Genomic DNA, 57,671 nt, shown 5'->3' on the forward strand with positions numbered 1-57,671 from the left:
CGAAACGTCAGTCAGCGCCAAGGCCCCGGCGCCGACGGAGCACTAAGCTGCAGAAAGAATAAGCACGTCATGCTCAGCTTGTCGAAGCATCTCTACGGATAGAAATTACTATACGTAGAGATGCTTCGACAGGATCAGCATGACGGCCTCCGATAATCGTTCAACCACTCGCATGAGCCAGACTACCGCCGCCAGCCTCAAAGAAACCGCCGGCTACTCCATCGAAGAAGGCAACGCTGCCTCGCGCAACGCCTACAACTGGGCCAAGAAAACCTTCGCCACCCGCGCCGGCAAGCCCGGTGAGCCGGCCCAGGACCTGGAAGGCGGCTTTTCCAACGAAGTGCGCTTCGGCAATGAGCGCCTCGGCATCGGCTCCGACGGCATCGGCACCAAAATCGAAGTGGCCGAGCGCGTGGACCGCTACGACACGCTGGGCTACGACCTGATTGCCATGGTGGCCGATGACTTGGTGGTGGCCGGCTTCGTACCCACCAACCTGTCGAACATCATCGACGTGAACACCTTGAACTACGAGGTGGTGGACGAGCTGATGCGCGGCCTGCACGACGCGGCACAGTTCAGCAGCATTGCCGTCACGGGCGGGGAAATTGCCGAGCTGGGCAACCGCATCGGCGGCTACCCCGGCGCGCGCATGAACTTCAACTGGTGCTCCACCGCCGTGGGCGTGCTGCACCCCAGCCTGGAGCGGCCGCTCAGCGGCGCCAACGTGCGCGCCGGGCAGGCCGTGGTGGCGCTCCGCTCGCCCTCGTTCCGCTCCAACGGCTACTCCCTGGCCCGCCGCGTGCTCACCAAAGCCTTCGGCGAGGCGTGGCACACAGCGCCCTACACCGGCTCCGATGCCGACGTGATGGGCCCAACCTGGGGCGATGTCATGCTGGCGCCCTCGCTCATCTTCGCGCCCGGCGTTACGGCCGTGCTTGATGCCGGCCTGCCCCTGCACGCGGCCGCGCACATCACCGGCGGCGGCGTGGCCGATAACTTCAAGCGCGTGCTGAAAAACGGCGTGGGCGCCGAGCTGAACCACCTGTTCGAGCCGCTGCCCGCCATGAGCCAGCTGGCCGAGCTGGGCGGCATCAGCCCCGCCGACGCTTACCTGTACTGGAACATGGGCAACGGTATGCTGCTCGTGACCGATGCCGACCAGGCCGAGGCCGTAGCCGCCGAGCTGACCGCCAAAGGTTACGCCGCCCAGGTGGCCGGCCGCATCACGCCGGAGCCGGTGGTTACGCTGAAAGTAGGCGCGGGCGAGTTGCGCTACGAGATTTAGGCCGCAGAATGTGCTGGAAAAAAGCGCCGCTGACCACCTGGGTCAGCGGCGCTTTCTATTTTTAGCCTTCCCCAAAATTCATCTATCGTGAAGCGCTACTTTATCAACCAAGGAGGCGAATCCAACAAGTTCTGGAACATCGAAACCGATGGCGCAGCCTACACAGTGACGTTCGGCAAAGTAGGCACGAATGGGCGCGTGAGCCGAAAAGAGCTGGCCAACGTGGTCAGTTGCGAAGCTGAAGCTGCCAAGCTGATACTTGAGAAGCTGAAAAAAGGCTACCATGAAGTAGGGGCCGATGAGCCTGTTCCAGCCAAGCAGATAGCTGCCTATCGGCCGATGGATGAGGACCTGTTCTGGGAGTTGATAGCGGCCTTCAACTGGAAGCGCACCGGCGACGACGAAGCCGTAATGCGGCCTGCCGAAAAGCGGCTGGCGGCTATGCCAGTCGAAGATATTTTCGCTTTTGAAGAGGTATTGGCCGAGAAGCTTTACCAGCTGGACGGGGAAAAATACGCGGCGGCCTGCTATGATGGCGAAACGCACAGCATATCCGGCGACCAGTTTCTGTATGATCGGTGTGCAGTCGTCGCCAACGGCCGCGAATTGTACGAGCGGGTTGTGCAGAATCCGGAACTGTGGCCGGTAGGGGTCGAGTTTGAGAGCTTACTGTTTCTGCCCCAGCAAGCGTACGAGCGGAAAACGCGCGGCGGCGAATACCCCCACGCGACGAAGATTTCCTATGAAACCAGAAGTAATGCTGCGGCTTGGCCCAACGGCTAGTGCTTACGCCGGGCGCTGCGGCCGCTTCTCCAGAATCAGCTGGGTGCGGAACTCATGCAGACCCTTTTCCAGGCCCACCGGATAGGTGTGCGGGTTCAGGAAGCGACGGATACTCGGGTCGAGCGAGGTGACTTCCTCGCGGGCCTTCTGCCGGCTCGCTTCCAGCGTGGGCAGCTGCAGCACGCGCCGGCCCTGGCGAAACACCGGCTCCAGCAGCTCGCGGTACTCGGTGGACTTCACCGGGCGGCGGCGCGTGGGGTCCAGCGGGTCGACGATGGTGAGTTGCTCGGGCAGCGGCTCGGCGGTGTTGTAGAGCATGTCGGCCACGGGCTTGCCGTCGTGGTAAAAGCGCCGGATCTGCAGGATGCCGGGGATGCTGGTTTTGGCCAGTTGCTCGGAGAGCTTGATGGTGTAGTCCCAGCCCTCGGAGCCGTCGGCTTTCTGCATGGCGGCCAGCTTGTACACGCCGCCCAGCGCCGGCTGGTCGTAGGCCGTCACCAGCTTGGTGCCGATGCCCCAGGTGTCGATGCGGGCGCCTTCGAGCTTGAGGGCGGTGACGAGCTGCTCGTCCAGGTCGTTGCTGGCCACGATGCGCACTTTCGGGAAGCCGGCCTCGTCGAGCAGCTTGCGGGCCTCGCGGCTGAGGTACGTCAGGTCGCCGGAATCCAGGCGGATGCCGCCCAGCTCGTGGCCCCGCGCGCGCAGCCGCTCGGCCACCCGAATGGCGTTGCGCACGCCTTCCAGCGTGTCGTAGGTGTCCACCAGAAACACCGAGTCGTCGGGGAAAGCGTCGGCGTACTTCTCAAAGGCTTCTTCTTCGCCCTCGAAGGCCATGACCCAGCTGTGGGCGTGGGTGCCGCGCACCGGAATGCCGAACTGCTGCCCGGCCAGCACGTTGCTGGTGCCGTCGGCGCCGCCGAGGTAGGCGGCGCGGGTGGCCGAGAGGCCCCCGTCGAAGCCCTGGGCGCGGCGCAGGCCGAACTCCAGAATCTGGTCGTGGGGGCCCACGGCCTCGCGGATGCGGGCGGCTTTGGTGGCGATGAGCGTCTGGAAGTTGACGAGCGTGAGCAGGGCCGTTTCCACCAGCTGGGCCTGCAGCAGCGGCCCCTGAATGCGCACCAGCGGCTCGTTGCCGAACACCACCGTGCCCTCGGCCACCGCGTCTACGTCGCAGCTGAAGCGCAGCTCGCGCAGGTAATCGAGGAAGCCCTGCTCGAACATCACGCCGCCCTTGCTGCCGCGCAGGCTGGCCAGGTACGCCAGGTCTTCTTCGGAGAAGCGCAGGTTTTCCAGCCAGTCGACGGCGTAAGCCAGGCCGGCGGCCACGGCGTAGCCGCCGCTGAACGGGGCCTTGCGAAAGTAGAGGTGAAACACGGCTTCGCGGTCCTGCATGCCCTGGCGCCAGTAGCCGTAGGCCATGGTCAGCTGGTAGAGGTCGGTGAGCAGCGTGAGCGAGGGGCGGTAAAGGGCGGAGAGGGGGGCGTTGGGCATAGCAGCGAGGGGGTGCAACTGCGGAAAGGTACGGGGGCGGGCAGAAATCGGCTGGCGCGGGGCCCGGACGTGCAGCCCGTAGCCGCGAGCTTGCTACTTTGCGGCATGAAACGACTTCTCCTGGGCTTGGTCTTCGTGGGTGCCGTGCAGGCGGCCGCCGGCCAGCAAAAGGCGGCTGCGCCCGTCAAGACGAAAATTTCCGCCAAGACGATTGAGCGCGTCGAGAAGACGCTGGCCGACGACCAGCTGCGCGGCCGGGCGCTGAACACCGGCGCGCCGGCGGCCGCGCAGTTTCTGGCCGGCGAGTTCAAGCGCATCGGCCTGCAGCCCTTGCCGGGCCTGACGTCGTTTGAGCAGGCGTTTCCGGCCTACGAAATCCAGAATACCAGCACCCGCATGACGCTGAACGGGGCGCCCGTGCCGGCCGAAAACGTGGTGCTGCTCTCCGGCCAGGAGCAGCTGCGCTGGGCGAGCGGGCAGGCCGGCGCGCCGCGCGTGGTGGTGGTGGGCCCCCAGGCCGATTTCCGCCGCGAAGTGGGCCCCCTGTTCGCCGCCAAGGACAACGTGCTGGTGCTGCTCGACCCGGCCCACGCCCAGCGGTTCAAGTCGCTGGCGCAGCGCTTCGGGCACGGCAGCCAGTTTCAGGCCGAAAAACCCACCGCCAGCGCCGTGGCCATCGTGCTGGCCCCGGCCGCGCCCACCGAAGCCGCCACGTACGAGCTGACGGCGGCCACCGCCATCAAGCAGCTGGAAATCCGCAACGTGGTGGGCGTGCTGCCCGGCCGTGACAAGGGCCGCGCCGCCGAGCAGGTGGTCTTCTCGGCGCACTACGACCACATCGGCATCCTGCCCGCCGTGGCCGGCGACTCCATTGCCAACGGCGCCGACGACGATGCCTCGGGCACCACGGCGGTGGTGGCGTTGGCCGAGCACTTCAAAAAAACGAAGAGCAACGCCCGCACGCTGCTGTTCGTGGCCTTCACGGCCGAGGAAATCGGCGGCTTCGGCTCGCAGTACTTTTCCCGGCAGCTCGACCCGGCCAAGGTGGTGGCCATGTTCAACATCGAGATGATCGGCAAGGTGGCCAAGTTCGGGCCCGGCTCGGCCTTCATCACGGGCTTCGACAAGTCGGACTTCGGCCCCATCCTGCAGCGCAACCTGCAGGGCAGCACGTTCAAATTCGAGCCCGACCCGTACCCCGAGCAGCAGCTGTTTTACCGCTCCGACAACGCCACCCTGGCCCGCCTGGGCGTGCCCGCGCACAGCATCAGCACGGCGCCCATTCCCACCGATAAGCTTTACCACTCCGTGGACGACGAGGTGGAAAGCCTGGACCTGAAAAACATGCAGACCGTCATCGAGGCCATTGCCATCAGCGCCCGCGGCATCGTGAGCGGCACGGATACGCCCACGCGCATCGTCGACGCTGGCAGCCGCAAGTAACGTTTCGAGCCGCCGCACACGCGGTGATGCCAAGCCCCACGGCCCCGGCCGCGTACCGAGCTTTTCGGGTGCGTGGCCGGGGCCGTGGGGCTTGAGACCTGTTAGCGGGGATAACCAACAAATGACAAAAAATACGGCAGATGTACCGTTAAGAGCGGTATTGTTTGTGGCAATTCGTTGTAATATTGTGATGGGTTATGAAAATAATAAGCCGGCTTCGGTTTGCTGCGCCCATCCACGTGTGTCCTTTTCCTCTTTTCACTGCCTATGAAAAACCATTTACCTACTCTGGCGCTGCTCGCTACCCTGGTCGCCACGGCCAACGGCCCGGCCTGGGCCCAACAAGCCCGGGTGCCTGCCGATGCAAACGGCTTGCCGCTGGGCGATGGCGGCCCCGCCTCGGCCGCACGAGCGGCTTTCCTAGTCACCCCCCAACTCCCGCAGGCCCGCAGCATCAGCGCCTGGGCCACCGTGGCCAGCATGGCTACGGCCCGCGGGCAGCACGCGGCCGTGGCCCTGAACAACAAGATTTACGTGTGGGGCGGCTACCTCGACAACGGTAACGCGACGCCGATAGCCAGCATGGAAATCTACGATGCGGCTACCAACACCTGGAGCGCCGGCGCCAGCCTGCCCACGGCCACGCGCGGCCACGCCTACACCGTGGGGCGCAACGGGATGCTGTACAGCTTCGGCACGATTCCCGGCACCACGAGCACCAACGCCTGCTACCGCTATAATCCCGCCACGAACGCCTGGACCAGCATTGCCTCGATACCGAGCTACAGCTTTCAGGCCAAGGCCTCGACCGGGCCCGACGGCCGCATCTACGTCATCGGCGGGAGCCTGAACAGCAACGACGTGCGGATCTACGACCCGGCCACCGACTCCTGGAGCGTGGGCGCCCCGCTGCCCACCGGACGCAACGGGCAGGCCCAGGTGGTGGACGCGGCCAACCGCATTCACGTCATCGGCGGCATCGACGACTACAACGCCGGCGCGGCCATAACCGCCCACTCCATTTACGACCCGGCCACCAACAGCTGGAGCAGCGGCGCCCCGCTGCCCACCGCTCTGCAGCAGCCGGGCGCCGTACTGGCCCCCGATGGCACTATCTACGTCATCGGCGGCAAATTCCAATTCGGCAATAACAGCGGCCCCTTCTACAACACGGTGTACGCCTACAACCCGGCTACCAACGCGTGGAGCACGGCCGCGACCCTGCCCGTGACGCGCGGCGAAACGGCGTCGGTGCTCGTGGGCTCCGATGTGTATTCCATCGGCGGCACCGACGGGGCGTTCCAGAACGCCGTGTACCGCGCCGACGTCGCCAACGCGTACACCTGGACCGGCGCCGCCTCCACCGACTGGCACACGGGTGCCAACTGGTCGGAAGGCCTCGTGCCGACGGCCGTGGACGACGTGACCATTCCGGCCGGCCTCGCGCGCTACCCGGCGCTGAGCACGGCCACGCCCACCGTGCGCAACCTCACCGTAAACAGCGGCGGCCAGCTGACCATAGCCAACGGCGGCACGCTTACCGTGACGGGCAACTTCGTCAACAACGGGGCCTTCGCGGCGGCGGGCAACGCGACGGTGGCCCTGGCGGGCAGCACCGCGCAGAGCATCGGCGGCAGCAGCATGACCCAGGTGCGTAACCTGACGGTGGGCGCGGCCGGCGCCACCCTCACGGGCCAGGTGGAGATTCAGCGGCTGCTCACCCTGACGGGCAACCTGAACACCAACGGGCGGCGCTTCCTGATCCTCTCCAACCACGTCGGCTCGGCCCTGGTGCACCACAACGGCGGGCAGGTAAACGGCAGCACGGTGGTGCAGCGCTACATCGACCCGGCCGGCAACGCCAGCTTCGGCTACCGGCACTGGACGCCGGCCGTCAGCGGCGCGCAGCTGTCGAACCTCGCGGTATTTCCGATTCTGCCCGGCGCCGAAAACCCCGGCCCGCTGCAAATCAACGCCGCCTACAACTCGGCCGCCAACCCCAACGCGGTGACGCCGTTTCCCACCATCTTCGACTACAACGAAGGCCGCGTGGGTCCGGCCAGCACCAGCCTGGCCAGCTTCGACCAGGGCTGGCAGTCCCCCACGGCCACCAGCCAAACCCTGGTGCCCACGGTCGGCTATACCATCAACCAGCCGGGCGGCAGCTTCTTTGAGGTCACCGGCGCGACCCTGAACACGGGCAACATCGCCCGGACCGGCCTGACGCGCGGCTCGGCCGCCGAAGCGGGCTGGCACCTGATCGGCAACCCGTACCCGTCGCCCGTCGACTGGAACTTGGTGGGCCGCTCAAACGTGGACGCGGCCGCCTACGTGTACCGCTCCACCGGCCGCTACACCGGGGGCTACACGCCCTACGTGAACGGCGTGGGCGCCGCCAACGTGCTGCCGATGGGCCAAGCCTTCTTCGTGCGCGTCAGCGCGGCCGGCGCCTCCGGGAGCGTGAGCTTCACCAACAGCGCACGCATCACGACCTACACCGACCCAACCTACGCCCGGCCCACGGCCGAAACCCGGCCCCTGCTCCGGCTGATGCTGCAGCGCCAGGGCATGAGCGGCCCCGCCAGCGAGGATGCGCTGTACGTGTACCAGCAGGCCGGCGCTACCCCCGCCTTCGACGCGGCCTACGACGCGCTGAAGGTGCAGCTCAACGGCGGGCAGCAGCCGAGCCTGTACCAGCTGGCCGGCCCCGACGCGCTTTCCATTCAGGGCCTGCCGACCGGCAGCCAGCCCCTCTCGCTGCCGCTGGGCCTGTACGCCCCGGTAGCCGGCACCTACAGCTTCGTGCCGGCGCAGCTCATCAACTTTGCCGCCACCGACCAGCTCCTGCTCGAAGACCGCCTCAGCGGCACCTGGCACGACCTGCGCCAGGGCGCCTACTCGGTGGCGTTGCCGCAGGGCGGCAGCACCACGCGCTTTGTGCTGCACCTGAACGCCGCCCGCCCGTTGGGCACCGCCAAAAACACCTGGGCGGGCGAAGTAGCCGTGTATCCGAACCCCACCGCCGGCACGCCGCTGACCGTGGACGCCACCGGCCTGCGCGGGGCATCGGCGCAGGTGCGCCTGATCAGCGCCCTGGGCCAGACCGTCCGATCCGTAGACGCGCGCCTGAGCGGCCAAGAGCTGCATCTGACGCTGCCTGCCACCGGCCTCGCCGCCGGAGTGTACACCCTGCAGGTGAGCAGCGAAGCCGGTACCATCACCCGTAAAGTCATTTTCCAATAGCCATGAAGTTTTCTTCCCTCCTGCGTTTCAGCCTGAGCTTCGGCCTGGCCCTTCTGATGCACGCCACCGCCCATGCGCAGACGCCGGGCTCGGGCGGCCCCGCGCCCAGCAACGACCCCACGGCCGTGCCCCTCGACGGCGGCGCCTCGCTGCTGCTGGCCGGCGGCGCGGCCTACGCCCTCAACCGCCTGCGCAAGCGCCGCTAGCCGCCTCCACCGGCTGATGACTTCGCCACCCGCTCTGCCTCGGCAGGGCGGGTGGTTTGTTTTTCAGACACCCGAAGGCGGCATAAGTCCCGGCCATCGGCAGGGGCGGAAACGCACCAAGCGACCCTGCAGAACCGAACACAGTGTCCGAATCTGGACAGCATTTGCCCGCTTGGTTTTGCTTGATCAGCAATCAAAACTTTAACAATCAGCAATTTAAAGTTTTGGCATTGGGCTTGGCTATACCCAAGGGAAACCGACCCCAATCCGAACGAAAATGGACAGAGCCATACCCTCCGCTACCCAGGCCAAGCGTCGGCGCAAACGCTGGCTGCTGGCCGCGGCCGCGCTGCTGCTGCTGGCCGCCGGCCTGTGGGCCTTCCGCGGCGCCCTCAAGCCCCGCGTGCAGCAGGCCGATTTGCTCACGGCCGTGGTGGAAACCGGCGACGTGGAAGCTTCGCTGGCGGCCACCGGCCTGATCATTCCGGCCCACGAAGCGGTGGTGACCAGCCCCATTCAGTCGAGCATCCGGCGCGTGCTGCTCACGGCCGGGGCCCGGGTGCAGCCGGGGCAGACCATCCTGGAGCTCGACAAGGAAATTACCAGTACGGCCCTGGCCAAGCTGCAGGATGAGCAGCTGCAAAACCAGAACAAAAGCTCGGTGCTGCAGCTCTCGCTGGAGCGCAGCCTGAATGACCTGGAGTCGCAGGAGCAGGTGCAGCAGGAGAAGGTGCGCAGCCTGCAATCGGGCCTGCGCGACGAGCAGCACCTGCTGCGCATCGGCTCGGGCACGCCCGAAAGCGTGCGGCAGGCCGAGCTGAACCTGAAGATTGCCGAGCTGGAGCTGGAGCGCGTGCGCCGGCAGATCCGCAACCAGCGGCAGTCCAACCAAGCCGATGAGCGCGGCCTGGGCTACACCATGCAGATTCAGCAGCGCAGCATTCAGGAGCTGGCCGGCAAGCTGCGCCAGGCCAACATCAGCGCCGGGCAGGCGGGCGTGCTCACCTGGGTCAACGAGGACATCGGCTCGACGGTGAGCCAGGGCGAGGTGGTGGCCCGCGTGGCCGACCTCTCCGCGTTTCGGGTGCGCGCCACCATTGCCGATGCCTACGCCGACTCCTTGCACGTGGGCGACGAAGTGGTGGTGCGCCTGAGCGGCACCGACCTGCGCGGCGCGGTGACGTCCATCAGCCCGGCCGTGGAAAAGGGCGTGGTGACCTTCTACGCCCAGCTGAATCAGAACAACCACCCGGCCCTGCGCGCCAACCTGCGCGCCGACGTGTACGTGGTGACCCGCTCGCACCGCCACGTGCTGCGCCTGAAAAACGGCCCCTTCTTCCGGGGCGGCCGCGAGCAGGTGGCCTTCGTGGTGCGCGACGGCGTGGCCGTGCGCCGCACCGTGCGCCTGGGCGACTCCAACTTCGACTACGTGCAGGTGCTCGCCGGCCTGCGCGCCGGCGACGAGGTCGTCATCAGCGACCTGAAAGCGTACGAGCAGGCGCCCGAACTCACCATCAAGCAGTAGGGCCCGGCCGGTTCCGTTGCCCCGCACCCGCTCCCTCCACCGCCCCCATGCTTCCGATTACCCCACGCCCCGTCCTGCCTTTCTGTGCTATGAAAACCCTGTCGTTTTACCTGGATGTGCTGCGCCTCTGGCTGCTGATGGTGAGCATCCTGGGCTTGCTGCTGTTGATTTTTGCCCCGAAGGTGCTGGTGGCCCAGGCCCTGCCGCCAGCGGCCCCCACGGCGGCGCTGAGCCTGCCGCAGGCCATTGAGCTGACGCTGGTGCAGTCGTCGGTGGCCAAGCAGGCGGTGACCAACCGCGAAACCAGCCACTGGCAGTACCGCTCGTTCCGGGCCGACTACCGGCCCCAGCTGGCCGTGAGCGGGGTGCTGCCCGACTACTCGCGCACCATCCTGGCCGTGCAGCAGCCCGACGGCACCACCAACTTCCGGTACGTGCGCATCAATACCAGCAACGTGGGCGCCACCGTCACCCAGGGCATCGGGCTGACGGGCGGCCGCATCACCGTGGGCTCCACGTTGCAGCGCTTCGACAATTTCGACGGGCCCGGCCAACGCCTCTACAACAGCAACCCCGTGGCCGTGGGCCTGGTGCAGCCCCTCGGCCGCTTCAACGCCCTGAGCTGGAACAAGCGCATCGAGCCGCTGCGCTACGAGGAGTCGCAGCGCCAGTACGTGGAGGAGCGCGAAACCATTGCCCGCCGCGTGACGGAGCTGTACTTCGACGTGCTGCTGCAGCAGGTGAATGCCCAGGTGGCCCGCCAGAACCTGCGCGCCAGCGAGGAGCTGCTGCGCACCGGCGGCGAGCGGCACCAGCTAGGCCGCCTCTCCGAAAACGACCTGCTGCTGCTGGAGCTGAACCTGCTCAATGCCCGGCAGGCCGAGGTGCAGGCCACCGTGGACGCGCAAAACGCGGCCGTGGAGCTCCAGGGCTACACCGGCCTCACCCTCGACCCTGCGACCCGGCTGGACGTGCCCGGCGCGGCCCCGCAGCTGCGCGTGGCCCCGGAGGCCGCGCTGGCCCAGGCCCGGCAGTACCGGCGCGAGGCGCTGATGTTTCAGCGCCGCCTGCTGGAAGCCGACCGCGGCGTGGCCCAGGCCAAAGGCACCACCGGCTTCCAGGCCGACCTGGTGGCCTCCTTCGGGCTGACCAGCAGCGCCGAACGGCTGGGCAACTCCTACGTCAACCCCAACGACCAGCAGCAGGTGCGGCTGGGCTTCTCCGTGCCCATCGTGGACTGGGGCAAGACGCGCGCCACCGTCAAAACCGCGGAGCTGGCGCGCCAGCAGGCACGGCACACCGTGGAGCAGGAGCAGATGACCTTCGAGCAGTCGGTGCTGAGCCAGGCCGCCCAGCTCGGGGCCCTGGAGCAGCAGCTGCAGCTCACCCGCCGCGCCGACTCGCTGGCGCAGCGCCGCTACGACATCGCGCAGGCTACTTACAAGGTGGGCCGCATCACGCTCAACGACCTGAACATCGCCCAAAGCGAGAAGGACCGCGCCAAGCGCGCCTACATCGCCGCCCTGCGCGCCTCCTGGGTGGCCTACTACCGGCTGCGCACCCTCACGCTCTACGACTTCGAGCGGGAGCAGCCGCTGCTGGCGCAGCAGTAGGGGGCAGTAGTAAGGCGTTTCTTCAGGGCGCAAGCAAACGCAAAGCAAGCTGCGCTAACGACCGCAAAGACAACCTAGCCGGCTGCAGCGAAGCATGCAGCAAGGCCCTCGCCTTTCTGGCAACTGTGGACCGCGGCCCAGGTGACGGTGCTCGCCGACGCCCGCGCCCAGGTAACCACCCACCGCGCCACGCTGCCGGCCTAAGCCGGGCGGCGGCCTGCGGCAACCTAAAAGCCGGACGCTCCCGCGTCCGGCTTTTTTTTGTGCCCGCCGGCTGTTTCCGAACACCGTGTCCGCTTTCGGACACTATTTCAGTTGCCTGCTTTTGTGTTTTGCAGGTTATTTTGCTGATAATCAGATATTTGTATAAATGGCACGCGCCTTGGCTACTATAGCTCAGGCCAGCCTGGGTTCCGCACGAAATCGGACAGGTCCGGCTTGTTTCAGCTCCACGCATCAGCTCAATCCCCTTCACCCTATGGAAACGACCCTGACCCCGGCCCCGGCCGCCCCCGCCCAGACCTCGCTTAAAAACACGCCCATGCTCAAGCTCGTGGACATCGAGAAGGTATACCAGACCGACACCATCGAGACGGTGGCGCTGAACCGGGTGAACCTGACCATCAACAAGGGCGAGTTCGTGTCCATCATGGGGCCGTCGGGCTGCGGCAAATCCACCTTGCTGAGCCTGATGGGCCTGCTCGACGAGCCCACCCGCGGCACCATTGAAATCGACGGCCGGGCCGTGACCAGCTATTCCGACAAAGAGCTGGCGCGGGTGCGCAACCACAAAATCGGGTTCATCTTCCAGAGCTTCCACCTCATCAACGACCTTTCCGTGCTCGACAACGTGGAGCTGCCGCTGCTGTACCGCAGCGGCCTGAGCGGGACGGAGCGGCGCCGCCGGGCCCAGCAGGCGCTGGAGCGCGTGGGCCTGAGCGCCCGCACCCGGCACTTTCCGGGGCAGCTCTCGGGCGGGCAGCGCCAGCGCGTGGCCATTGCCCGGGCCCTGGCCGGCGCCCCCGAAATCATCTTGGCCGACGAGCCCACCGGCAACCTCGACTCGGTGATGGGCGAAGAAATCATGGACCTGCTGCTGGGCCTGCACCGCCACGAGGGCACCACCATCGTGATGGTGACCCACGACGAGCACATGGCCCACAAGACGGAGCGCCTGATCCGCTTCTTCGACGGCAGCCAGGTCAGCTAACCAGCCCCAGGTGGTGCAAGGGGGCGTGGTGCCATCGTCCTCGCGGCCCGCAACCACCCCTTCACCCTTCGCCACCTGACCATGAAGCGTGCCCTGCACATCGGCGGCCTGCTGCTGGCGGCCGCGCTGCTGGTCGTAGCCGGCGCCTGCCTCTACGACCTGACGGCGGCCCCGGCCGCCCGCCCGCCCGGCCCCGCTGCCGCCCCGCCGCCCGCGCCCCGGCCGGTGGTGCGTCCCGCACTGCTGGTTCATCCCCATCCCACTTCTTCCGCTCCTGTCATCCATGCTGCTTAGTTATCTGAAAATCGCCTGGAAGGTGCTGCTGCGCCGCAAGTTCTTCACCTTCATCAGTCTCTTCGGCATTTCCTTCACGCTGATGGTGCTGCTGGTGTTGGTGGCGGCCGTCGACCACTTCAACGGCGCCCACGCCCCCGAAAAGCGGCTGGACCGCATGCTGTTCGTGAACATGCTCGTGCAGCGCTTCAAGGACGGCGGCTCGCAGAACTCGCCCGTCAGCGCCCACTTCATCGACACCTACGTGCGGCCCATGCGCACGCCCGAGCTGGTGGGCTTTTCCTCGCTGGGCAACAGCGCCACCACCTTTGCCGGCAACCAGACGCAGACCCTGAGCGTGCGCTACACCGACGCCAACTTCTGGCGCGTGATGGACTTCGACTACCTCGACGGGCGCCCGTATTCGGCGGTGGAAGTCAAGCAGCGGGCCCGCGTGTGCGTCATCAGCCGCCACACCGCCCGCATCTTCTTCGGCACGGAGCACGGCGTGACGGGCCGCACGCTCGACATCGGGCCCTACCGTTACCGCGTGGCCGGCGTGGTGCCCGACGTGCCCGCCATCCGCCTCTACAGCAGCGCCGACGTGTGGCTGCCCTACACCCTGAACGCGGCCGAAATCGGTGACCGGCGCCTCGATGGGCAGTACGTGGCCATGCTGCTGGCCCCTTCGCGCGAGGCCACCGACGCCGTGCGCGAGGAGTTCGAACAGGTGATGCACCGCGTGCCGCTGCCCGACCCCAAGCGCTACGACCGCCTCGCGGCCCACGCCGACCCCGCCCTGGCCGGCATCGTGCGCCAAATCACCTCCCAGCAGGAAAGCAGCGACGACGGCATGAGCCTGTTTCTGACCGGCTGCGCGGTGCTGGCCCTGCTCTTTATGCTGCTGCCGGCCCTGAACCTGGTCAACCTGAACGTGACGCGCATCATGGAGCGGGCCAGCGAAATCGGGGTGCGCAAGGCCTTCGGCGCCTCCCGGCAGGTGCTGGTGGGGCAGTTTCTGGTCGAGAACCTGGTGCTGGCCCTGGTGGGCGGCGCGCTGGGCCTGGGGCTGGCCGCGCTGGTGCTGGAGCTGCTGAACGAGTCGCAGTTTATTGCCTACTCCCACTTCGGCCTCAGCTGGCGGGCCTTCGCCGTGGGCCTGGGCCTGACGGTGGTGTTCGGGCTGATGAGCGGGGTGTACCCGGCCTGGAAGATGTCGCGGCTGAACCCCAACGAAGCGCTGCGCGGCAGCGGCGGCAAGTAAGCCGGCAGCCCCAAGCCCCTGAAATCCTTCACTCACGCCTTCACGCCGGCCTCGCCGGGCGGTCCTGCGCAGGGCCTGCCGGGCCGGGCGGCCCCCCTTCCCCATGTTTCGTCATCTGTTTCGCCTGATCTGGAACCGCAAGCGCACCAACGTGCTGCTGCTTAGCGAGATTTTGCTCTCCTTCATCGTGCTCTTCGGGGTGGGCGTGGTGCTCATCACCGTGGGTCGCAACTACCTGCTCGAGCCGGGCTTCCGCCACGAGCAGGTGTGGCGCCTGAACATTGCCGCCGGCCAGGGCGAGAAGATGCCCCGGCCCGTGCTCGACGACGTGCTGCGCCAGGTGCGTGCCCTGCCCGGCGTGCAGGAGCTCACGCTGGGCAGCAGCAACACGCCCTTCCGCTTTATCACCATGAACGGCGACTTTCAGGTCGGCGACAAGGTGGCGGAAAACGTGGACCAGTACGACAGCGACGACCGGTACGCGGCTACCCTGGGCCTGCGCCTGCGCGAAGGGCGCTGGTTTCAGAGCCGCGACGATGCGGCCACCCGCCGCCCGGCCGTCATCAGCCAGGACATGCGCGAAAAGCTGTTCGGCAACGGCCCGGCCCTGGGCCAGATCGTGCGCTCCAAGACGCGCTTCGCCTCGCAAGACAAGCCCGATGAGTACCAGGTGGTGGGGGTGGTGGAGAACGTGCGCGTGCACAGCGACTTCAGCGACTACGTGCCCAGCATGTGGAAGCGCCTGGAGCCCCACGATACCACCCAGTGGGAGGGCGCCGCGGTGCTGGTGCGCGTGGCCCCGGGCCAGGGCGCCGCGCTGCAGCAGCAAATCGTGCGGACCGTGGCCGGCGTCACGCGCAAGTGGAGCACCGAGGTGTACAGCCTCGAAGCCGACCGCATCGACAAGCTGAAGGTGACCGTGGCCCCGCTGGCGGCCCTGGCCGTGGTGGGCCTGTTTCTGATTGTGAACGTGGCCCTGGGCCTGTTCGGGGTGCTGTGGTACAACATCAACCAGCGCCGCGCCGAGATAGGCCTGCGCCGGGCCATGGGCGCCACGGGGGCCAACATCGGCTGGCAGTTTCTGGCCGAAATGCTGGTGCTCACTTCGCTGGGCCTGGTGCTGGGCCTGGTGCTGGCGGCGCAGCTGCCGCTGCTGGGCGCCTTCGACATCCCCGTGCAGGTGTACCTGGTGGCCATGTTCGCCGCGGCGGCCCTCATCTTCGTGCTCACGGCGCTGTGCGCGTGGCGGCCCAGCCGCATTGCGGCCGGCATTCAGCCCGCCGTGGCCCTGCGCGAGGAGTAGCGCGTGTCGCCACACGGTAGCGCGGCGGCAGCACGGCGGTAGCGCGGACTGAAGTTCGCGCTACCGCCGTGCTGCCCCGGCGGCTTCCCTTTCTGCCCCGAAATTCCGTCCTTCGCCTCTCTCTCCGCAGCCCTTCCCATGATTCTCATTGTCGACGACGACGTAGCCGTGCGCACCTCGCTGGGGCTGTTGCTCAAGCAGGCCGGTTACGCCACCAAGGCCGTGGCCACCCCCGACGAGGCCCTGCGCGTGGTGCGCGAGGCCGCGCCGCAGCTGGTGCTCATGGACATGAACTACTCCCTGGCCACCACCGGCGAAGACGGCCTGCGCCTGCTCGGGCAGGTAAAGGCGCTGGCCCCGCAGCTGCCCGTCATCCTCATCACCGGCTGGGGCTCCATCAGCCTGGCCGTGGAAGGTATGAAGGCCGGCGCGGCCGAGTTCGTGACCAAGCCCTGGAACAACGACGCGCTGCTGCAAACCATCCGGACCAGCATCAGCCTGGCCGAAAACGCGGCCGCCGCGCCGCCGGATGAGGTCAGCCCGACCCGCCGGCAGCTGGACCGGCAGTACAACTTCACGAACATCGTGGGGCAGGACGCGCAGCTGCTGCACGTGCTGCGCAGCGTGGGCCAGGTAGCCGCCACCGACGCTTCGGTGCTCATCGAAGGCGAGTCGGGCACGGGCAAGGAGCTCATTGCCGAAGCCATTCACCTGAACTCGAACCGGCGGAATAAGCCCTTCGTGAAGGTAAACCTGGGCGGGATTTCGGCGTCCCTGTTCGAGAGCGAAATGTTCGGGCACCGCCGCGGGGCCTTCACCGACGCCAAGGCCGACCGGCAGGGCCGCTTCGAGCTGGCCAACGGCGGCACCATCTTCCTCGACGAAATCGGGGAGCTGGACCTGGGCAGCCAAGTGAAGCTGCTGCGCGTGCTGCAGGACCGCACCTACGAGGTGCTCGGCGACTCGCGCAGCCGCTCCCTCGACATCCGCGTGATCTGCGCCACCAACCGCGACCTGGCCCAGGAAGTGCGCGAGGGCCGCTTCCGCGAAGACCTGTTCTACCGCATCAACCTCATCACGGTGCGTCTGCCCGCCCTGCGCGAGCGGCCCGACGACATTCCGCTGCTGGCCCAGCACTTCGTGCAGAACCTGCGCAGCAGCTACCACCGCCCGGCCCTGAAGGTGAACACCCGCGCCCTGCACTGGCTGCGCGAACAGCCGCTGCCCGGCAACATCCGCGAGCTGAAAAACCTGGTGGAGCGCGCCGTGCTCGTGAGCGGCAAAGACGAGCTCGGGCCCGAGGAGTTTCAGGCCCAGGCCCAGCGCGCCCCGGTGAAAGCCGTGGAGCCCGGCGCCCTGCCCGAGGTAGGCGTGATGACGCTGGACGAGCTGGAGGCCCAGATGATCCGCAAAACCGTGGATTTTTACGCCGGCAACCTCTCGCGCGTGGCCAAGGCCCTGGGGCTGAGCCGCGGCGCGTTGTACCGCCGGCTGGAGAAGTTTAACATCCCGTACGACGCCGCGCAGCCCTAGCGTCGGCCAGAGAGCTTTCAGAACAGTCATGCTGACGAGCTTTTTTGTAGACCAACTCCCCGCATGACCCTTCGCACCAAGTACATCCTGTTCGTCGTCTTCATTCACGCGGCCATTGCCGGGCTGGCCCTGCAGTTTCGCGCGTCGAACATGTGGCTGTTTGGGGCGACGGAGCTCCTGCTCATCGTCACGGCCGTCATCAGCGTGCAGCTGTACCGGGGCTTCGTGCGGCCCATCAACCTGATTGCGGCCGGCACCGAGGCCATCCGCGACCGGGACTTCACCATGAAGTTTCTGCCGGTGGGCCAGACGGAGATGGACCAGCTCATCGACACCTACAACACGATGATCGACGAGCTGCGGCAGGAGCGGGTAACCCAGCACGAGAAAAGCTTCTTGCTGGAGCGCCTGATCGACGCCTCGCCGGCCGGCATTCTGCTGCTCGATTTCGAGGGCCGCATTCAGGGCGTGAACCCGGCGGCGGCCCGCTGCCTGCAGCAGCCCGCCCAGCAGCTGGCCGGGCTGCGGCCGGCCGCGCTGCCCGGCGAGTGGGGGCGCGTGCTGGGGCAGCTGGAAGCGGGCCAGCCGCAGGTGGTGCAGCTCTCGGGCCTGCAGACCTACCGCGCCAGCACCTCCAGCTTTCTGGACCGCGGCTTTCCGCGCCATTTTATTCTGCTGGAGGAGCTCACCCAGGAGCTGATCCGGCAGGAAAAGCAGGCCTACGAAAAGCTGATCCGGATGATGTCGCACGAAATCAACAATTCCATCGGCGCCGTCAACTCCATTCTGCAGTCGTTTCGCTACTACGCCGGGCAGCTGGCCGAGGACGACCGCGCCGATTTTACCGAGGCCCTCGACGTGTCGGTGCAGCGCAACACGCACCTGGCCAACTTCATTGCTGGCTTTGCCAACCTGGTGCGCCTGCCCCCCCCGCAGCCGCGCCCCACCGACGTGCACGAGCAGCTCAAGGCCATCTGCCGGCTGCTGCAGGTGCAAAGCGAGAAGCGCCGCATCCGCTGGCACTGGCAGCTGGCCGAGGGGCCGCTGTTCGTCCGCCTCGACGCGCAGCAGATGGAGCAGGCCCTGCTCAACATCTGCAAAAATGCCCTCGAAGCCATTGACCACGACGGCAACGTGTGGGTGCGTACCACCGCCGAGCCGCCCACGGTGACCATCGAAAACGACGGCCCCGGCATTGCGCCCGAGGTGCAGCCGCAGCTGTTCACGCCCTTCTTCAGCACCAAGCGCGACGGGCAGGGCATCGGCCTGACGATGATCCGCGACATCCTGCTGCAGCACGGCTTCGCCTTCCGCCTGGCCACCAACCCCGACACGGGCCGCACGGCCTTCCACATCGAGCTGAAAGGGGCATAACCCTGTTTCGTGCCACGCACGAGGCCGCCCGCGCAACGTGCAAGCCCCGTGCCCACAGAAACGCCCCGGTCGGAGCCACTACGGTTCCGGCCGGGGCGTTTGGCGGTACAGCCGCGACGGGTGCTCAGGGCTGCGACAGCACGGCGTCCAGCACGTGGACCGTGCCGTTGCTGGCCTCGTGGTTGGTGGAAGACAGGTAGGCGCGCTTGCCGCGGTCGTCTTCCAGCTGCACGCGGCCGCCCACGCGGCGCACTTTCAGGGTGGTGCCGGCCAGCGTGGTCAGCACCCGGCCATCGGTCAGCTCGTGCTCCTTGAGGTCGGCCGACACGATGTGGGCGTGCAGCAGGGCCTGCAGGCGCGCGCGGTTGCGGGAATTCCAGAGGTCGGCGAGCAGGTCGGGCGGCAGTTTGGCAAAGGCGTCGTCAGTGGGTGCAAACACGGTATAAGGCCCCGGGTTCTGCAGCCGGATGACCAGCACGGCCCGCTCGGCCGACTGCACAAACGTCTCGAAAGTGCCCAGGTCGTGCAGGTTGCGGATCAAGCTCACCGACGCGGAGAACTGAATGGGAGCCAGCACCAGCGGGGCCGGGGCGGGGGTGGGCCGGGTTGCTTTCTGACCCCGGGAAGCAGGGCCCGTTGCCTGAATGCTGGCGGTGGGTTTGCCCAGGGGGGCTTGTTGGGCCAGAGCGGCCCCTGCCGAAGCGGCAACAAGGCAGGTCAGCAGGATGTGCTTGAACATGATGGGGTAGGGGAAGAGCTAAGTAGTGAGACAATAGCGGCCGCCGTTGGCCGGTCGGGCTACCAGCGGCACGTGGCCCCGTCGGGCCCGGCTGGTAGCAGAGGGAGTAGCTACAGCACAAAGGTATTGTGGTATTATTCTGATTGCCAGTGTGCTTTATCGCATATAGATGTGCCGGCCGCCTCGCATGAGGATGTGATATCTGCATGCAACCAATGGCGCGGCAGCCACCACCACGGCGTGGCTCAGCGGGGCTTGGCCAACCAGGAAGATGCGGCCGGCAACCGGGGCCGGCCGCGCCACAAACGCCCTGGGATGCGCAAGGAGCGGGTTTCGGGCCCCCGAAGCCCGGTAAAGTGCAGTGACACATGGATTATATGCCTAACTGGTGTACATTCGCGCGGCCTAATCATTTGCTATGAAACACTCTTACACGCTAGTAACCCTCGGTTTGCTGGGCTTCGCGGCTTCGGCTTCGGGCCAGGCCCTAACCAACAACGGGGCGCAGCTGACCGTGACCAATGGCGCCGTGCTGTACATCAACGGTGGCTTTGAGAACAAATCAGGCAGCACCCTGCTGAACAACGGTACCGTGGAGGTAACCGGCGACGTGACCAACGCCGGCACGGTGGATGCCAGCGGGACGGGCACGCTGAGCCTGACCGGCTCCGCCAACCAGGTGCTGTCGGCTGGCGGCGCTTCCTTTGCCAACGTGCTGGTGAACAAGCCGGTGGCCGGTAGCGAAGTGACCGTGCCCACCAACGTGACCGTAACCGGCCAGCTCACGCTGACGGCCGGCAGCGTCCGCACCGCGGCCACAACGGCTCGGGTCATTCTGCCGGTGGGCGCGACGCTGAGCGGCGAAACCGCGGGCCGGTACGTGAAGGGCAACCTGCAGATGCAGCGCACGGGCGTCAACGGCAACACCGCCGTGACTTTCCCCGACGGGACGCAGCTCGCGCCCGGCACCAACAACCTGGGTACCGTCACCATCACGCGCACGGCGGGCCTGAACACGGCTGGCGTGAGCTACGGCACCAACGATTACGGCAACAAGGGCATCGACCGGATCTGGCAGGTGGTGGCTTCCGGCGCGCAGCCCACAGCCAGCAAGCCCGTCACCCTGACCCTGAGCTGGCCGGCCGACGACGACAATGGCAACACCAACCTGACGCAGTCGCGCGTGTGGCGCAGCGCGGCCATCACCGGCCCCTGGGTGACGCAGCAAGCCCCCGTCGACGCCAGCAGCCGCAGCATCAGCAGCCCCGCCGACGCGCTGGGCTTCTTCTCCGTCTCGAACATTTCCAACCCGCTGCCCGTGACGCTGCTGAGCTTCACAGCCGAGCGCCGCGGCGCCGACGCGTGGCTGCGCTGGGCCACGGCCCAGGAAAAAGACAACGCCCGCTTCGAGGTGGAGGTCAGCCTCGACGGCCAGCAATTCCGCCGCCTGGGCGCCGTAAACGGCCAGGGCACCACCACCCAGCGCCACGACTACGAGTACCTCGACGCGCGGATTGCCCGCTACGCCACCGGCCTGGTTTATTACCGCCTGCGCCAGGTGGATACCGATGGCAAAGCCACCCTGTCGGAGGTGCGAACGGTGAGCATCGAAGCCGCCGGGTTTGCGGCGCAGGCCGCGCCGAACCCCTTCGGCGCCGGGGGCCTGAAGGTGCAGGTCAATACCAAAACGGCGGGCGCGGTTAGCTTCGACCTGCACGACGCGGTGGGCCGGGCGCTGCTCACGCACCAGGCCGACGTGCCCGCGGGCGGGGCGGCCGTGGCGCTGGCAGGCGCCGGCCGCCTGCCGGTGGGCGTGTACTTCCTGACGGTACGCCAGGGCCAGCAACTCACCACCCTGAAAGTAGTGCGCGAGTAAGCAGTGCCAGCCACACCGAAGTTTCCCAAACCGCCCGGCCCACCGCCGGGCGGTTTTTGTTTGGGGCCAGGGCTACCGTTCGAATCGTATCTTAGGCCGTTGCTGACTTACACTTATCCACACTGCTGATGCTATCCGCCGAGTCTCCGTCTGCCGCTGCCCTGCCCAAAGCCCGCAAGCGCGACCGGGTGAAAGAAGCCTTTTTCATGACCCAAAACGTGGTGCGGGGCAACCTGATCCACAATACCGGCGGCGCGCTGCACGTGATGCGGCTGCTCTCCATTCACCGCATGCCCGCCGGGCTGCTGACGCCCGAGCACCCGTGGGTAACCGGGCTGCTGCCCGGCACGGCGGAGCCGGTGTGGAGCCGCAACGTAGCGTTTCGCACCCCGGTGGGCCAGGAGTGGGCCCGGGAAGGCTACCAGCCCGAGCCCGACGAGGCCATTCTGGGCAAGGTTGGCCGCTTTCTGGCCGCGATGGTGCGCAAGTCGGTGCCGACGCCGGAGCTGGTGCACGGCCCGCAGCGGCGCATGCCCCACGCCATCAACTACCTGCACGGGGCGGTGCACTACAACGGGCTGGTGCTGCTCTTCAACACCTTCGCCGAAGCCATGCACTACCTGGCCGATCCGCGCTTTCGGCAGGAGCTGCGCCGCATGATCCGGGCCGAGCGCCGCGAGGTGACGCTGGTGTTTCGGGAACGAAACTATGACCCGGCCGAATTCGCGTATTTCTCGGCCTTTGTGATGTCGCACCTGCCGTGGTTTGCCAACGTGAACGGGGCCGGTCGCAAAGTCATGTGGGGCAACCCCGCGCCGTATCCGGCCTCCAACATCATCAACGGCGCCTGGGTGGCCGACATCAGCCGCCTGCGCCACGGCGACACCGCGGGCATCGTGCGCCCGCCGCTGGAGCCGGGCCGCTACTTCCAGGGCGAGTACGGGGTGCCCACGCGCGGCTTTCACTCGCTGGAGCGCCTGCACGCTTACCTGATCAACAACTGGGTGCGCCGCCGCGGCTTCCGGGGCGGCCTGTTCTTCGTCGACCGCCGCCGCATCGAGCCCGAACGCTACCAGCAGTACCAGGCCAGCGGCGGGGCCGAGTGGGCCGGCAACCTGCCGCTGCCCAATCCGCTGCGCCGGCGCTGGCCCCGCCGCAGCCGCCGCAGCGAGGCGTAACCCGCGCGGCTCTAGCAACGGCGAGCGGGCAGGTGCAGACTATCAGGCAGGCACATGCTCACCGCGCCGACACGGCTTGGAGCGCAGCGGCCGGGCGGGTTAGATCTTGTCCTGCCGGATCAGGGCCCGGTACACGGCGCGCAGGTGCGGCTGCGGCACGCCGAGGCGGTACAGCAGGCAGATGAGGGCGAAAGTGCCTTGCAGGCGGAAGATGCCGTTTTCGAGGTACTTGCGGGCCGAGGTAACCACTGTTTCGGGCAGCACCGCAAACGGCCCGCAGCGCCGCAGCCGCCGCGTGATTTCCTGGTCTTCGAGCACGATCATGTCGGTGCGGAAGCCGCCGGCCCGCTCGAACACCTCGCGCCGCACAAACAGGCTCTGGTCGCCGAAGCGCACGGCCTCGGCTTCGAAGCGCGTAAACCACGCGCTCAGCCGCAAAAACCAGTGCGGGTAATCGAAGCGCAGCCGGAAGCAGCCGCTGCCGTAGCCCGCGTGCACGGCCCGCTGGATGGCGGGCAGAAAGTCGGCGGGCGGAAAAGTATCGGCGTGCAGAAAGTACAGCAGCCCGGCCGTGGCGTGGGCGGCGGCGTGGTTCATTTGCGGCGCCCGGCCGCGCACCGGGCAGCGCAGCACCCGCGCCCCGGCCGCCGTGGCCACGGCGGCCGTGTCGTCGGTGCTTTGTCCATCGGCCACGATGATTTCCACCGCCGCGCCGACCCCTTGGGCCGCCCCGTGCAGGTAGCTGACCAGGGCGCCGATGCCGGCGGCTTCGTTGTAAGCCGGAATGATGATGCTGACGGAGGGGGAAGACATAGCGGGTAGCAGTGCGGGCGCGGCACGCCTTCAAGTACGCAAAAGTGCGGCGCCGGGAAACACAAAACCCGACCAGCCGCCGCCAGTCGGGTTTTGGAGGTAGGGAAGAAGCCAGGGCCGGGCCCACGGCTGGCCGCCGCTACCAGATGCGCACCTGCGCCGAGTCGGGGCGCCAGAGCTTCTGGCCGGGCTTCACCTGGAAGGCCTCGTAGAAGGCGGGCACGTCGGCCATGGGGCCGTTCACGCGGTATTTGGCCGGGGAGTGCACGTCGGTCATGATGCGCTGGGCCAGCTGCTCGTCGCGCTGGTGGCTCTGCCAGCCCAGGGCGTAGCCGAGGAAGTAGCGCTGCTGGGGCGTGAGGCCGCCGATTTTTTCGCCTTTCTTGAACTGCTCCGTCTTTTTGAAGGCATCGTAGGCAATGACGATGCCGCCCAGGTCGGCAATGTTTTCGCCGGCCGTGGCCTTGCCGTTGATGTGCAGCGAGTCGAGCACAGTGTAGCCGTTGAACTGGCGCACGATCTGGCCCACGCGCTGCTGGAAGGCGGCGCGGTCTTCCTTGGTCCACCAGTTGCGCAGGTTGCCCTTCTCGTCGAACTGGCTGCCCTCGTCGTCGAAGCCGTGCGTGAGCTCGTGGCCGATGGTGCTGGCCCCGGCGTAGCCGTAGATGGTCGCGTCGTCGGCGTCTTCATCCTTGAGCCCGGGAATGGCGAAGATGGCCGCCGGCAGCACGATTTCGTTGTTCGAGGGATTGTAGTACGCGTTGTAGGTCTGCGGCGTCATGTCCCACTCGGTGCGGTCCACGGGTTTGCCCAGCTTGGCGATGTTGTAGCGGTACTTCCACTGGTTGGCGCGCATCACGTTCTGCGCGTACGAGTCGCGCTGGATCTGCAGGGCCGAGTAATCCTTCCACTTGTCGGGGTAGCCGACTTTCTTGGTGATGCTGGCCAGCTTCACCAGGGCTTTCTGCTTGGTGGCCTCGCTCATCCAGTCGAGCTGCTGAATATGCTCGCGGAAGGCGGCCACCACGTTTTCGGTAATCTTCTCGTAGCGCTGCTTGGTGGCCGGCGTGAAGTATTCCTTCACGAATAGCTGCCCCAGGGCCTCGCCCATGGCCGATTCCTCGGCGTCGAGCACGCGCTTCCAGCGGGGGCGCTGCTGCTTGCTGCCCTGCAGAATGGTGCCGTAGAAGCGAAAGTTTTCCTGGTCGAAGTCGTGGCTGAGGGTGGGGGCGTAGGCGTGTACCAGCTGCCATTGCAGGTATGCGCGCCAGTCTTCGGCCGGGGCCGACTGCAGCAGCTGGCCCACCGTGCGGTAAAACTCCGGCTGGCCCACGATGACCGTATCCACCTTGCCGAGCTCCATCTGGCCGAGCCAAGGGCGCCAGTCGAGGCCCGGCGTGAGCTGGGGCAGCTCGGCCACGGCCATCTTGTTGTAGTTGCGGTACGGGTCGCGCAGGTCTTCGAGCTTGCGCGAGGCGGCGGCCAGCTTGGTTTCCAGCGCCACCACGCGGCCGCTGTTCTGCTGGGCCCGCACCGAATCCTGCCCCAGCAGCTGAAACACGCGCTGCACGTGGCGGCCGTAGGCGCGGCGGATGCCCGCGGTGCGCGCGTCTTTGTTGAAGTAGTAGTCGCGGTTGGGCAGGCCCAGGCCGCTCTGGTAGAGGTGCAGGGCCATCTTCTCGCTGTTCTTGGCGTCTTGCGCCACGTACAGGCCGATCAGCGCATCCACGCCCAGCGGCTGCAGGCGCGCCACCACGGCCGGTACGTCGGCGCCCGAACGAATGGCGTTGATGCGGTCCAGCTCAGCCTTGAGCGGGGCCACGCCCTGCCGGTCGATGGTGGCCGAATCCATGCCCATGGCCCAGAAGTCGCCGATTTTCTGCTGGGCGCTGCCGCTGGCGGCCCTGGCCTGGGCGGCTTCTTCGCTCAAGGCGCGCAGGCGGGCGTACACCTCGTTCTGCACCTCCTTGCCGATGCCCCAGTTGCTTTCGGAGGCCGGAATGGGGTGGTTTTTCAGCCAGGTGCCGTTGGCGTACTGGAAGAAGTCGTCGCCGGGGCGGGCGGTGGTGTCGAGGTTGGCCTGCAGCACATCGGGTTGGGCCTGGGAGGAGCCGCCGGACTGGCAGCCCGTCAGCAGGGCGGCCCCCAACAGGGGCGCGGCCAGCAGCCAGCGGCCGTTGGCAAAGAAGTGGGGCATGGTGAGGAGTAGGGAGAAGTGAAACGTGAAAGTAACAGACGCCTCCAGTCCCTGCCAAGCTGCAACGCCGCCCGCCAGATAGCGCCACGGGCGGATCACCTACCGCGCGGCGGCTGCAGTTCGCCGGCTCGTTCGGGAGGCCTGCGGCTACGGGCGTCGGCCGCTTACGCCAGGCTGCCGTCGCGCTGGGAGGAGCCGCGCACCAGCAGCTCGGGCTGCAGCACGATCTGGCGCGGGGCCAGCTTGCGGGGCTGCTCGGCCACCATGTCGAGCAGCAGGCGCACGGCGGTGCGGCCCATTTCCTCGCAACGCTGGTCCACAGTGGTCAGGTGGGGGTCGGTGAGCAGCGTAAACAGCTCGTTGCTGAAGCCGGCCAGCGCCACGTCCTGCGGAATGCGCAGGCCCCGGTCGCGCAGTACCTGCATGGCGCCGGCCAGGGCCAGGTCGTTGGCCGAAAACACGGCGTCGAGCTCGGCGTTGCGCTCGAGCAGGATTTCCATGGCCTGCAAGCCCTCGGGCAGCGTCAGGTCGCAGAAATGCACCAGGCTCTCGTCGTAGGGCAGGTCGTGGGCGCGCAGCGCGTCGGCGTAAGCCCGGTAGCGGTTTTTGCAGATGTTCAGGTGCTGCGGCCCGCCGATGTGGGCAATGCGCCGGCAACCCTGCCCGATCAGGTGCTCCATGGCCTGGTACGCGCCCTGGTAGTCGTCGAGCACCACCGCACTCACGTCCGGCGACTCCAGAATGCGGTCGAAGAACACCAGCGGCAGGTCGCGTTTGCGCACGTCCTCGAAGTGGCGTACGTCCTTGGTCGTGAGCGACAACGATACGAGGATACCCTCCACCTGGGCGTTGAGCAGCGTATCGAGGTTTTTCTTCTCGTGGGCCGCGTTTTCGTTCGACTGGCAGATCATCACGTTGAAGCCGGCCTGGTTGGCCCCGTTCTCGATGCCCTTGAGCACCAGCGCGAAAAAATGGCCGTCGATGTGCGGCACGATGACGCCGAGCGTGTTGCTGCGGCCCTTGCGCAGCGCGGCGGCCAAGTGGTTGGGCTGGTAGTTCAGCTGCCGGGCCAGCTCCCACACCCGGCGCTTGGTGGCGTCGCTGATGCTGGCGTGGTCACTGAGCGCCCGTGAAATGGTCGAGACGGACAGGTTGAGCTGAGCTGCCAGATCCGAGATGGAAGCGCGATGCATGGATACGGAAGCGGAATAGAGGGATGAGGAGGCAAGTTCGGACAAATCAGCGGAGCGGCGCACAGCCCGTCCGCGGCTCGTGCTGCTAGGGAGAACCGGGCGCTTCGCTTTCGGGTTCAGCGGCGCCAGCTTTGTGCAACCGTTTGCATTGCGCGTAAGCCTGTTAGGGCCCGCGGCTGGCGCATGGGGCCCGAGTGGTCAGTGACACAACGCGTAAGCAAGTCGTCAAAAAAAATGGCCAGTCCGGCAACGCCGCAGCTAAACCCCTGACAAATGCTGCTGTAGCGGTTCTGGGTACCTGCCAGCCTTGGCTGCCGGGCCTGACCCTGGAAATGCACGTGCTGGCGCCACGGGCGTCGGTCGGCATCGGCACCCGCCGAACAGCAGAAAATGCCGCCGAAATTATGCAAACGTTTGCGTAATTCTAAAGGCCTGTTTACATTCGGCCCGTCATTGCTTGGGGTCGAGGGCAATAGCTCGTCAGCGTCGGCTGGCAGCCGGTAGCGTCCGTAGGGGGCGCGGCCGCGAGTCGGCTCCAGGCATAGGCTTCTCCCGATAAAATCAACTCCCAATGGGTCGTCAGCGCCACTCCTTGCAGTTAACCCGGAAGCAACAGGCTTACCTCACCGACTTCATCCATTCCGATACGATTTCGCGGCAACAACGCAACCGCGCGCAGGTGCTGCAGCATTGGCTGGCCGACGTAGCCGCGCAGGAATCGGCCGAGCTGCTGGGCCTGAGCATCGACCGCGTGTACAGCATGCGCCGCGCCTTCGGCCAGCAAGGCTTTAGCGACTACCTGCACGCCGTGCCCCGCTGCGGCGCCCCCACCAAGCTGACGCCCAAGCTGGAAGCGCTGCTGCGCCGCCTCATGCGCGGCCCGGCCCCGGCCAACCACCGCCGCTGGACGCTGCCGCTGCTGGCGCAGCGCGTGGTGGAGCTGGGCTACACGGAGCGCATCTGCACCATCACGGTGCAAAAGGCCCTCAAGCAGATGAGCGCCACCACGCTGCGCAGCAATCATCTGAAAGCCGCCGAGGCGCCGTGCGCCCTTAAGCAGGCTTCCTAACCGCTGAGCTGCGGGCCAGGGGCACCCGCCACCGTTCGTGGCCGCTGAGTGAGGCCCGGCAAGCTGCATACCGGGTTTCTGGTTGATTGGTCTGAAAAAGTAAAAAAGCCTGTTTTCATCTGAAAACAGGCTTTTTTACGACCTGCAGCGCCGCATGCATACGGCCTCCTCCTGCTCCCCGTTGGCGCTTTGCCGGGCTGGCCAGCCATTCACCCCAGCCAGGCCCAGGCCGCGGCCACCAGCCCGCCGACAAGCGTCGTGAGGCCGTTGACCGCGTTATTCGACAGTACCTGCCGGCGCTCCAGCGTAGCACCCAGCACCGAGTCGGTGAGGTTGCCGGCAGTGGCGGCCAGCACCAGCCAGGCCGCTTCCCAGCGCCAGCCAAAGCCCAGGGCTGCCACACCGGCCACCAGGGCGCTGCCCGCTACGCCCAGCAGCGTGCCCGCCACGCTGACTACCCCGTTTTCGCCGCGCCGGTCTGGGCGCAGGGTCAACACGTGGTAATAGCGCCGGCCGTAGACGTTGCCCAACTCAGAGGAAAGGGTATCGGCCGTGGCGGCGGCGAGGCTGCCGGCCAGCGCGAGGTGAAAAACCGGCGCGTACGCCGGGAAGCACCAACTGCCAAGCCCCGCCAAGCCGGCCACGCCGGCGTTGGCCAGGGCCTGACCGGCGTGGCGGCGCCCTTTGTTTTCTTCGGCCAGTCCAAGGCGTTGTTTCTCGGCCAGATTCCAGGCCGAAGCGGCGGTGCCAAGCCCAAAAAACAGGGCGAGCAGACCCACGCCGGTGAGGCCGCCACCCAGAAACAGGAGCAGCCCCAGCAGCCCACCGGTTAGCGCGGCTGGGCGGGTCAGCTTGTTGGCGCGCACGCTGTACACCATGCCGGCCCCCAATAGGAGCACTACCGCTCCAAGTTGTATGTCCGCCGTGGCGCGGGCTGCTACGATATCCATGCTGCAACTTGGCGAAAGGCTCACGCTGCTGCAAGAACGAAGCTGGAGGACAACCAGACTACTTGCCTTCTCATACGTGGGCTGAGGAAGAGCATCCCCGACGCTGGGCTGTACGGCGGTGCCTTATCGTTGCGGCGGGCTCTGCACACATCGCGCCCTTGCTTAGTTACGCGCATTAGCCGGGATGTGCCGCTGCGGGGTGGCATCCATGGCAGCGTGCTGGCGGAAGACCCACAGCTGCACTGCGCCATAGAAGCTAGCAGTGTAGTAGGACTAATCCTATGAGGTGATGCTCTTTTGCCCGAGCTTCGGAAACGATACCGGAATTGGCCTTTCATCCTTGGCACGGGTCAACGGAAATATTTCAAAAGCCGGGGATACCTCAAAAAGGGGACATTTTCATCACTTGCTGTTGCGCCTGTAACTGATCAGGTGAGAAAAGTAGGGGTGTGAAAAGAGCTAGCACAAGCGTATAAGCAGGGGTAGCTAGTGTCACGGATTATATATCGGTATCGTTTCCAAATGGTATTTATTTGTCGGTTGACCCTACCTTTCCAATCTGATTACTACCGAAGCCTTGCCGGCGGACTCTTGCGGCCTATGCTCATGCACCTATTGACCCGAACGCTTGCTGGCCCTGGGGCCCTGCGCACCTCGCTTCTTCGGCACGGCCACGTTGCGGCCGTAGCCTTGGCCTTATCGGCCGCGTTGGCCCCGGTAGCAGTGGCTCAGTCGCCGGTACTATCCAGGGTATGGGTGCCGGACCTAGGCAACGGCACCTATAAGAACCCGGTCCTTTACGCCGATTACTCCGACCCCGACGTCATCCGCGTCGGCGACGACTTTTACCTGACTTCCTCCAGCTTCAACGCGGTGCCGGGGCTGCAGATCCTGCATTCCAAGGACCTGGTAAACTGGTCGCTCATCGGGGCGGCGTTTCAGGAGCAGCTGCCCAAAGCCCGTTACGCGCTGCCGCAGCACGGCAACGGCGTCTGGGCTCCGGCCATCCGCTACCACCAGAAGGAGTTTTACATCTACTACCCCGACCCCGACCTGGGCATTTTCGTCACCAAGGCGAAGAACCCGGCCGGACCGTGGTCGACGCCGGTGTGCATCAAGGAGGCCAAGGGCTGGATCGACCCCTGCCCGCTCTGGGACGAGGACGGCCGAGCCTACCTCGTGCACGGCTTCGCCGGCTCGCGGGCGGGCATCAAGACCATCCTGGCCGTGTCGCCGATGGCCGCGGATGGCCTTAGCCTGACCGGACCCGACGCGCTGGTCTTCGACGGCCACCAGGGCCACCCCACGCTCGAAGGGCCGAAGTTCTACAAGCGTAACGGCTACTACTACATCTTCGCGCCGGCCGGGGGGGTGCCCACGGGCTGGCAGCTGGTGCTGCGCTCCAAAAACGTATATGGCCCCTACGAGGAGCGCATCGTGATGGACCAGGGCAAAACGCCGATTAACGGCCCGCACCAGGGGGCCTGGGTAGATACCAACACCGGCGAAGACTGGTTTCTGCACTTTCAGGACCAGTACGCCTACGGCCGGGTGGTGCACCTGCAGCCCATGACGTGGAAAAACAACTGGCCCGTCATTGGCGAAGACCCCGACGGCGACGGCAAGGGCCAGCCGGTACTCACCCACCGCAAGCCCCGCATCAAGGGCAAGGCCCAGCCGCTGGCCACGCCGCCGACTTCCGACGAATTCAGCGCCAACCAGCTGGGCCTGCAGTGGCAGTGGCACGCCAACCCGCAGGATTACTGGGCCTTCCTGAACGGTCCCCAGGGCTACCTGCGCCTCTACGCCATGCCGCTGGCCGAGGGCTACCAAAACCTGTGGCAGCAGCCCAACCTGCTGCTGCAGAAGCTGCCCGCCGAGACGTTCACCACCACCGCCAAACTGCGCTTCGACTCCCGCCTCGAAGGGGAAAAAGTAGGCCTGCTGATGATGGGCCTCGACTACAGCTACCTTTCCCTGACCAACCGGGGCGGCAAGCTGCTGCTGAGCCAGAGCACCTGCAAGGATGCCGACAAGGGGACGGCCGAAACCACCACGGCCCCGGTGGAAGTACCAGCGGCCCAGGCCAAGCAGCCCCTGTACCTGCGGGTGGCCGTGAAGCCGGGCGCCCTCTGCCAGTTCAGCTACAGCTTCGACGGGCAGAGCTTCCAGCCACTGGGCACGGAATTCAAGGCCCGGGAGGGCAAGTGGATAGGGGCCAAAGTCGGCCTGTTCTGCACCCGGCCCGGCAAGTTCAACGACAGCGGCAACGCCGACATCGACTGGTTCCGCATCGAGTAACCCCCAGGCAGACCCGCTTGGAGCCGGCCGTGAAGCAAACCAGCAAACCGACAACTGACAACCCGCAACTGACAACTTCCTTTTCTTATGAGCACTGCCCTCGCCCAACAGACGCTTTTCAGCGCGCTGCCGCCGATCAAATACGAAGGACCGGACACGGACAACCCGCTGGCGTTTCGCTGGTACGACGCCGGTCGCGTGGTGGCCGGCAAGCCCATGGCCGAGTGGCTGCGCTTCGCCGGCGCCTACTGGCACTCGTTTACCGGCTCGGGCGCCGACCCGTTCGGCGAGCCGACCCACCTGTTTCCCTGGGACCGGCTGGGAGACCCGATTGGGCGGGCGCAGGCCAAGATGGACGCCGCGTTTGAGTTTCTGACCAAGCTCGGGCTGCCCTACTACTGCTTCCACGACGTGGACGTGGTGGAATACACCGACGACGTGGCCGACAACGAGCGGCGCCTGCAGCAGCTGACCGAGCACGCGCGCCAGCACCAGCAGGCCACCGGCGTGAAGCTGCTCTGGGGCACGGCCAATCTCTTTTCGCACCGCCGCTACATGAACGGGGCGGCTACTAACCCCGATTTCCACGTGCTGGCCCACGGCGCGGCCCAGGTGAAGGCGGCTATCGACGCGACCATCGCGCTGGGCGGCGAAAACTACGTGTTCTGGGGCGGGCGTGAGGGCTACATGACGCTGCTGAACACCGACATGAAGCGCGAGCAGGAACACCTGGCCAAGTTTCTGCACACGGCCAAGGACTACGCCCGCAAGCAGGGCTTCACGGGCACCTTCCTGATCGAGCCCAAGCCCATGGAGCCCACCAAGCATCAGTACGACTACGACGCGGCCACCGTCATCGGCTTCCTGCGCCAGCACGATCTGCTCGGCGACTTCAAGCTCAACCTGGAAGTCAACCACGCCACGCTGGCCGGCCACAGCTTCGCGCACGAGCTGCAAGTGGCCGCCGACGCCGGCCTGCTCGGCTCCATCGACGCCAACCGCGGCGACTACCAGAACGGCTGGGACACCGACCAGTTCCCCACCAACGTCTACGAGCTGACGGAGGCCATGCTGGTGATACTGGAGGCCGGCGGGCTGCAGGGCGGCGGCATCAACTTCGACGCGAAAGTCCGCCGCAACTCCACCGACGTGGAGGACCTCTTCCACGCCCACATCGGCGGCATGGATGCCTTTGCCCGCGCCCTCCTCGTGGCCCACGACGTGCTGGAGAAATCCGACTACCGCCAGCTGCGCCGGCAGCGCTACGCCTCCTTCGACCAGGGCGCCGGCCGCGCCTTCGAGCAGGGGCAGCTCTCCTTGGAGCAGCTGCGCGACTACGCCGCCGAGCACGGCGAGCCGCAGGTGCGCAGCGGCCGCCAGGAGTACCTTGAAAACCTCCTCAACCGCTACCTGTAAGCGCCCCGTCGCAATCCTACAAGAAGCACCGGCCAACCACCGGTGCTTCTTGCTGTGTGCCTTCGCCACATCCACCCGTTGCCCTCCTCTGTATGCGCGTTTCTACCCTCACCTGCTGCCTTAGCCTGGCACCGTCCCCACGGCCTTCGGAAGCAGGTGGAAATACGCAGCCGATGGAGGAAAATAAAGCTCCTGGATGCGTGCAAGCCGAATTGGACACCTGCGGCAAAACTGCGTTGTAAAGCGCCCACGAACAAGCCCGGGCAACCATTCTAGGAAAGCTACGGATGGGGCAGGGAGCCGGGGTGCTCCGCGCCCCGCCACGGCCCTGCGTGCCCGAAAGATAACAGCGCTGAAAGCCCCGAAAACGCTGCCGCCGCGCCGGTGCCCCCGGCGGGGTACTGGCGCGGCGGCAGCCGGGGAGCCGATGGTGTGGCTACTTCAGAAGCTCAACTTGTGCGCGCACCACCTCACGAGCAATGGCCAGGTTGGTGTCGCGGGCGTTGACGGCCAGGTAGATGAATTTCTTGCCGCCGTCGATCAAGTTGATCAGGTGCAGCTGGTTGGTGAGCGAAATGAGAATGTCGTCGATCTGCTCGCCCTGCAGCTTCAGGGCGGCCATGGCCTTCTGCTTTTGCTTGACTACTTCGGTGTTGTAGGCAGCGGCCGTTTCTGGGTTTAGCGAGGGCGAGTTGGAATGCGAGGCCAACGTCATGCCTGAGGTGGTGTCGACGATGGCTACGGCCAGCAACTGCGGCAGGTCGGCGAGGATGTTTTGCACGGCTTGGCCGGCGGCGTTGGAGGCAGAGTATGCCATAGAGGGGTTGGGGGAGGAAGGTAATGAAGTAGGAGAGGGCGAAAGAAAGCGGGAGAGGGGGCTTGGGGAGCGGCGCCGGGGCTTGGGCATCAGAACAGGAACCACCGTTTGGTCTTACCAGCCGGGCGCTCGGCCGGGCGGGGCAGCAGGGTTACGTTTTCGGTACGCCCGCCGTACACGGCCACGTTCTCGTTTTGATAACCACCGTAGCCATAAGCCAGCGTGGTGGAGCGTCCCGCCGGTACGAGCAGCGCGTATTCGCCGTCGGCGTTGGTGCTCACGCCGCGGGTGCTGCCCTTCACGAGCACGGTGGCCCCGATCAGCGGCCGGCCGTTTTCATCCAGAATGCGGCCCCGCACGGTGCTCAGGCGGGTGACGCTGCTCTCGCCGGCGAAGGCTTCGGCAGAAACCTCGGCCGGGGCCATGGGCGAACCAGTGCCCGCCAGCACAGCCCCGCCTACCAGGGCCGCGCCCGCCACGAGCGCCCCTACCCGGTGGCGCAACCGCCGCGGTTCGGTACGGATGAGCTCAAATTGCCGCCGCACCCAGCCGACGGGGCGTACCCGTTCTCCTTGCTGCTGCAGCTCATAAAATCGGCGCAGCGTCTCGTCGGCGGAAGCGTTGCGCTTACGCAGGTAGGCATCGACGGCCCCCGTGTTGAGCTTGGATAAGTCGCCGCGCAAATACGCATCGCGGTAGACCGGAAGCAGGGCACCGGTCACGGGGTCGAAGGGAGAGGCAGTGAGCTTCATGGGCAAGTGCAGTTAGGTGGAATCGGAAGTGGCAAAAACGCCCGGGCTGCGGGAATTGGGCGCAGTCAGATGCCAGGGCTAGCGGCGGAGGTACGAGGCTACAGCAGGGCCTCCTGCTGCAGCACCGCGCGGGCCAGGGCCAGATTGGTGTCGTCGGTGCTCACGGCCACGTACAGAAAGCGGCTGCCATCGGCACTGACACGCAACAGATGTACCTGCTCGCGCAAGGACACGAGAATGTCCTCGATCCGCTCGTCGACCAGGCCTAGGGCCGCAATGGCTTGCTGCTTCTGCCGGATGACCTCGGCGTGGCAAGCTGCCGCCCGGTCGGGCCGAAGGCCGCAGCGGCCGAAGCTGGCCAGTGGGCGCCCACTGGGCAGGGCGACTACGGCAGCGGCCAGCAATTCGGGTATCTCGTTCTGCACCCGCGACAGGCACGCGGCGGCCCGCTGCTGGCCTTCATCAACCCGGGTGGAGCTCAAGCGCGACAAAATGCGAGCGGGGTTCAGTAAGGATAGTACCATGGGGCGTGGAATCAGCAAAGGGTAGGTGCGGTACGTCAAATATTACTGTTTTGTTTGATTTTTATGGTGTAAACTTTAAACAAAATTATTGTCATTTATTACTTTAGTAGTACTGCAGCCATGGGCAAAGCGTCGTAGTTCCTCTAACCGGCATAGTTTGCCCGTAGTTGTCAAAAACCACCTACCTTGAGGTTAGTATGCCTACTTCCTGTACCCCCATCACGCCCCGATGCCCGGTTCGCACCGCTCTTGACCTGCTCGGCGGTAAGTGGCGCTTATTGCTGCTGCAACAAATTTCTCTGGGGCAGAACCGCTACGGACAGCTCAAACAGGCGCTACCCGACATCAGCGAAAAAGTGCTGGCCCAAGAGCTGCGCAACCTAATCGAGGCGGAGTTGGTGGCCCGGCAGGAATCCGGCGAGGGGCCCGCGCGGGTGCAGTACGCCTTGACCGCGCAAGGCGAACAAGCATTACCAGTGCTGGCCGCCTTGCTGCAATTTGGGCTGGGCTATACCGTTGGCTAACAGGCACCGCCGCCCCAGGCCGGTTCAGAAACCGGTCTTTCCCGAGCTTGGCAGCATCAACTTCCCCGGCTTTTGCGTGCGCAGGAAAGCGGATACCCGTTGTTTACCTGACGGCGTGGAGTTGGACCAATGGCTCGCCGCTTCTGCACTCCCCATCCATCCGAGCCGTTGCATCGGCGAGGCCAATCCAAAAAATCAAAACCGCGTTTGCATGCTGCAAACGCGGTTTTAAGTAGCCGCGACGGAACTTTAACCCTCCATTTAAGGAGAACTAAAGCTTCCTGAAAAATGCCTCTAAATAGGCTGGAAAGGGCTTTTTGAAAATTGGGGTATCGGGAACAATCGGACTTATACGGGCTTAATCGGAAATTTTGTCCCCCAAAGTGTCCCCCAAATTCGGGTTCGGGGGACAGACTTTTTATCTTTCGTACGGCAACTACTTACCCGTACAAATGATAACTGTTTCCTTTCTGCTGAGGGAGCCTAGCAGCTCTCAGCCGACCCCGATTTTTGCGTTTGTGTCCTTCAATGGCCGGCGCGTGAAAGTACCCACCGGCCTAAAGGTGCTGCCCCGGCAGTGGGTAGTCGACAACCAGCGGGGCCAAACCAAGGGGCGCAACAACCCCAACGGCCCGCTGAACGACCGGCTGGACGATATAGAAACCGCGCTGACCAACTGCTACACTGCAGCTGTAGCTGCTGGCAACCTGCCCAGCCCCGAAGAACTACGCGCCGCCGTGGTGCTGACGGAAGCGGCGCCCGTTCCGGTGGCCCGTGCCTTTTGGGACTACTACGAGGAATGGGTAAGCATTACCCGTGCTGCCGGGCAGGTGCGTACGGCTCAGACCTACGCCACCGCCGCCCGGCACCTGCGGGAGTTCGGGCAGGCCAGCGGCACCGCCGTAGATTTTGACCTGATTACGCCTGCCTGGGGAGACAAATTCACCGCGTACCTGCTGCATACCGCCCGGCAAACGGACAACACCATACAGAAGCACATTACCCGGCTTAAAAGCTTTATGAAGTGGGCTGCCGAACGGGGCTACCACGATACCACTGGCTACGCCCGCCTCAGTTGGAAGCGGCAGGAACCGGATATAATGACGCTCACGGCCGAGGAAGTAGCGGCGCTGGAAGCCCTTGAACTGCCTGCCGCCGGCTACCTCGACAACGCCCGCTCCCTGTTTCTACTGAGCTGTTATACCGGCCTTCGGTATTCCGATCTGGTGAGCATCCGGCCGGAGCACCTACGTGGCCAAACGTTGCGGCTGACTACGCAGAAAACCCGCGAAACCGTTACGATACCCCTGCAGGCCCGCGCCCTGCCGATTGTACGCCGGATGGTAGAAGGGCAAATCCGGGCCGTATCCAACCAGAAGCTTAATGACTACCTAAAGGAACTGGGCGAACGGGCCGGCATTACAGAGCCCATTGAAGTAATCCGCTACCGCGGCGGCAAGCGGGAAAGCACCACGCTCCCGAAGTGGCAAAAGCTGGGCTGCCACACCGGCCGCCGCACCTTTGTAACGCTCAGTTTGGAGCGGGGCCTACGCCCGGAACTTGTAATGAAGATTACTGGGCATCGGGATTGGAAGTCCTTTAAAAGGTATGTAAATATCACCGAGCAAGCTGTAGAGCGGGAGTTTGCCCGTGTCTACGAAATGCCTTCAGCGCTACGTGTAGCACAGTAATTTCAATAAGCAATAATCAGTAACAAAAAATGGGATTCGAAGTGAAAGGCTCGGCGGACTCGTTGCCAAACTTAAAACATGCTGACAATGTGAAGTCGCCTCGGCTCTGGAATCAAGCGCCTCAGCCCGGCAGTAAGCATAACGACCTGTCTAACAAGCGCCCCGCCATACATCGTTATTCTACCAAAGACGATATTATAGAAGTGCTAATTGATGTGAGCCGTAAGGGAGGCGTTTCTTTTATAGAATTTTCTACTAATGCAGAAAGGTGGATAATCAATCAGGTGCGCACTGCTAATTCCTCTAAAAGATCTATTTACATAAAGACTCATAAGGACTATTTAAACTTTAAAGCTTCGTACATAAGGAAAAGGTATGCATCTACTAAAATTTCTGATAGCATTGCAAATATTTTCACTGTTATAATCTTATGTGAAGTGCCGCCTTTAAAAATAGAGTCTACTCTTAATGCTATTTGGTTTAATGCATATGAAAAAGATCCTGAATATGGACTTTTAGTATTAAACGCTATACTAAGCGCTGTTAAGGTGTATGACATAAGTCAAGAAATTGCTGAATTCATCACAGAATGGGTAAAGGCTTCAATGGCTAATGTTACATCTGTAAACATTTCTAGCGGGGCTGCGGACCAAGCTGTTTCCTTTGATGATATCATAATTCCAGGGTCACTTAGCGTAAGTGATATACGAAGCTTCTTGAGTTCAAAAAACCTTATTAATGCGAAAAATGGAAATGCTATTGAGTTTAAGAGAGGAAAAGGACAAGGACGGAAAAGCGCATTTGTAGCTGTTTATCGAGTACTGGAATATTATAATTTAATTAATCCTGTTTCTACAGCTGAAGATATTGTTAAGATTATAAGCGCAGAATTTAACATGAATATAACTTCTAAGCTAGCCAATTATCAAGTTCATGGAAAAGGCAACCAAACGAGTGACATGTTTAGGAAGTACTGTGCCCAAGCAGTAAGTTGGGTTGAAAGTTGGGCTGCAACGAATAATAAGGCTTTGACTCGCCCTAGGCTTGTGCTTAAACCTGCGTAATGGAAATTTATGGATAAATATTCTGGCACCCCTATAGATTTCCAATAGGTTGTCGGCCTTTGTAGCGAATCGCAAGAATTAAGCGGTGCTACACAATGCAAACCATCCTAACCACTGGAGTAGCCTACTCCCAACTATTAGAGGACTTTCGGGCCATCATCCGGCACGAAGTCAAAACCAATACACCAGTCCCGCCCGCTGCTGATGATGCCGGCCCGGAACTGCTGACCATAAGGGACGCGGCCGCACTATTAGACGTGTGCCCACAAACCGTGCACGATCTTGCGCGCCGCGGGCTGTTGTGCAAGCACCGCCTGGGCGGCCGCGTTTACCTGAAACGCTCCGAGGTGCTGGCAAGCCTGCAGAGCCAGCAGCGTACGCTAAAGGGGAAAGGGGGTAAGCGTGCTTAGCGTACTGCTACTCGATAAGCCACCGGTATACCTGGCTGTAGGTGCTGGCTTTCTACCTGCCTACGAAGTGCGGCCGCGTGATTGGGGCGCCGTGCCGGAAGGCGCCGCCGTGGCTGCCCTCGATACGGGGGAAGGGCTAGACCATGGGCCCCGTATTGTCTGGATAGGCACAGTGGTAAGCAACCACATGGGGACTTACAGCCGCGGGGCCCTGTCGTTGGTGCTGGCTGAGCCGGCCCCGCACGATGATCCGACCATGCGACTAGAAGCAGACGGAATCAAACGGCTGTACCTGCTGCCGGCACTACCTGCTAAGCCGGCGCCGGCCGCGTTGCTGCCCTGGGTTGCCCGTGCCGGCGCCAAGCGCAACCAGAGCCGCCCGCCCCGCCAACTGCCCCCGGTGCAATGAGTGCGGCCCCGATACTCGATCCGGCCGCCGTGCGGGCCTTGTTTGCCGACTACGGCCCGGCCTTCACCCGTACACCTGCCGAACTGGAAGCGGCCTTACACCGCCGCGGCTACGCGGGCCCGCTGGCCGACTGGCTGCCCGCCCTTCGGGCCGCTGGTTTGCGCGAACCACGCCGGGGCATTTTTGCCGAGCCGGAGCTGCCTGCCGAAGCGAACCTGTCGGCGGCAGATGGTGGCGGGGCGGCCCACGTTTACAGGAATAGAACAGGAACAGCTGCCCCAGTAAACTATACAGATTCGTCATGTTTAGCGGACGTTGCCGGGCCCGCTGCTGAAGCAATGGAACGGATTTACAGACGCGAAACAGACGCCGCCGCGCCGCGGCCCACTGACACCGAGCAACCGGCCCTGGCAGGCAATAACAGTAACGTTGCAGTAACGGAACCGCTACCGGCGGCCCGGTTCAGCTACTACCGGGGTGGCATCCGTACGGCGGCGCCGTACGCCACCGTTACCCCGCGCCAACTGTGGGACGTGGTGAGCGGCCCAACCTTTGCGCCGGCTACGGCCCAACTCCGAGCCGAACCAACGGGCAGCCCTGCCCGCGCCGAGTTGAAAAAGGCCCTCGACTACGTGACGCCGGCCGGCACCTTTGCCCCAACCCGTGCCAACGGCAACCTGGTGGCCGCGTCGGGCCTGCTGGTGCTGGACTTTGACCACCTGCCCGACGTGGCCGCCGCCCGTGCGGCCCTGCTATCGGATGCGCTGCTGCAGCCGGCGCTGGTGTTGCTGTTTGCCAGCCCCGGCGGGGAAGGCCTAAAGGCCCTGGTAGAAACCGACCCCGGCGCCTCCCACCTCGACAACTTCCGCGCCCTGTCGGCTTACTTAAGCCACCACCACGGCACCGCGGGCCTGGTGCCCGACCCCAGCGGCAAAGATGTGGCCCGTGCCTGCTTTGTCTGTCACGATGCCGAGGCCTGGCTAAGCCCCCGGTACGTGGCCTGACGCGCCGCCGGTAGCCCGCACTACTGCTGGGTACCCATTCATTTTCCTAGTAAAACCGACACCCCCCAATAACAGGGAAAGGCCGCGCCGTGTGCATCCTGCCCGCTGGGTAACCCGCACCCGGCCGCCCTGCCCCGTCACTTTATGAGCTGGCAACCCCATGAGAATACGCGACCTGTTGGCGACCCTTCCGCCCGAAACCGACCCTACAAAACACTACATTTCGGCCCCTCCCAAACAGGCAGAGCTGGACACAGCAGCTGGTGAAGCAGCAAGATCGGGGCCGCTAACCGGAGAGCCGGCCGGGAGTTTCGGGACCAATACGCGCGCGTACGCGTGCGCGCGTACTGCTAGCGAAATGCCCCCGGAGTTTCCACCTGTTTTCACGTCTACGCGCGCGCGTATTGGGCACGAAACCCCTGACCCGCCGGCCGCCGTGCTGGACTGGTGCCTGAGCCAGCACACCGACCACCACGGGCCGTTTCCGGCGGCGGGCGGCCGCAATGCCTGGCTAGCGGCGTTGGCGTATTTCTGCAATGAGCGGGGCGTACTGCTGGCCGACCTGGAAGGCCATGCCCAAGGCTACCAGCAGCCCGACTTTCCTCCCGACGAAATCCGGCGCACCGTGCGCGGCATCTACCAGCGCGAAGCCGCCCGGCACAACAGCAAACCATGGGAACCGCCCCGCACTCAGGCCAGCAGCGCGGGGCCCGACTTCGCTTCAGATGATGCCTCCGGCCAGCCCGGTAGCAGTAGGGGCGAAGCCGACGCTCAACCCCTCGATACGCCTACCATACCGGCCGAGGCGTACGCGCTGCTGCCGGGGTTTCTACAACGCTGCTGCCAACCCCTGCCCACGGCGCGGGAGCGGGACGTACTGCTAACCGGCGCGCTGGCCGTGCTGTCGGGGTGCTTCCCCACGCTGGAAGGGGCCTACCGGGGCAAGGTTATCGGAGCCAACGTGTACGCCTTTGTAGTGGCGCCGGCCGCTTCGGGAAAAGGGGCCTTGGATTGGGCCCGGCGGCTGGCCTGGCCCTACCACTTAGCCGTGCGCGAAGCCAGCCGCCGGGAGCGGGAGGCTTACGAGCTGGCGCTGCAGGACTATGAGCAGCAGAAGCGCGCCGCCAAAGCCGGGGCGCCGCTGCCTCCGAAGCCAGCCGAACCGCCCCGGCGGCGCCTGTTTATACCCGTGGACAACGGGGCCGCCAACGTGGTAAAGACGCTGGCCGAAAACGACGAGCGGGGCATCTTGTTTGACACCGAGGCCGACACGCTGAGCGGGGCGCTGAAGCAAGATTTTGGCGACTATTCGGCCCTGCTGCGCAAGTGCTCCGAACACGAACCGCACCAGTACGACCGGAAAACGGCCGGCACATACGAGCTGAGCCGGCCGGCCCTGTCGGTGGCCCTGGGTGGCACGCCGGAGCAAGTAGCGCGGCTAATCCCCAGCGCCGAGGACGGGTTGTTTTCGCGCTTCTGGTTCTATGCCTTTCAGGCCCCGCACGAATGGGACGACCCGTTTGCCGAGCCGGCCGGCGGCACCCTCGATACCTGGTTTGAAGCCTTGTCGGTGCAGGTATCAGGCATGATAGCCGCGGCGGGCGCGGGGCGGGTGTCCGTGGTGCTGACGCCGCCCCAGAAAACCCGCTTTAACGCCGCCTGGAATGCCTGGCTACGCGAAGGGGTAGCCAACTTCGGGGAAGGCTCCGGCAGCGCCGTAAAACGCCACGCCCGCGCCTGCTTCCGGCTGTGTATGCTGCTAACGCTGCTGCGCTGCTTTGAGGACGGCGAAGCCCCGGCCGGCCGTACCCTGGCCTGCGAAGATGCCGACCTCACGGCCGCCCTGCTGCTGGCCGACGTGTACCGCCGGCACGCGCTGGCTCTATACGAGCGGCTGCCCCGCCCCGCTGGTGCCGGTTTTGGAGCGGCCAGCAGGTATGCAGCTAAGGCCCAACAGGAAGCCCTGGCGCGGGAGCTGCAGGCGCAAGGCCTGAGCGTGCGGGAAATAGCCCTGCAAGTAGGCGTCCATTTTACCACCGTGGCCCGCTGGCTGCGCTGCGAGGTGTAGCGCGTAGCAAAAATGCTACGCTACGTCCTGCTACGAATCTGTACCACTCTTTTACCCTACCGTTATGCGGTTCACGCTTCTAGAAAAAATCAACGCCGATACTCCATTGGCCCACCTGTTCAACGCCTACCTGTCCGGCCTCTCGACGCTGGATATTGTCAGCACGCCGCGCGAATCTATGCGGGCCTGTCGGGTAGCGTTTGCTGCCGAAGCTCAGGGTGCTACCCCTGTGCTTTCCATCGTAGAGCAGGCTCAGCGCTGCTACGAGCTGATAGTGCTGAGCAACGCCCTTTATAACCTCTACCACCACATAGAGGGCGCGGCCAAGGTGCTCAACAACTTCTTTGCGGAGTACGACGGCAACCTAACCGCCTATGCCGTAGCAAACCGTAAGCGCCTGCTACTGGAATACGGCGGCGGGGAAGATGATGACTGGTACCACACCGGCACCGGCAACCCCGACGCGGGCGAAGGGTGGGAAGTCACTGACACCACCGACCCGGCCCGCCTGGCTGAGTACAGCCTACATCGGGAGCTAGGCCGCTTCTTTCCTGACCCCGAAAGCCATGGGGAATACATCGGCACCAGCGGCCCGATTGACTTTCACCGCTACACGCTGGCCGTGGAGCACCAAACCGACTTCCACCCGCGCAAGATGTTTGCGGCCGTGGGCGGCAAGGAGCTGACTGTGTATCGGCAGGACGAAAGCGGCCAATTTGTGCCTATCCCGGTAATTGACCAGATAGAGCAGGAAATCAACGAAGACATAGCCAACGAACGGCTAACGGCCTATTTCAATGCCGTGCTAAATGCAGGTCAACACTTCGCTACATTGTATGCTACCATGCCGCCGGATGATCTGACAGGGTACCGGGTGCTGCATGAGTGCCTACAGAATGTACTGAATGTTCGGCTACAGGCCTACCCGCCTTTTTAGCGCTTTTACATCATCTACGCCACGCTTGATTAAAGTCCTTATAACACCGGTTATAGTCAAGTTGCACCGTTAACTACAGTAAATAACGGTGCAGCTACCTATCTTCCGGGCCCTTCCGCTTACCCGCTATCCGTACCCGTGACTTACGCTGATTTTGAAGCCCGCTGGAAACCTGCCGGCGGCGCCGAACGGGCCAACTACGGCCTTTTCCTGCAAGACCTCTGCGACCTGCTGGGCGTGCCCCGGCCCGACCCCACCACCGACGACCCCGCCCAGGATGCTTACGTATTGGAGCGGGCCGTACAGTTCAACGACGGGCCCAAGAAAAGCACCGGCCGTATTGACCTCTATAAGCGCGGCTGCTTTGTGCTGGAAACCAAGCAGGGCACCGACACACCCGACCAACAGCAGAAAGCCCAGCGCGCCGAGCTGGGGCTAGAAGCCAACAAGCGCCGCAAGGGCCACGCCGTGCGCGGCTCCGCCAAGTGGGCCGAAATGATGCAGGCTGCCCGGCAGCAGGCGCTGGGCTACGTGCGCGCCCTGCCCGCCGACGAACCGCGCCCCCTGTTTGTGCTAGTGGTGGATGTGGGCCACTGCATCGACGTGTACAGCAACTTTGCCGGGGTTGGGGATTCGTTTGTGCCCTTCCCCGACCAAATCCGTTTTCGGATTCTGCTGCCCGCGCTGGTGGAGGAAAGCACCCGCACGCTGCTACGGCAAATCTTCCTCGACCCCAAGGCCCTCGACCCCAGCCGCCGCGCCGCCCGCGTGACGCGGGAGCTGGCCGGGCGGCTGGCCCGCCTGTCGGCCCAGCTGGAACAGGCCGGCCACAATACCGACGTGGTAGCGCAATTCCTGATGCGCTGCCTCTTTACCATGTTTGCCGAGGATACCGGGCTGATACCCAAAACCTCGTTTACCGGCGTGCTGACGGAGTACCGCACCCCGGAGCTGTTGCCCTTCCTGCCCGACGTGCTCAGCAACCTGTGGCACACCATGGACACCGGCGGCTTTTCGTCGGAGCTGAAAGCCCGAATCAAACGCTTCAACGGCAAGCTATTTCACGATACCACGGCCCTGCCCCTCAACGCCGATCAGGCGGAGCTGCTGCTGCAGTCGGCTAAGGCCGATTGGACGGAAGTAGAGCCGGCCATTTTCGGTACGCTGCTGGAGCGGGCTCTCGACCCCAAAGAGCGGCACAGCCTGGGCGCGCACTACACCCCGCGCCGCTACGTGGAGCGGCTGGTGCTGCCTACCGTGCTGGAACCGCTGCGCCGGGAATGGGCCGCCGCTCAGGCCGCCGCCGCCCGCCGCCTGGAGGAAGGCCAAAGCAAAGAGGCCCGCGCCGAACTGGTACGCTTCCTTTCGCGCCTGACCTCTATCCGCATCCTCGACCCCGCCTGCGGCTCCGGCAACTTCCTGTACGTGACGCTGGAACACCTCAAACGCCTGGAGGGCGAAGTACTGGCCGCTATCAACAGCTACGGGCATACCGGCCTACTCGACCTGGGCGGCGGTACCACCGTGAGCCCGCACCAGCTGCTAGGCCTGGAGCTGAACCCGCGCGCCGCGGCTATTGCGGACGTGGTGCTGCGTATCGGCTACTTGCAGTGGCACCTGCGTACCTACGGTCCCTCCGAGCTACGGGAGCCGCTGCTGGACGAGTACCAGAACATTCGCCAGCAGGATGCCGCCCTGCAGCACGGCCCACCCGTGCCCCGCCTCGATGCCCAGGGCAACCCCGTGACGCGCTGGGACGGCACCACCAAGCCACACCCCGTCACCGGCCAGCCCGTGCCCGACGAAACCGCCCGGACGCCCGTTTACGACTACCCCAACCCTCAGCCGGCCGAGTGGCCCAAAGCGGATTTTATTGTGGGTAATCCGCCGTTTGTGGGTAACAAACGAATGCGGGATTTGCTGGGCGACGGGTATGCAGATGCGTTGCGAAAGGCCTATAAAGGCAAAGTGCCCGATTCGGCTGACTTAGTAATGTACTGGTGGGACAATGCTGCTGAGGCATTGCGGCGCGGTGAAACGGAGCGGTTCGGCTTCATTACTACGAACTCGCTCACCCAGACCTTTAACCGCCGGGTGTTACAGCGGCACATGGAAGCGGATAGCAGCCCGGTTTCTTTATCATTTGCTATTCCTGATCATCCTTGGGTTGATGCTGCTGAAGGTGCGGCTGTTAGGGTTGCTATGACAGTAGCTCAATCGGGAGAAGCGCCCGGCACACTAGCACTAGTTGTTTCAGAAACACTCGCTGAAGGCGAAGAAGCGCACGATGTGGTATTGATTGAAAAGCAAGGAGAAATCAACTCAGACCTATCTGTTGGCGCTGACTTGACAACAATCCCAGCCTTAAAAGCAAATGCGGGAATTAGTAGCCGAGGGGTTATTCCAGTGGGGCAAGGGTTCGTGATTGACTTATCTACTGCTGAGCAAATAGGCTTAGGGACTGTCTCTGGCCTTGAAAAACATATTAGACCGTTTCGTAATGGTAAGGATATAACAGGCACCCCACGCGGCCTGATGATTATTGACTTTTTTGGTTTAACCGAGCAAGAGGTAATTGCGCGTTACCCTGCTGCGTATCAGCATATCTATTTAAATGTAAAGCCCCAAAGGGATGAAGTAAGGCGAGATATAACAAGAAAGAGATGGTGGATTTTTGCGGAAGCACGTTCAACTTTTCGGCCTGCTTTAGAGGGGCTTACCCGTTACATAGTGACAGCACAGGTTGCTAAACACCGCCTCTTTACATTCTTAGATTCTAATGTAATTCCTGATGATAAGCTCATAGCAATTGCGTTTGAGGATGCTTATTACTTCGGAGTGCTTTCTAGTCGCTTCCATGTTATCTACTCATTAGCCGCAGGTGGCCGAATGGGTGTAGGTAACGACCCTGTTTATGATAAGTCGCGCTGTTTCGACCCTTTCCCCTTTCCCGACGCTACGCCCGAACAGCAGGCCCGCATCCGGGAGCTAGCCGAACAGCTGGACGCGCACCGCAAGCGCCAACAGACGGCCCACCCCGCGCTTACGCTTACCGACCTCTACAACGTAGTAGAGAAGCTACGCGCCGGCCAGCCCCTGAGCACCGCCAAGGAGAAAACCATCAATGAGCAGGGCCTAGCCTCCGTAGTACTCAGCCTGCACCAGCAGCTAGACGCCGCCGTGGCCGCCGCCTACGGCTGGCCCACCGACCTGCCCGACGCCGAAATCCTGACCCGCCTGGTACGCCTCAACCACGAACGCGCCCGCGAAGAACAGGCCGGCCACGTTCGGTACCTGCGCCCCACCTATCAGGCGCCAGAGCTGCAGCAGGCTTCACTGTCCCTGCCCGCTGCCCAGGCCGCCGCGGCTACGGTAGCAGCTACTGAAGCCACAGGCCCCCAGCCCTGGCCCGCCGAGCTGGCCCAGCAGATGCAGGCCGTACGGGATACCGTGCAGCAGGCCGGGCAAGCCCTTACGGCGGCTCAGGTAGCGGCCCGCTTCAAGCGCGCCAAGCCCGAACGAGTGCAGCCGCTGCTGGATACGCTTACGGCCCTTAGCCTGCTGCGTGCCACCGCCGAGGGCGCATACGCTGCCTAAGCCGCATACCGACAGCCCTACCCACCTACTTGCAACTCCCAAAGGGTATACCTAGCCGGTATACCCTTTGCTTTTCTAGGGGTAGAAGGTTTTCCGGCACTTACCGGGGAACCTGCTGCATATCGGGTTTTATCGGGTTGATCCTGACCTCAGGGCAGGGGAGTAACTTCCTAAGCTCAGCCGGTCGCGCAACCGCTTACCCTCCTAAATTTCTTACGTTGTCAAAATAGAGGGAAAGGGGGAGCCCCGGCTGCCTTGACTCCTACAAGCTTAGAAATAAGCTAAGGGGTAGGGGCATTTATTCTTGCGGACGCTCAGGCGAAAACCGCAGCCTGCCTTGTGACTGGCACGCGTGCAAAACTCAACCCCCAAAGTCCGAGGCGCTAAGTCATAACCTAGTAGCGCTGCTGACTTACTCCTGCCACTGGCTAGGGCCGTATCTTCCCTGTAAAGAACAGGCATTTACAGGCCCAGGTATGCAGTACGAACAAGGCCAAAGCGGCAATCCCGCCGGCCGGCCGAAAGGCAGCCAGAACAAAGCCAACGCCCAAGCCCGGCAGATCATCGGTGCGGCCCTAGCTGGCTTCACAGCCGAAACCTTACGCGCCAAGCTGGCTGCCCTCGACGGTAAGGAGTTTATTGACGCATATGTAAAGCTGGCCGAGTTCGTGACGCCCAAGCTGCAGCGCACCACCCTAGCCGACGCCAACACCGAGAAAGGCCCGGTAACTGTAACGCTGCACATCGGCGGCACGCCAGAGCAACGGGAAGCCAACGCAGCCGCAGCGCCTCTGCTACTAGGGAATAGCTGAACACGACCACAAATGAAAAGGGCCGCCGCATCAACAGACGCGGCGGCCCTTGCTGTGGGTAGGAGCAGGCAAATATGCACGTGGGTTACTCAGTCTGCGTGCTCTATTTCCTTTTACTTCAAAGGAACCCATCCCCACATATGCCCAGCACCTACTTCGAAAGTAAGATTGCGTGAGGTGTTAGGAATGTTATTGCTGTACAACCCACCTAAGTTACTAGCTGTGTTGGTACCGTAGTGAAACCGTCTGCCCGGACTAGACAATCTAAAGCTATAATTTTGACTTGCAGTGAGCTGTATTCCTATTCTCGAAAGGTCAAACACTAGCAGAGCTATTGGGTCTGTTGATGTTCCGAAGTAGAACTGAGTAGTGACAGAACCTAATCTAGTACCGCTGAATCCGACTCCAGAATAAACTTCAATCGTGACTGGATACACCCCTGATAAAATTTGGTTCGTTTGGCTCATCATAGCTACTTCCGTTACCCAGATATAATCCAATGGTCCAGCGGCTGATGAGCGGAAAGTTTGTCCAAATGTGGTTGCATAACCGTCATAAGAGTCAGTGACTATCTGCGCGGCGTATTGAGCTAGTCTGTTATAACCCCTGTACCCATAAAATGTATGTTCAGTTGTATTGTACACCATTAGCCCAGCATCGGGATTGGGTATGGTTAGCATTTGCTCCGCTGTCAATCTAGGCAGGAGCAGACCCTTAGAAGTGCTTTGAATATCTAACGCTGCAGAGAGGCTAGGGGTACTCGTCCCTATGCCTACACTCTGAGCTTGTGCAGCCATTCTAGGTGTTACCAGCACTACAAACAGAATCACATAAATTCTCATTTGTCAAACATAGTAGATTGGCTTAGCCCCTCCAAACGCAGAAATTATTCGGCTAATAACACTAAGTAAAAGGCCACCACGTCAATTGACGTGGTGGCCCTTGCCCGTAGGTGAGAGTTGGCAACTACTTACCCGGCGGGCACCTCAAAGATAACCGGCCGGCTACTTTTAAGTCGGCTGTTTTGTCCCCCGATTGCTTAATGATCCTGATTTGTCCCCCAAACCGTCCCCCGGAAAACTAAAAACCGTGTTTCGGGTCAGGAAACACGGTTTTTTGTAGCCGCGACGGGAATCGAACCCATATCAAGCGTTTAGGAAACGCCTATTCTATCCGTTGAACTACGCAGCCTTAGGGGCAGTACCAACAAAAATACACCGAAAGCTTAGTGGCCCCAAATGCCGCGCGGTGAAATGCGGGGCCGGCCGTGCCGGGGAGCATCCGCCGGGCGGGCTGACGCGTATAGGCGGCGAAGGCTGTTCTCCCCGCGCCTTGCTCCAGTATGGGTTTGCTTGATGATTTGCGTGCGGCGCGCCGTGCGGCCGGCCGCCGCCAGGCCGCGCCACCTGGCGACGCTGTGCCCGACGATACACAGCCGGCCCTGCTGCTCATCCCCGACATCAGTGGCTTTACCCGCTTTATCGAAGAAGCCAACCACCCGCAGGCCCCGCACCTAGTGGCTGACCTGCTTGAAATCCTGATCGAAGCCAACGTGCTGGGGCTGCAGGTGGCCGAAATCCAAGGCGACGCCATTCTGTTCTACCGGTTGGGACCGGCTCCGCCGGTGGCCGAGCTGGTGCAGCAGTGCCGGCGCATCTTCCTCGACTTTCAAAACTACCTGCAGCTGGTGGCCCGCGACACCGACTCGGAACTGGCGGCGGCCCTGCACGAAGCCGCCCTCACTCTCAAGATCATCGGGCATTACGGACGGGTGAGCGTGGCCGACATCCGCGAGTTTCGGAAGCTGCTGGGCCGCGACGTGATTGTGGCGCACCGCCTGCTCAAAAACAACGTGTCCGGCTCGGAGTACGTGCTGCTCACCGAGGGCTACCTCAGTACGCAGGCTCCCGCCGAAGTAGCCCGCTGCTTTGCCTGGACGCGCCTGCAACCCAGTGCTACCGTGTACGAGTACTTGGGGGAAATTCGCTATTTCTACGCCCTCCTTACGCCCCTGCGCCTGCTGGTGCAACCCGACTCCGGCCCCGGCAAGCAGCCGGTGGCCTGCCGGGTGCAGGTACGCCGCACGGTGGCCGCGCCCGCGGAGCGGGTGCTGCGCGTGGTGAGCAACCTGCGCCTGCGGCCCCGCTGGCTGGCCGGCACCACCGCCGTGCACTACGACGCCACCAAGGCCCACCGCCCCGGTGCCAATTACAAGCTCGACCTCTACGCCGGTCAGATTGACCTGCAGGTGGTGCAGCGCATCGAAACAGATGGGCACACCGAGTATGTGGAGAAGGTGGCGCACTGGCGCCTGTTTCCGAACGCGCTGCTGTTTTTCCGCCTCGAAGCCATTGATGCCGGCCACTGCCTCGTGACGATGGAGTTTCGCTACGGCCACATTGCCAGTGCCCGTCGCATCGTGCGCAAGGGCCAGCTACACCGCTTGCACCGCTGGCTGGGCCAGTCGGTGGCGCAGCTGGCGGAGTTTTTTTAAGCCGTAATGCTGCTTTGCCCATGTGCGAAGGCGGCAAGGGCGCGGCTGTGCCGGCGGCTATTCGGCAATGGTACAGCCGCGCCCTTGCCGCCTTCGCGAGGTATCCATATTCTGCCGCATCAACCCTACGCCTTGTAGAGCATCACGATGCCGAAAGCCAGGGCGGTCAGGATTAGGCCCACCATGAAGATGGTGTAACTCACGCGCAGCAGACGGTACTTGCGGGCTAGCACCTCGCCGAGGTAGTAGATGTCGGTGACCATGTTGTTGTACAACAGGTTTTTATCGCGCATGAGCTCGTGCATGCCTTCCTGGAAGTTGTCGAGGCTGAGCTTGGTGAAGTTGCCGAAGAAAAGCAGGTTGACGCGGCGGTTGGTCGCAATCTGCGGCGAGCGGCGCAGCCACTTGAAGCTGGTCACGTCGGGCTGGGCCGAGAGGATGGAGGTAACCACCGACCCCAGCGCCGTGGCTACGAGCAGGGCCATGGGTATGGCCAAGACGGGGTTTTTGGTGAAGGCGGGCCCCACCTGCGAGGTTTTGGCCCCGAGGTAGGTAATGATGACCGAGAGCAGCACCGTGTTCAGGCTGATCATCATGTTGGCCTTCTGGTCGGCCATCTGCGAAAGGCGGATGTGCTGGTTGTAGGTGGCGCGAAACATCGTTTCCACGCCGCGCTTGCCTTCGGCGTAGCCCTCGGCCTCCTCGGCCTTTTTCTTCTCCTTTTTCTCCTGTTTTTTCAGCGCTTTGCGCTGGTCCTGGATATTTTCCTTGAGCTGATCCTTGTAGCGGGCCTTGCCCGCCTCGGACAGAAACTTGTGCTGCAACAGGAAATCGAGCTGGTACTCGGCCCACTCGGTGTTGGAGTACACCCGGCCCTGGGTGGCCTCCCACTCGGTGCGCAGCAGCTCGGCGTCGGCCGGGCAGGCGTCGCGGCCGAGGTTGCTCATGTCCGCATCCACCAGCATCTTCTGCAGCTCGGTTTCGCGCTTTTCGTCGCGGTGCGTGGCCCGGATCAGGTCCTTGATCAAGGCCACGCGCTCGGCGGGGTAGCCTTGCTGCGCAAGCCACTCCTCGGCCAGCTCCATGCTGCGGTATTCGTGCCCGTCGTAGCGGTCGATGTAGCCCGCGTCGTGAAACCAGGCCGCCAGCACCAGGGCCTCCTGGTCGGCCGGGGCGAGCTTGGCCGCCTGCGCCAGCGCCGTGGCTTCCTTGGCCACGGTGTTGGTGTGCTTGAAGGTGTGGTAAACCAGCTGCCGCGGCAGCCGCTGCTCGAACAGCTGCTCCACGTACGCTTTGGCCTGTTTGATAATCTCGGCTTTGGCCGGTTTCAGGGTCGGGGTCGTTTCCATTAAAGGGGGGCGAAGGCGAGGGGCGGCAAAGCCGCGCCAACGGGATTACAACGCAACTTTTCCCGTCAGGTTCGGTATCCAGGCGGAGCCGGCCCCAACGCCGGGGCGCCGGGCTGCGTATCGGGCAGTAACGCCCCCGCCGCCCATGGTCGCGGGAGCGTTACTGCCGCCCCTGTCCGCACCTTCTCTCTCCTTTCCGTTTCTTATGAGCCGACTTCTTCTGACTAGCTGGTTACTGCTGGTCGGCAGCCTAGTGCCGTGGGGTTTCGCCCAGGCCCAAGGCACCAAAACCCAGACCGCCCACCCCGAGCGTCCCAACTACCGGGGCATCGGCAAAGACTGGGAAAAGCAAACCCCGCCCGACAGCGCCCAACTGCGCTACACCGTCTTCCTGATCGGCGACGTAGGCAAGCCCACGCCCGCCGAGCAGGGCGGCGAACCGTCGCTGAACTTCCTGCGCCGCCAGATCCTGCGCGAAGGCGAGCGGAGCACCACCATCTACCTCGGTGACAACATCTACGAGTACGGCCTGCCGCCCACCGGCGCCTACGACCGCAAAGTGTCGGAGCAGCGCCTGATCGATCAGATCAACGTGCTGCGTAATTACAAGGGCGAGAAGTACATGATTCCGGGCAACCACGACTGGAAACAGGGCCAGCGCGGTTCGCTGGATCAGGTTATCCGGGCCCAGACGTTCATCGAGGACTACATGAACAAGGACTCGGCCGCCTTCACGCGCACCGGGGCCTTCTACATTCCGCCCAACGGCTGCCCCGGGCCCTACGAAATCCTGGTGCAGGACAACCTGGCCATCCTGGCCATTAACTCGCAGTGGTTTCTGCAAACCTCGGAGCGGCCTTACGGGGCCAACAGCGGCTGCGGCGTGGCCAACGAGGCCGACTTCTTCGTGCAGCTGGAGGACATGATGGCCAAGCACCGCAACAAGAACGTCGTCGTCATTGCGCACCACCCCATCTTCTCCGACGGCATCCACGGCGGCTATTTTACCCTGGCCGACCACCTGTTCCCGTTGAGCATCGTCTACAAGTACGCCTTCATTCCGTTTCCCGTCGTCGGCTCAGTGTACCCCTTCGCCCGCAAGTACGGCGGCATCTCGCAGGACATTCCGCACCCCCTGTACCAGCAGTACAAGAAGGGGCTGATGGACATCTTTGCCAAGTACCCGAACACCATCTACGCCGCCGGCCACGAGCACAACCTGCAGTACTTCAAGGTGGAGGACCTGCACCACATCGTATCGGGCTCGGGCTGCAAAACCCAGCACGTGCGCACCGGCCGCGACGGCGAAGCCCTGTTTTCCGACAAGGAGAAGGGCTGGGCCCGCGTGAACTACTACCAGAGCGGCGAGGTGTGGCTGGAGTACTGGGTGCCGAACGATAAGGGCGACACCGGCCGCCTGGTATTCCGCCAGCCGCTGTACGCCAAGCAGGCCATAGCCGGCGACGCGCCCACCGGTCCCGACCCGTTCAACGTGGACGTGGCCGGCCGCCCGCGCTACGCCGACTCCACCGTGACGGTGGCCGTGAACCCGCGCTACGCGGCCCGCAGCAGCTTCCACAAGGCCCTCTTCGGCAAGCACTACCGCGAGGAGTGGGCTACGCCGGTAAAGTTTCCGGTGCTGGACCTGGCCGTGGAGAAAGGCGGCCTGGAACCCTACAAAATCGGGGGCGGCAAGCAAACCGCCTCGCTGAAAGTGCGCAACGAGGAGGGCCGCAACTACACCATCCGTGGGCTCAATAAGGACCCTTCGGCGGTGCTGCCCGAAGCCCTGCGCGAAACCGCCGCCAAGGACATTCTGCAGGATCAGATTTCGGCCCAGCACCCCTTCGGCTCGGTGGTGCTGCCGCCGCTGGCCACGGCCGCCGGCATTCTGCACACCAACCCCGAGCTGCGCTACATCCCGCGCGACCCGCTGCTGGGCCAGTACTTGGCGCGCTTTGCCGACACGCCCGCGGCCATTGAGGAAGACGCCAAGGACGACCAGAGCAACGTGGAGTCTTTGGGCTACGCCACCAACCTGGTGGGCACCGACCGCGTGCTGGAGCGCCTGCGCCAGGACAATGACAACCAAATCAAGGGCAAGGCTTTCGTCCGCTCGCGCCTCTTCGACATGTGGATCGGCGACTGGGACCGGCACGAGGACCAGTGGCGCTGGGCCGAGAGCAAAGACGAGGAAGGCGACCGGACCTTTACGGCCGTGCCCGAAGACCGCGACATTGCCTTCTTCAAGGGCGACGGCTTCTTCCCCTGGCTGGCACGCCGCAAGTGGGCCATCCGCAACTTCCAGAATTTCGGCGAAGACTTTGCCGACTGGAAGGGCCTGAACCTGACCGCGCTGAGCAACGACCGGGTGTTCCTGGGCGAGATGTCGCGCAAGGACTGGGTGACCACGGCCGAAGACATGAAGGCCCGCCTCACCGACCAGGTCATCGACTCGGCCCTGCGCACGCGCTGGCCGGCGGAAATCTACAAGTTGCACGGAGACGAAATTGCCCGCAAGCTGAAAAGCCGCCGCGACCTGCTGCCCCAGCTGGCCGAGGACTACTTCGAGCTGCTCAGCGAGAAGGTGGAAGTGAAGGGCAGCGAGAAGCAAGAGCGCTTCGTGGTGGAGCGCCTGGAGGGCGACAAAACCCGCGTGCTGGTGAAGAAAGTGAACAAGGAAGGCCAGACCACCAAAACCCTCTGGGACCAGACCTACCACGGCGACATCACCAAGGAAATTCGCCTCTACGGCCTAGCCGGCAACGACTCGTACCGCGTGCGCGGCGACCAGCCCAGCAGCATCCGCCTACGCATCATCGGCGGCATCGACCGCGACACCATCGTGGACCAGTCCACCAAGGGCGGCTCGTTGCTGCGGCCGCACTCGGTGCAGGTGTACGACGGCGACTCGGGCAACGTCATCGTGCCGGGCAAGGAAACGCGCCTGCGCCTGGAGCCGGGCATTGAGGTGAGCCAGTACGACTACGCTTCGCGCACCAACAAGCGCGACTACAAGCTGCCCTATTTTGGGCCGGCCGTGTATTTCGGCTACAACATTGACGACGGCTTATTCATCGGCGGCGGCGGCACGCTGCGCACCTACGGCTTCCGCCGCGAGCCGTTTGCCACCGAGCAGACGTTGGTGGCCAACTACGCGCCCGCGCGCCAGGCCTACAACGTGCGCTACACCGGTGTATTCACCGACGTGCTCGGCAAGTACGACCTGCGCGTGGCTTCGCAGCTGTTCGGGCCGCAGCTGCTCTACAACTACTTCGGCAAGGGCAACGACACGCGCAACGTGGCCCAGAACGTGGACAGCGGCAGCCCGCTCGGCAACCGCGCCCTCAACGAGACCTACCGCATCCGTTTTGCACGCTTCAACTTCTCGCCGACGCTGGAAACCGACGTGTTCAGCTTCCTCAAGTTCGGGTTCGGCCCGCAGTACGACCAGTGGCGCATCGACGGGCAGGACCTGGGCCGCGAAATTGCCAACGGCCTCGACGCCAACGGCAACGGCGTGAGCGGCGCCGCCACCGGCATCCGGGCCTCCGATTTCCAGACGAACCGCTACCTGGGCGGCCGCACCTACCTGAACCTGGACGCCAGCTCTTCGCCGGTGAACCCGCGCATCGGCCTGCGCTGGTACAACGCGGCCGAATACAATTTTCAGCTCAACGGCGAGCAGCTGCGCTACGGCCGCCTCAGCTCGGAGGTGCGCTTTTACCTTTCGCCCAACTTCCCCTTCCAGCTCACCTGGGCCGGCCGCATCGGCGCCGCGCGCAACATCGGCGACTACCGCTTCTACCAGGCCAACACCCTGGGCGGCACCACCAACCTGCGCGGCTACCGCCGCACGCGCTTCGCCGGCCGCAGCATGACCTATGCCAACGCCGAGGTGCGCGTGCAGCTGTTCACGTTCAATGCCTACCTCGTGCCGGGCAAGTTCGGCATCATGGGCCTGGCCGACGCGGGCCGCGTGCACAGCGGGCTGGACGTGAAGCAGGGCATCGACGCCTACCACACCGGCATCGGCGGGGGCGTCTGGGTCGACATCCTGAAGCAGGCCGTTATCAACGCCACGTACTCCGTGGGCGAGGAAAGCCTGGTCAACATCGGTTTCGACTTCCTGTTCTGATCCGGGGACGCGTCCCCGCGGCGCCTCCACGCCCGCCCGCAACCCTCGTTGGTCGCGGGCGGGCGTTTTTTTTATGCGCCCGGAACCGGTGCCGGGGCAGCCTTTTTGGGGCCGATGCCGTTTAGAGAAAACATTCTGCCCGTCGTTCGGACTGCTTCTGTTTTCTTTCTATGCCGCACTTTATTTCGCCTGCTTACGGCTGGGGGCGCCGCCTGAGCGGCGCCCTGTTGCTGGTGCTTGGGAACCTGTTTCACGCCGCCGCCCAGGACCTGCCGCCGCGCCGGACGCCCGTATACCCGCCGCCCGCGCCGCTGCCCACCGATACCATTTCCACCAACGCTGAGGGCATCCGGCAGGAGTTTGCCGTGCCTTCTGTGCTGGGCATGGGCCCGAGCAAGGGCGTGGTGGCGCACCACGAGCGGCTATCGAACTTCACCATCAAAACCGACCTGAACGACCGCAACCCGGCGGCAAAGGCCCAGACGACCGTCACCAAAAATGCCCGCTCCTTCATCAAAGCGTACGCCCCGCTGGTCAACCATCCGCACCTGAAGCTGATTCTGGGCCTGAACTACGACCGGGAAGAGTTCCAGTTCGAAAACCCCAACGCGTCGTCGTTCTACCGCAACCTGGAAGACAAAGGCCTGAAGGTGCTGGGCGCGCAGTTGGCGGCCATCCGGCCCGTCGACGAAGTGCACTGGTACATTGCCCGCGTGAAGGGCGAGCTGAACGGCGACTACACCTCCAGCGAGCTGAACGTGCAGGACTACCTCAAGGTGTCGAGCGAGTTCATTTACGGTTGGAAGCGCAACCCCAATTTCGCCTGGGGCATCGGGGCGCAGCTGGGCTACACCTTCGGGCGCCAAAGCATCTACCCGGTGGTGCTCTACAACCGCACCTGGAACCGCTACTGGGGCGTGGAGGCGCTGTTTCCGGCCCGCGTGACGGTGCGCTACAACCTCACCCAGAACACGCTGCTGTACGCCGGCTACACTGTCGACGGCATGAACTACAACATCAAGCTGCGCGAGCCCACCGAAACCGGCCTGCGTACCCTGATCCTGCGCCAGACCGAGTTGAAGCCCCGCATACGACTGGAGCGGGAGATTTACGATTTCCTCTGGTTTGGCCTCGAAGGCGGCTACCGGTACAACGCGGCCTTCAACGCCCTTGACGAAGAAGGCAACCAAGGCTTCAGCCTGTTGCGCCGCAGCCCTCGCCCGCGCATCATCGACAACACCATGGGCGGGGCCATGTACGCCAGCCTGGAGCTGTTTTTGGTGCCGCCGCGCAAGTTCCTGAACAAGACCGCCGCCAAATAAGCGGACGGGTCCGTTGGCGGCAAGGCACCCGACGGCCCACGCGGCCAAGGCCTACTGGCCAGAAGCCCCCCACACACCAAGGCCGCCCGGAGTCGTTGTAAAAACGACTCCGGGCGGCCTTGGTGTGTGGGGGGCACGCTCTGAAAGCCTGGCGACGCCAATTATTTCCGCCGCTTCTTGCGCAGGTACTCGTACGTAGCCACCTGCGCCCGCACCGGTTTCTCGGCGGCGCCGCCGCGCAGATACGCGTTTTGCCAGTCCCTGGACTTCTGGTTGTCCTGGCGCTGCAGGTCCAGCAGGTAGCGCACCTCCCGGCGCACTTCGGGGTCGTAAAGGGGAAAAGCCACTTCCACGCGGCGGTCCAGGTTGCGCGTCATCCAGTCGGCCGACGCCACGTACACGCGCTCCTGCCCGCCGTTGCCGAACACGTACACGCGGGCGTGCTCCAGGTACCGGTCGACCAGCCCGCGCTGCTGAATGTTCTCGCTCAGGCCCGGCAGGCCCGGCACCAGGCAGCTGATGCCCCGGATGAGCAGCTCCACGCGCACGCCGGCCTGGCTGGCCGCGTACAGCTTGCGGATCATGTCGTCGTCCTGCAGGGCGTTCAGCTTCAGAATGATGTAAGCCTCCTGGCCGGCGCGGGCGTGTTCGGTTTCCACCTCAATGAGGTGGGTCAAGCGCTGGCGCAGCTCGAAGGGGGCCACCAGCAGGTGCCCGAACGGCGCGGGCACCTCGCGGGAGCGGAAGAAGTCGAACAGCCGGGCTACCTCCGCGGTGAGGCGCTCATCGGCCGTGAACAGGCCGTGGTCGGCGTACACGTGGGAGGTGTCCTCGTTGAAGTTGCCGGTGCTCAGGTACGCGTAGTGGCGCGGCTGCCCGTCCTGCGTACGGCCGATGAGCAGCAGCTTGGCATGCACCTTCAGCTCGGGCACGCCGTAAATGACCACGGCGCCGGCGCGTTCCAGCTTTTCCGCCCAGCGGATGTTGCTTTCCTCGTCGAAGCGGGCCTTCAGCTCCACCACCACCGTCACGCGCTTGCCGTGCTTGGCGGCTTTGAGCAGGGCCTTGGCCACGGCGCTCTTGCTGGCCACGCGGTACAAGGTGATGCTGATGTCCGTCACGGCCGGGTCTTTGGCCGCCTCGCGGATCAGCTGCGTCACGTAGTCAAACGACTGGTACGGGTAGTGAATGAGGTGGTCGCGCTCGGCAATGGCCGCCAGCAGGCCCGGCTCCTTGGGGCGCGGCAGCGTGGCGTGGGGCAAGGCCGCCTGCGCGGGGTACTGCAGCTCCTTTAGCCCGAAGCCCGGGAAGCCGAAAAAGTCGCGGAAGTTGTGGTAGCGGCTGCCCTCCACCAGCTCGTCCTTACCGATGCCGGTTTTCTGCATCACCGCCCGCAGCGCCGCCTTGGGCATGGCCGGGTCGTAGAGCAGGCGCGCCGGGTAGCCGGTTTCGCGCTTCTGCAGGCTGCTCTTGATTTT

Annotated in this window: 42 protein-coding genes and 1 tRNA gene (2 of these 43 running past the window's edge); 31 read left to right on the plus strand and 12 right to left on the minus strand. The window is 64.2% G+C overall.

The window, feature by feature from the left end:
• The 3 genes from purF to ACYVKQ_RS17945 form a co-directional block, all read left to right on the plus strand.
• Positions 1 to 46, plus strand: partial view of an amidophosphoribosyltransferase gene (purF, locus tag ACYVKQ_RS17935; protein ID WP_460676727.1) — the 3' end only. The gene continues 1,457 nt to the left of window position 1, outside the view; only the last 46 of its 1,503 coding nucleotides appear in the window; its start codon lies beyond the left edge, outside the window; the stop codon is at positions 44 to 46.
• Between the two features lie 126 nt (positions 47 to 172).
• The gene (locus tag ACYVKQ_RS17940) at positions 173 to 1,288 is read left to right on the plus strand and encodes an AIR synthase-related protein (protein WP_460676728.1); all 1,116 of its coding nucleotides are present in this window, start codon (positions 173 to 175) and stop codon (positions 1,286 to 1,288) included.
• Between the two features lie 87 nt (positions 1,289 to 1,375).
• On the plus strand, positions 1,376 to 2,071 hold the full coding sequence (locus ACYVKQ_RS17945) for a DUF4240 domain-containing protein (RefSeq protein ID WP_460676729.1): 696 nt from the start codon (positions 1,376 to 1,378) through the stop codon (positions 2,069 to 2,071).
• A 3-nt stretch (positions 2,072 to 2,074) separates the two neighbouring features.
• Here ACYVKQ_RS17945 and ACYVKQ_RS17950 read toward each other — a convergent pair whose 3' ends face one another.
• Positions 2,075 to 3,562, minus strand: a complete 1,488-nt coding sequence (locus ACYVKQ_RS17950) for a nicotinate phosphoribosyltransferase (RefSeq protein WP_460676730.1) — start codon at positions 3,560 to 3,562, stop codon at positions 2,075 to 2,077.
• A gap of 105 nt (positions 3,563 to 3,667) precedes the next feature.
• Between ACYVKQ_RS17950 and ACYVKQ_RS17955 the strand changes: the two genes are divergently transcribed.
• The 11 genes from ACYVKQ_RS17955 to ACYVKQ_RS18005 all read left to right on the plus strand — a co-directional run bounded on the left by ACYVKQ_RS17955 (position 3,668) and on the right by ACYVKQ_RS18005 (position 18,549).
• Positions 3,668 to 5,005, plus strand: coding sequence for a M20/M25/M40 family metallo-hydrolase (locus tag ACYVKQ_RS17955; RefSeq protein WP_460676731.1), 1,338 nt, complete (start codon positions 3,668 to 3,670; stop codon positions 5,003 to 5,005).
• A 267-nt stretch (positions 5,006 to 5,272) separates the two neighbouring features.
• Positions 5,273 to 8,248 carry a Kelch repeat-containing protein gene (locus ACYVKQ_RS17960; protein WP_460676732.1) on the plus strand — a complete coding sequence of 992 codons (2,976 nt, stop codon included), beginning with the start codon at positions 5,273 to 5,275 and terminating at the stop codon, positions 8,246 to 8,248.
• Positions 8,249 to 8,250: 2 nt separating this feature from the next.
• Complete coding sequence (locus ACYVKQ_RS17965) at positions 8,251 to 8,454, plus strand: PID-CTERM protein-sorting domain-containing protein (RefSeq protein WP_460676733.1); 204 nt, start codon at positions 8,251 to 8,253, stop codon at positions 8,452 to 8,454.
• Positions 8,455 to 8,731: 277 nt separating this feature from the next.
• Complete coding sequence (locus ACYVKQ_RS17970) at positions 8,732 to 9,979, plus strand: efflux RND transporter periplasmic adaptor subunit (RefSeq protein WP_460676734.1); 1,248 nt, start codon at positions 8,732 to 8,734, stop codon at positions 9,977 to 9,979.
• Between the two features lie 89 nt (positions 9,980 to 10,068).
• Entirely contained in the window at positions 10,069 to 11,592 is a 1,524-nt protein-coding gene (locus ACYVKQ_RS17975) for a TolC family protein (RefSeq protein WP_460676735.1), read from the plus strand.
• A 541-nt stretch (positions 11,593 to 12,133) separates the two neighbouring features.
• Positions 12,134 to 12,802 carry an ABC transporter ATP-binding protein gene (locus ACYVKQ_RS17980; protein WP_460676915.1) on the plus strand — a complete coding sequence of 223 codons (669 nt, stop codon included), beginning with the start codon at positions 12,134 to 12,136 and terminating at the stop codon, positions 12,800 to 12,802.
• Between the two features lie 81 nt (positions 12,803 to 12,883).
• Complete coding sequence (locus ACYVKQ_RS17985) at positions 12,884 to 13,096, plus strand: hypothetical protein (protein ID WP_460676736.1); 213 nt, start codon at positions 12,884 to 12,886, stop codon at positions 13,094 to 13,096.
• The gene (locus tag ACYVKQ_RS17990) at positions 13,086 to 14,339 is read left to right on the plus strand and encodes an ABC transporter permease (RefSeq protein WP_460676737.1); all 1,254 of its coding nucleotides are present in this window, start codon (positions 13,086 to 13,088) and stop codon (positions 14,337 to 14,339) included. The genes ACYVKQ_RS17985 and ACYVKQ_RS17990 overlap by 11 nt, the downstream gene beginning before the upstream one ends.
• Positions 14,340 to 14,442: 103 nt before the next feature.
• Positions 14,443 to 15,642 carry an FtsX-like permease family protein gene (locus ACYVKQ_RS17995; protein ID WP_460676738.1) on the plus strand — a complete coding sequence of 400 codons (1,200 nt, stop codon included), beginning with the start codon at positions 14,443 to 14,445 and terminating at the stop codon, positions 15,640 to 15,642.
• Positions 15,643 to 15,780: 138 nt separating this feature from the next.
• Positions 15,781 to 17,175 carry a sigma-54-dependent transcriptional regulator gene (locus ACYVKQ_RS18000; RefSeq protein ID WP_460676739.1) on the plus strand — a complete coding sequence of 465 codons (1,395 nt, stop codon included), beginning with the start codon at positions 15,781 to 15,783 and terminating at the stop codon, positions 17,173 to 17,175.
• Between the two features lie 63 nt (positions 17,176 to 17,238).
• A complete protein-coding gene (locus ACYVKQ_RS18005; RefSeq protein WP_460676740.1) occupies positions 17,239 to 18,549 on the plus strand; it encodes a sensor histidine kinase in 1,311 nt (436 codons plus the stop codon).
• 124 nt (positions 18,550 to 18,673) lie between these two features.
• On the opposite strand, the gene ACYVKQ_RS18010 is transcribed toward ACYVKQ_RS18005, so the two are convergent.
• Entirely contained in the window at positions 18,674 to 19,288 is a 615-nt protein-coding gene (locus ACYVKQ_RS18010; protein ID WP_460676741.1) for a fasciclin domain-containing protein, read from the minus strand.
• Positions 19,289 to 19,706: 418 nt separating this feature from the next.
• Here ACYVKQ_RS18010 and ACYVKQ_RS18015 point away from each other — a divergent pair, with 418 nt between their 5' ends.
• Together ACYVKQ_RS18015 and ACYVKQ_RS18020 are read left to right on the plus strand one after the other, a co-directional pair.
• A complete protein-coding gene (locus ACYVKQ_RS18015) occupies positions 19,707 to 21,164 on the plus strand; it encodes a T9SS type A sorting domain-containing protein (RefSeq protein ID WP_460676742.1) in 1,458 nt (485 codons plus the stop codon).
• A gap of 128 nt (positions 21,165 to 21,292) precedes the next feature.
• Positions 21,293 to 22,342, plus strand: coding sequence for a hypothetical protein (locus ACYVKQ_RS18020; protein ID WP_460676743.1), 1,050 nt, complete (start codon positions 21,293 to 21,295; stop codon positions 22,340 to 22,342).
• Between the two features lie 99 nt (positions 22,343 to 22,441).
• On the opposite strand, the gene ACYVKQ_RS18025 is transcribed toward ACYVKQ_RS18020, so the two are convergent.
• From ACYVKQ_RS18025 to ACYVKQ_RS18035, 3 genes are all read right to left on the minus strand, one after another.
• Positions 22,442 to 23,155: a TIGR04283 family arsenosugar biosynthesis glycosyltransferase gene (locus ACYVKQ_RS18025; RefSeq protein WP_460676744.1), complete on the minus strand. Its 714-nt coding sequence runs from the start codon at positions 23,153 to 23,155 to the stop codon at positions 22,442 to 22,444.
• 139 nt (positions 23,156 to 23,294) lie between these two features.
• Positions 23,295 to 25,352: a M13 family metallopeptidase gene (locus ACYVKQ_RS18030; RefSeq protein ID WP_460676745.1), complete on the minus strand. Its 2,058-nt coding sequence runs from the start codon at positions 25,350 to 25,352 to the stop codon at positions 23,295 to 23,297.
• Positions 25,353 to 25,516: 164 nt separating this feature from the next.
• The gene (locus ACYVKQ_RS18035) at positions 25,517 to 26,545 is read right to left on the minus strand and encodes a LacI family DNA-binding transcriptional regulator (protein WP_460676746.1); all 1,029 of its coding nucleotides are present in this window, start codon (positions 26,543 to 26,545) and stop codon (positions 25,517 to 25,519) included.
• Positions 26,546 to 27,137: 592 nt separating this feature from the next.
• Between ACYVKQ_RS18035 and ACYVKQ_RS18040 the strand changes: the two genes are divergently transcribed.
• A complete protein-coding gene (locus ACYVKQ_RS18040; protein WP_460676747.1) occupies positions 27,138 to 27,614 on the plus strand; it encodes a helix-turn-helix domain-containing protein in 477 nt (158 codons plus the stop codon).
• A gap of 209 nt (positions 27,615 to 27,823) precedes the next feature.
• Here the strand turns inward: ACYVKQ_RS18040 and ACYVKQ_RS18045 are convergent, their stop codons facing one another.
• Positions 27,824 to 28,564, minus strand: a complete 741-nt coding sequence (locus ACYVKQ_RS18045) for a DUF92 domain-containing protein (RefSeq protein WP_460676748.1) — start codon at positions 28,562 to 28,564, stop codon at positions 27,824 to 27,826.
• A 756-nt stretch (positions 28,565 to 29,320) separates the two neighbouring features.
• On the opposite strand from ACYVKQ_RS18045, the gene ACYVKQ_RS18050 reads away from it, so the two are divergent.
• Together ACYVKQ_RS18050 and xylA are read left to right on the plus strand one after the other, a co-directional pair.
• Positions 29,321 to 30,865, plus strand: a complete 1,545-nt coding sequence (locus tag ACYVKQ_RS18050; RefSeq protein WP_460676749.1) for a glycoside hydrolase family 43 protein — start codon at positions 29,321 to 29,323, stop codon at positions 30,863 to 30,865.
• A gap of 87 nt (positions 30,866 to 30,952) precedes the next feature.
• The gene (gene xylA, locus ACYVKQ_RS18055) at positions 30,953 to 32,281 is read left to right on the plus strand and encodes a xylose isomerase (protein WP_460676750.1); all 1,329 of its coding nucleotides are present in this window, start codon (positions 30,953 to 30,955) and stop codon (positions 32,279 to 32,281) included.
• A 436-nt stretch (positions 32,282 to 32,717) separates the two neighbouring features.
• On the opposite strand, the gene ACYVKQ_RS18060 is transcribed toward xylA, so the two are convergent.
• From ACYVKQ_RS18060 to ACYVKQ_RS18070, 3 genes are all read right to left on the minus strand, one after another.
• Complete coding sequence (locus ACYVKQ_RS18060; protein ID WP_460676751.1) at positions 32,718 to 33,098, minus strand: hypothetical protein; 381 nt, start codon at positions 33,096 to 33,098, stop codon at positions 32,718 to 32,720.
• 89 nt (positions 33,099 to 33,187) lie between these two features.
• Positions 33,188 to 33,850, minus strand: a complete 663-nt coding sequence (locus tag ACYVKQ_RS18065; protein WP_460676752.1) for a carboxypeptidase-like regulatory domain-containing protein — start codon at positions 33,848 to 33,850, stop codon at positions 33,188 to 33,190.
• Between the two features lie 98 nt (positions 33,851 to 33,948).
• Positions 33,949 to 34,374 (minus strand): hypothetical protein, encoded by a 426-nt coding sequence (locus ACYVKQ_RS18070; protein ID WP_460676753.1) that lies wholly within the window; start codon positions 34,372 to 34,374, stop codon positions 33,949 to 33,951.
• 197 nt (positions 34,375 to 34,571) lie between these two features.
• Here ACYVKQ_RS18070 and ACYVKQ_RS18075 point away from each other — a divergent pair, with 197 nt between their 5' ends.
• The 9 genes from ACYVKQ_RS18075 (at position 34,572) to ACYVKQ_RS18115 (ending at position 46,890) form a co-directional block, all read left to right on the plus strand.
• Positions 34,572 to 34,898 carry a winged helix-turn-helix transcriptional regulator gene (locus ACYVKQ_RS18075; protein ID WP_460676754.1) on the plus strand — a complete coding sequence of 109 codons (327 nt, stop codon included), beginning with the start codon at positions 34,572 to 34,574 and terminating at the stop codon, positions 34,896 to 34,898.
• A 539-nt stretch (positions 34,899 to 35,437) separates the two neighbouring features.
• Positions 35,438 to 36,589, plus strand: a complete 1,152-nt coding sequence (locus ACYVKQ_RS18080; protein WP_460676755.1) for a site-specific integrase — start codon at positions 35,438 to 35,440, stop codon at positions 36,587 to 36,589.
• A gap of 29 nt (positions 36,590 to 36,618) precedes the next feature.
• Positions 36,619 to 37,653: a hypothetical protein gene (locus ACYVKQ_RS18085; protein WP_460676756.1), complete on the plus strand. Its 1,035-nt coding sequence runs from the start codon at positions 36,619 to 36,621 to the stop codon at positions 37,651 to 37,653.
• 95 nt (positions 37,654 to 37,748) lie between these two features.
• Positions 37,749 to 38,063, plus strand: coding sequence for a helix-turn-helix domain-containing protein (locus tag ACYVKQ_RS18090; RefSeq protein ID WP_460676757.1), 315 nt, complete (start codon positions 37,749 to 37,751; stop codon positions 38,061 to 38,063).
• A gap of 747 nt (positions 38,064 to 38,810) precedes the next feature.
• Entirely contained in the window at positions 38,811 to 39,476 is a 666-nt protein-coding gene (locus ACYVKQ_RS18095; protein ID WP_460676758.1) for a BT4734/BF3469 family protein, read from the plus strand.
• A gap of 436 nt (positions 39,477 to 39,912) precedes the next feature.
• Positions 39,913 to 41,544, plus strand: a complete 1,632-nt coding sequence (locus tag ACYVKQ_RS18100) for a DUF3987 domain-containing protein (protein ID WP_460676759.1) — start codon at positions 39,913 to 39,915, stop codon at positions 41,542 to 41,544.
• A 64-nt stretch (positions 41,545 to 41,608) separates the two neighbouring features.
• Positions 41,609 to 42,481: a hypothetical protein gene (locus tag ACYVKQ_RS18105; protein WP_460676760.1), complete on the plus strand. Its 873-nt coding sequence runs from the start codon at positions 41,609 to 41,611 to the stop codon at positions 42,479 to 42,481.
• Between the two features lie 138 nt (positions 42,482 to 42,619).
• Entirely contained in the window at positions 42,620 to 46,078 is a 3,459-nt protein-coding gene (locus ACYVKQ_RS18110) for a class I SAM-dependent DNA methyltransferase (RefSeq protein WP_460676761.1), read from the plus strand.
• A 476-nt stretch (positions 46,079 to 46,554) separates the two neighbouring features.
• Complete coding sequence (locus tag ACYVKQ_RS18115; RefSeq protein ID WP_460676762.1) at positions 46,555 to 46,890, plus strand: DUF5681 domain-containing protein; 336 nt, start codon at positions 46,555 to 46,557, stop codon at positions 46,888 to 46,890.
• 1,119 nt (positions 46,891 to 48,009) lie between these two features.
• On the opposite strand, the gene ACYVKQ_RS18120 is transcribed toward ACYVKQ_RS18115, so the two are convergent.
• A tRNA-Arg gene (locus ACYVKQ_RS18120) sits at positions 48,010 to 48,081 on the minus strand.
• Between the two features lie 226 nt (positions 48,082 to 48,307).
• Between ACYVKQ_RS18120 and ACYVKQ_RS18125 the strand changes: the two genes are divergently transcribed.
• Entirely contained in the window at positions 48,308 to 49,384 is a 1,077-nt protein-coding gene (locus ACYVKQ_RS18125; protein ID WP_460676763.1) for a DUF2652 domain-containing protein, read from the plus strand.
• 125 nt (positions 49,385 to 49,509) lie between these two features.
• On the opposite strand, the gene ACYVKQ_RS18130 is transcribed toward ACYVKQ_RS18125, so the two are convergent.
• Positions 49,510 to 50,733 carry a Pycsar system effector family protein gene (locus tag ACYVKQ_RS18130; RefSeq protein ID WP_460676764.1) on the minus strand — a complete coding sequence of 408 codons (1,224 nt, stop codon included), beginning with the start codon at positions 50,731 to 50,733 and terminating at the stop codon, positions 49,510 to 49,512.
• 205 nt (positions 50,734 to 50,938) lie between these two features.
• Between ACYVKQ_RS18130 and ACYVKQ_RS18135 the strand changes: the two genes are divergently transcribed.
• Both ACYVKQ_RS18135 and ACYVKQ_RS18140 read left to right on the plus strand, forming a co-directional pair.
• Positions 50,939 to 54,871, plus strand: coding sequence for a metallophosphoesterase (locus tag ACYVKQ_RS18135; RefSeq protein ID WP_460676765.1), 3,933 nt, complete (start codon positions 50,939 to 50,941; stop codon positions 54,869 to 54,871).
• A gap of 170 nt (positions 54,872 to 55,041) precedes the next feature.
• The gene (locus ACYVKQ_RS18140) at positions 55,042 to 56,193 is read left to right on the plus strand and encodes a DUF6268 family outer membrane beta-barrel protein (RefSeq protein ID WP_460676766.1); all 1,152 of its coding nucleotides are present in this window, start codon (positions 55,042 to 55,044) and stop codon (positions 56,191 to 56,193) included.
• Positions 56,194 to 56,354: 161 nt separating this feature from the next.
• Here ACYVKQ_RS18140 and ppk1 read toward each other — a convergent pair whose 3' ends face one another.
• On the minus strand, positions 56,355 to 57,671 hold the 3' portion of the coding sequence (gene ppk1 / locus ACYVKQ_RS18145; RefSeq protein ID WP_460676767.1) for a polyphosphate kinase 1. Its footprint extends 774 nt past the window's final position; the window shows 1,317 of its 2,091 coding nt (coding positions 775-2,091); the start codon falls outside the window, past its right edge — the gene reads right to left on this strand; it ends in the stop codon at positions 56,355 to 56,357.

The sequence above is a fragment of the Hymenobacter coalescens genome, assembly GCF_054783195.1.

Coding starts and splice junctions, on each gene's coding strand:
- ACYVKQ_RS17940 (WP_460676728.1), top strand. CDS start 173: ATGAGCCAGACTACCGCCGCCAGCCTCAAAGAAACCGCCGGCTACTCC.
- ACYVKQ_RS17950 (WP_460676730.1), bottom strand. CDS start 3,562: ATGCCCAACGCCCCCCTCTCCGCCCTTTACCGCCCCTCGCTCACGCTG.
- ACYVKQ_RS17955 (WP_460676731.1), top strand. CDS start 3,668: ATGAAACGACTTCTCCTGGGCTTGGTCTTCGTGGGTGCCGTGCAGGCG.
- ACYVKQ_RS17960 (WP_460676732.1), top strand. CDS start 5,273: ATGAAAAACCATTTACCTACTCTGGCGCTGCTCGCTACCCTGGTCGCC.
- ACYVKQ_RS17965 (WP_460676733.1), top strand. CDS start 8,251: ATGAAGTTTTCTTCCCTCCTGCGTTTCAGCCTGAGCTTCGGCCTGGCC.
- ACYVKQ_RS17970 (WP_460676734.1), top strand. CDS start 8,732: ATGGACAGAGCCATACCCTCCGCTACCCAGGCCAAGCGTCGGCGCAAA.
- ACYVKQ_RS17975 (WP_460676735.1), top strand. CDS start 10,069: ATGAAAACCCTGTCGTTTTACCTGGATGTGCTGCGCCTCTGGCTGCTG.
- ACYVKQ_RS17980 (WP_460676915.1), top strand. CDS start 12,134: ATGCTCAAGCTCGTGGACATCGAGAAGGTATACCAGACCGACACCATC.
- ACYVKQ_RS17985 (WP_460676736.1), top strand. CDS start 12,884: ATGAAGCGTGCCCTGCACATCGGCGGCCTGCTGCTGGCGGCCGCGCTG.
- ACYVKQ_RS17990 (WP_460676737.1), top strand. CDS start 13,086: ATGCTGCTTAGTTATCTGAAAATCGCCTGGAAGGTGCTGCTGCGCCGC.
- ACYVKQ_RS17995 (WP_460676738.1), top strand. CDS start 14,443: ATGTTTCGTCATCTGTTTCGCCTGATCTGGAACCGCAAGCGCACCAAC.
- ACYVKQ_RS18000 (WP_460676739.1), top strand. CDS start 15,781: ATGATTCTCATTGTCGACGACGACGTAGCCGTGCGCACCTCGCTGGGG.
- ACYVKQ_RS18005 (WP_460676740.1), top strand. CDS start 17,239: ATGACCCTTCGCACCAAGTACATCCTGTTCGTCGTCTTCATTCACGCG.
- ACYVKQ_RS18010 (WP_460676741.1), bottom strand. CDS start 19,288: ATGTTCAAGCACATCCTGCTGACCTGCCTTGTTGCCGCTTCGGCAGGG.
- ACYVKQ_RS18015 (WP_460676742.1), top strand. CDS start 19,707: ATGAAACACTCTTACACGCTAGTAACCCTCGGTTTGCTGGGCTTCGCG.
- ACYVKQ_RS18020 (WP_460676743.1), top strand. CDS start 21,293: ATGCTATCCGCCGAGTCTCCGTCTGCCGCTGCCCTGCCCAAAGCCCGC.
- ACYVKQ_RS18025 (WP_460676744.1), bottom strand. CDS start 23,155: ATGTCTTCCCCCTCCGTCAGCATCATCATTCCGGCTTACAACGAAGCC.
- ACYVKQ_RS18030 (WP_460676745.1), bottom strand. CDS start 25,352: ATGCCCCACTTCTTTGCCAACGGCCGCTGGCTGCTGGCCGCGCCCCTG.
- ACYVKQ_RS18035 (WP_460676746.1), bottom strand. CDS start 26,545: ATGCATCGCGCTTCCATCTCGGATCTGGCAGCTCAGCTCAACCTGTCC.
- ACYVKQ_RS18045 (WP_460676748.1), bottom strand. CDS start 28,564: ATGGATATCGTAGCAGCCCGCGCCACGGCGGACATACAACTTGGAGCG.
- xylA (WP_460676750.1), top strand. CDS start 30,953: ATGAGCACTGCCCTCGCCCAACAGACGCTTTTCAGCGCGCTGCCGCCG.
- ACYVKQ_RS18060 (WP_460676751.1), bottom strand. CDS start 33,098: ATGGCATACTCTGCCTCCAACGCCGCCGGCCAAGCCGTGCAAAACATC.
- ACYVKQ_RS18065 (WP_460676752.1), bottom strand. CDS start 33,850: ATGAAGCTCACTGCCTCTCCCTTCGACCCCGTGACCGGTGCCCTGCTT.
- ACYVKQ_RS18070 (WP_460676753.1), bottom strand. CDS start 34,374: ATGGTACTATCCTTACTGAACCCCGCTCGCATTTTGTCGCGCTTGAGC.
- ACYVKQ_RS18075 (WP_460676754.1), top strand. CDS start 34,572: ATGCCTACTTCCTGTACCCCCATCACGCCCCGATGCCCGGTTCGCACC.
- ACYVKQ_RS18085 (WP_460676756.1), top strand. CDS start 36,619: ATGGGATTCGAAGTGAAAGGCTCGGCGGACTCGTTGCCAAACTTAAAA.
- ACYVKQ_RS18090 (WP_460676757.1), top strand. CDS start 37,749: ATGCAAACCATCCTAACCACTGGAGTAGCCTACTCCCAACTATTAGAG.
- ACYVKQ_RS18095 (WP_460676758.1), top strand. CDS start 38,811: ATGGAACGGATTTACAGACGCGAAACAGACGCCGCCGCGCCGCGGCCC.
- ACYVKQ_RS18105 (WP_460676760.1), top strand. CDS start 41,609: ATGCGGTTCACGCTTCTAGAAAAAATCAACGCCGATACTCCATTGGCC.
- ACYVKQ_RS18115 (WP_460676762.1), top strand. CDS start 46,555: ATGCAGTACGAACAAGGCCAAAGCGGCAATCCCGCCGGCCGGCCGAAA.
- ACYVKQ_RS18130 (WP_460676764.1), bottom strand. CDS start 50,733: ATGGAAACGACCCCGACCCTGAAACCGGCCAAAGCCGAGATTATCAAA.
- ACYVKQ_RS18135 (WP_460676765.1), top strand. CDS start 50,939: ATGAGCCGACTTCTTCTGACTAGCTGGTTACTGCTGGTCGGCAGCCTA.
- ACYVKQ_RS18140 (WP_460676766.1), top strand. CDS start 55,042: ATGCCGCACTTTATTTCGCCTGCTTACGGCTGGGGGCGCCGCCTGAGC.